The organism is Dactylosporangium siamense (assembly GCF_016862795.1).
Taxonomy (GTDB): domain Bacteria; phylum Actinomycetota; class Actinomycetes; order Mycobacteriales; family Micromonosporaceae; genus Dactylosporangium; species Dactylosporangium siamense.
The window spans coordinates 115344-170676 of the sequence record NZ_BONQ01000077.1 but is presented as its reverse complement, the minus strand read 5'-3'; the positions used below and the strand labels follow the sequence as shown (position 1 = coordinate 170676).

Sequence of the window (55333 nt, the reverse complement as noted above, 5' to 3'; positions counted from 1 at the left end):
CGGTGCTCGACGTAGTGCAGGTCGTGGGCGAACTTCTGCTCCCACGTGAGGGTGTTGCGGCCGAGGACCTGGGCCAGGCCGGTGATGCCGGGGCGCACATCGTGCCGGCGCGCCTCCTGTTCGCTGTACCGGCCGAGGTACGCGCTCGGCAGCGGCCGCGGGCCGACCAGGCTCATGTCGCCGCGCAGCACGTTCCACAGCGCGGGCAGCTCGTCGAGGCTGGTGGAGCGCAGGAACCGGCCGGCGGGGGTGATCCGCTCGGCGTCGCTGCCCGGGTCGAAGCCCTTCGGGGACGGTCGCATGCTCCTGAACTTGACGAACGTGAAGGGCTCCCCGTGCAGCCCGGTCCGCTCCTGGCGGAACAGCACCGGCGTGCCCATCGTGCAGCCGACGAACACGGCGGTGGCCGCGATGACCGGGGCCAGGACGACGGCGGCGACCGTCGCGCCGGCGAGGTCGACGGCGCGGTTCACCGGAACCCGTCGATCGCGTCGAAGATGCGCTGCTGCGCGGTGTCGGTCAGCTGCGAGCCGCTGGGCAGGGCCAGGCCGGTCGCGAACAGGCGGTCGGCGGCGCCGGTCAGCCAGCTGCGGGCGGCGCGGTACACCGGCTGCTGGTGCATCGGTTTCCACACCGGCCGGGTCTCGATGTCGTGCCCGGCGAGGTGCTCGCCGAGCCGCGCCGCGGCCCAGCCGGACTCGCGCTCGTCGACCGCGATGACGGTCAGCCAGCAGTTGGAACCGTGCTCGGCCTCACCCACGATGCGGACGCCCGGTGCACCCGCGAAGGCCTTCGCGTAGCGCTCGCGCAGCTGCCGGCGGCGGGCGATCATCCCGTCGAGCCGGGACAGCTGGGCCCGGCCGACCGCGGCGAGCAGGTTGCTGAGCCGGTAGTTGTACCCGATGTCGGCGTGCTCGTAGTGCGCCACCGGCTGGCGCGCCTGGGTGGCGAGGTAGCGGCAGCGGGCGGCGAGCGCGGCGTCGCCGGTGACGAGCATCCCGCCGCCGGACGTGGTGATGATCTTGTTGCCGTTGAACGACAGCGCGGCGGCCCGCCCGAACGACCCCGCCTGCCGGCCGTCCCGGCTCGCCCCGAGCGCTTCGGCCGCGTCCTCCAGGAGTGGTACGTCCAGCGCCTCGAGCCTGGCGTTGTCGGCGCACGCGCCGAACAGGTCGACCGGGATGACGGCGCCGACGTGCCGGCCGTCGCGGCGCAGGTCGGCGACGGCCCGTTCGACGAGGGCGACGTCGACGTTGCCGGTGTCGGGTTCGCAGTCGACGAAGACGGGCTCGGCGCCGGTGTAGACGACGGCGTTGGCGGTGGCCGCGAACGTCAGCGTCGGCACGACGACCGCGTCGCCGGGCCCGACGCCCATGGCGAGCAGGGCCAGGTGCAGGGCGGCGGTGCCGGAGCTGACCCCGACGGCGTGCGCGGTGCCGCACCGCCGGGCGATCTCGGTCTCGAACGCGTCGAGATCCGGTCCGACGGGCGCCACCCAACCGGAGCGTAGGGCGTTGACCAGGTAGCGCTCCTCGGTGCCCGAGATGTCGGGGGCCGACAGGTGGATGCGCGTGTTCGTCTTCATCGGGGGCTTTCCATGTTGTTCGTCTGCCGGGCCAACCTGTGCCGGTCGGCCATCGCCGAGCGGCTGGCCCGGGCGGCCGGTCTGGACGCCGCGAGTGCGGGCACCCACGCGGTGCCGGACCTGGACATGCCGGAGAACGCGAAGGTGGTGCTGCGGGAGCTGGGCGCGGACCCTTCGGCGTTCGCCAGCCGGCGGGTCGACGCCGCCCTGCTGGCCGGCGCCGGCCTGGTGCTGACCGCGACCCGGGCGGAGCGGGCGCACTGCGTCACCCTGGCGCCGGCGGCCGCGGCGCGGACGTTCACGCTGCGGCAGTTCGGCAGATACCTGGAGGCGCTGCCGCCGGCGCCGACCACGCTGCGGGACATCGCCCGGGTCCGGGGGCGGCTGCAGCCGGGTTCGCCGGCCGACGACGACCTGACCGACCCGTTCGGCGGCCCGATCGACGGGTTCCGCGACTGTGCCGCGACGATTGCGCGCATCCTCACCCTCCTGGCCGACCGGCCGCGTCGAGATCCCGGCTGAGCGGCACCGGCTTGTTCGGGCCGGCGGCCGCGAGCAGCGGCGCGCCGGGCCGGGTGCCGTAGTAGGCGTAGGAGTAGGCGTCGTCGCCGCCGGGCTTGGCGCCGTTGAGCACGCAGCCGAAGAGCCGGGCGGAGACCGCCTCGATCGCCAGGACGGCGGAGCGCACCTGGGTGACGGTGGTCTTGCCGGCGCGGGTGACCAGCACGGCGCCGTCCGCGCGGCTGGCCACGACCGCCGCGTCGGTGACGACGAGCAGCGGTGAGGTGTCCACGACGACGTAGTCGTAGTCCTCGGCGGCACTGGCGAGGAGCCGGGCCATCTGCTGCGAGCCGAGCAGCTCGCTCGGGTTGGGCGGGATCGAGCCGCTGGCCAGGACCCACATGTCGCGGTCGCCCCAGGGCTGCGCGGCGGTGTCCAGGTCGACCTGGCCGACGAGCACGTTGGTGAGGCCGACGGCGCCTTCGAGGTCGAGGTACTCGGCGAGCTTCGGGCGGCGCACGTCGGCGTCGACCAGCAGGACTCGGTGCCCGTTCTCGGCGAGGACGATCGCGAGGTTGCAGGCGATCGTCGACTTGCCCTCCTCGGGCAGCGCGCTGGTGACGACGATGCAGCGGGCCCGCCGGTCGGGGTCGACGAACTGCAGGTTGGTGCGCAGGTGGCGCATCGCCTCGCCGCGCGGCGACCAGGCGGCGTCCTCGACGAGCAGCGGCTCCTGGCGGGCCCGGGGGTCCATCGGCACGGTGGCGAGCACCGCCTTGCCGCCCGCCTGGCGCAGCGCGGACGCGGAGCGCACGCTGCTGTCCAGGATCTCCCGCAGCACGGCGCCGGCGGCGCCGACGAGCAGCCCCATGAGCAGCGCGACCGCGAAGTTCCGGGCGGGCTGCGGCGAGACGGGGTCGGTGCCGACGCGGGGGCCGGTGACGACGTCGACGCGGACGGTCGGGTTGTCCGCGCCGGGCGGGGTTTCGAGGACCGCGACGAGCGCGGCGAACTTCGCCGCGACCGCCTCGGCGACGCGCAGCGCACGGTCGCTGCTGGTGTCCAGCACGGTGATGTCCAGCAGCACGGTGTCGGGCACGGTCCGGGCGCTGATGCGCTGCTGGACACCGTCGGCGTCCAGGCCGACGGACGGGTCGGCCGCCACGGCCCGGGCCAGCCGGTCGCTGCGCACGAGGTTCACGTAGGACCGGGCGCGCTGCTGGGAGAACAGGCCGCCCTGATACGCGTCGGTCACGCCGCTGCTCGGGGTGCTCACGAAGAACGTCACCGAGGCGGCATACATCGGCGCGGTGCGCGCGGTGACGAAGACCGCGGCGACCAGGGCCAGGCAGGCGGTCGTGGCCACCAGCCACCAGCGTTTCCGGACCGCGCTGACATAGTCGCGCAGCTCCATACGCCATGACCTCCCGTACTCGCTTCTTTACGAAGAGTGACAGGTTGTCATGACGGAAGAGGTGAAACGGTCTAATTTCCCCGATCTACTTTTTACCCGGATGTCCCACCACAAATCGTGAAGAATGGTCGCAGTCCGAAGGCATCACTCACCACTGGACTCGCCACTGGGGGACACCGATGGACGACCACAGGCCCTCAGGGCCCGCCGACTGGCCGGCCGACCTCTGCGCCTGGGCCGGCGGCCTCGCGCTCGCGATCACCATCGCGCCCGCCCCACCGTCACTGTTCGCCGTCGGCACCGCGATCGTCGTCGCCGCCGCGCTGCACACGGTGATCGCCTGGCCGATCCACCTGTACCGGCGCCGCTACGGCCGCGGCACGCTGCCCGAGCTGCGGGTCCTCGCGCTCACCGTGGCCGCGACCGGGGCGCTGCTGTGGCTGCTCGCCGAGGTGCCGGCCGCCGTCGCCGTCGTCGGGGCGATGACCGCGCTGCTGGCGATGGTCACCGGCCGCGCCGCCGGCCGGCTGCGCCGCGAACGCCGGCTGCGCGTCTCCCCCGGCCCCGCCGTGCCGGTGCTGATCTTCGGCGCCGGCGCCGCCGGGCACCGCCTGCTGCGCTCGATGGCGCACGACCCGCACTGCCGGTACCGGCCGGTCGGCATCGTCGACGACGACCCGGCGAAGCGCAACCTGCGGATCGAGGGCGTCGCCGTGCTCGGCGGCCGGTCCTCGCTGACCGCCGCGATCGAGCGCACCGGCGCGCAGGTCGTCATCTTCGCGATCCGGGCCGGCGACGGCGTCCTGTTGCGGGAGGTGCGCGCGGCGACCACCGCGGCGGGCCGGGCGCTGAAGGTCCTGCCGTCCATCAACGAGAGTCTGGACGGCCCCGTCGGCGTGGCCGAGGTGCGCGACGTGCGCCTGTCCGACCTGCTCGGCCGCCGCCAGATCGACACCGACCTGGGCGCCATCGGCGACTACCTGACCGGGCGGCGGGTCCTCGTCACCGGCGCCGGCGGCTCGATCGGCTCCGAGCTGTGCCGGCAGCTGCACCGCTTCGGCCCGGCCGAGCTGATGATGCTGGACCGCGACGAGTCGGCGCTGCACGCGGTGCAGCTGTCGATCCACGGCCGGGCCCTGCTGGACAGCCCCGAGCTGATCCTCGCCGACCTGCGCGACGCCGCGTCGATCACGGCGGTCTTCGCCGCCCGCCGGCCGGAGGTCGTCTTCCACGCCGCCGCGCTCAAGCACCTCACGCTGCTGGAGCGGCACCCCGCCGAGGCGGTGCAGACCAACGTGCTCGGCACGCTCAACGTGCTGTCGGCCGCCGCGTCGGTCGGGGTCGAGCGGTTCGTGAACATCTCCACGGACAAGGCGGCCAACCCGGTCAGCGTCCTCGGGTTCTCGAAGCGGGTCACCGAGCGGCTCACCGCGCACCGCTCGACGGTCGCGGCCGGCACGTACCTCAACGTCCGCTTCGGCAACGTGCTCGGCAGCCGCGGCTCGGTGGTGACCGCCTTCCAGTCGCAGATCGCCGCCGGCGGGCCGGTCACCGTCACCGACCCGGAGGTGACCCGCTTCTTCATGACCGTCCAGGAGGCGGTGCAGCTGGTGATCCAGGCCGCCGCCCTCGGCGCCGGCGGCGAGGCGCTCGTGCTGGACATGGGCAGCCCGGTGCGCATCGACGAGCTGGCGCACCAGCTCGCCGCGCAGGCCGAGCGGCCGGTCGACTTCGTCTACACCGGTCTACGGCCGGGCGAGAAGCTGCACGAGGAGCTCTTCGGCGACGGCGAGACCGACCTGCGGCCGCTGCACCCGCTCATCTCGCACGTGACGGTGCCCCCGCTGGACCCCGCCCTCGCCCTGGCGCTGGACGTGCGCGCGGCGCCGGGCGCACTCGTGGGTCAGCTCGCCGACCTGTGTGTGGTCCCGCACCTGCCTTTGATCATCGCGGTGCCGTCGCTATCTGCCGCTCGTACCAGCTGACGGTCTCCGCGAGCCCCACGTCCAGCGGGACCGGCTCGTGCCCCGGGAACAGCTCCCGCAGCCTCGACGACTCGGCCTGCGAGTCGCGCACGTCCCCGGGGCGCGCCGGGTCGTGGACCACCTCGACCGGCCGGCCGGCCAGCCCGCGGATCTTGTCGATCAGATCGATGAGTGAGGTACGGGTTCCGAACGCCAGATTCACCGGCGTGGGACTGGTGACCCGGCGCACCGCGGCATCGGTCAACAGCCGGGCCACCGAGCCGACGAAGGTGAAGTCCCTGGTCTGCCGGCCGTCGCCGTGCACGTGCAGCGGCTGCCCACGCAACGCGGCGTCGGCGAACGTGGGGATGACCGCGGCGTACGCGTGCCCGACGGACTGCAGCGGCCCGTACACGTTGAAGAACCGCAACGCGAGCACCGGCAGCCCATAGGTGGCGCCGTAGGCCAGCACCGCGGACTCGGAAGCGAGTTTGCTGGCGGCGTACGGGCTCTGCGGCCGGGTGGGCAGCTCCTCGTGCTTGGGCAGGACCCGGGTCGGCCCGTACACCGACGACGAGGACGCCGTGATGATCGGCGTGCCGGCGCGGCGGCACGCCTCCAGCACGTGCATCGTGCCGGTGGCGTTGACCAGGTGGCTGCGCAGCGGATCGGCGACGGACCGCGGCACCGACGGCCGGGCGGCCAGGTGGATGACGGCGTCCACGGCACCGACGGCGTCGTCGATCGCGGGCCGGTCCAGGATGCTGCCGGTGATCAGCGTCGCGCCGACGCCGTCGAGGTTGCCCTCACTGCCCGTGGTGAGATCGTCGAACGCGACGACCTCACTCACGGCCGAGTGGTTGACCAGCTCCCGGCACAGGTTTCCCCCGATGAACCCCGCGCCGCCGGTGACCAGAACTCTCATCAACGGACCAACGCCAGGATGCGAACCAAGGTGACGCCCCGTGCGAGGTCGCCGCTTTTGCGGATGAACCAGTCCTTTCGGACAGCCCCCGGGAGCACCTCGGACAGCCCGCCGGGCGGCATCGAGGGCAGCGGATCGGGAAGATCCGTGAAAGGTTGGGCTCCATGAACTCGCAGGAAGAGGTCCTCGCGGGCGGCGGGATCAACCGGGTCGTGCGGGTCGGCGCGACGGTCCGGCGGCCGGCCCAGGCCTGGAGCCCCCGGGTCCACCAGCTCTTCGAGCACCTGCAGACCCGCGGCTTCACCGGCGCGCCCCGGTCGTTCGGCACCGACCCGGCCGGGCGGGACGTGTTCGGTTACCTGCCCGGCGAGGTCGGGCACGACCCGTGGACGCCGGAGGTGGCCGGTGACACCGCACTGACCAGCGCCGCCCGGCTGCTGCGGGCCTACCACGACGCGACCGCCGACGTCGCCGCGAGCTGGCGCGACGGCTGGCAGAAGCCGGCCGTGGAGCCGATCGAGGTGATCTGCCACAACGATCCCGCGCCGTACAACTGCGTCTACGAGGGCGGTCGGGCGGTCGGCCTGATCGACTTCGACACGGCCGCGCCGGGGCCGCGATCGTGGGACCTGGGCTACGCGATCTACCGGTTCGTGCCGCTCGGCTCGGCCGCCGGGCCGCGGGTCGAGGAGCGGCTGGCGCTGTTCTTCGACGCGTACGGCGCCGACGATGCGCTGCGCCGGGCCACCCGCGCGGCGGTGGTGCCCCGCCTGCGCGACCTGACGGAGCACATGCGCACCGCGGCCGCCGCCGGCGACGAGGCGTTCGCCGCCCACATCGCCCGCGGCGACCTCGACCATTACCTCGACGACATCGCCCTGCTCAGCGGAGACGGGTTCACGGCAGCCGGGGGATGATCTCCTTCGCCAGGGCGTTGGCGAACTCGACCGGGTGGCGGTCCGGCATCGTCATGACCTCGGCGATGCTGAGCCGGCCGTACGCCTCGACGTCGCGCAGCCACGCGTCCGGGTCGGCGAGCGGCGGCCGGGTGACGACCGCGGTCTTCAGGATCGTGTCGTAGTCGCGGCCCTCGGCGGCGCAGTGCCCGCGCAGCACGTCGAGCTTCGCCGCGACCTCGTCCGGGTTGTTGGCGAAGATGTTGCAGGCGTCGGCGTACTTCGCGACCAGCCGCAGCGTCTTCTTCTCGCCACCGCCGCCGACCATGATCAGCGGGCGCGGGCGGCCCAGCGGCGGCGGGAAGTTGAGCGTCTCCGCCAGCTGGTAGTGGGTGCCCTGGTAGGGGCCGTTGTCGTCGCTCCACATCTGCAGGCAGATCTGCAGTGTCTCCTCGAGCCGTTCGAAGCGCTCCCCCATCGGCACGACCGGCACGCCGAGGCCGCGCTGCTCCCGCTCGTACCAGGAGGCGCCGATGCCGAGGCGGGCGCGCCCGGCGGACAGCACGTCCAGCGTGGTGACGATCTTCGCGAGCAGGCCCGGGTGGCGGTACATCACCCCGGTCACCAGCAGGCCCAGCGTCATGCGGTCGGTGAGCGCCGCGAGGTAGCCCAGGGTGGTGTAGCCCTCCAGCATCGGCTCGTCCGCCGGTGCCATGGCCTCCATCTGGAAGTAGTGGTCCATGACGGTGAAGGAGTGCACGCCCGACTGCTCGGCGATGAGCGCGGTCTCCTTGAGCGTCGGTGCGATGGCCGCCGGATCGGCCGGCGTCGAGAAGTTCCAGTAGTGCAGACCCAGCTTCATGAGCCCAATCATTGCTCCGGACCGCCGGGACGGTACGGCGATCCGGAGCAAGATCCCACTACAGCAACCCGCGGGCCACGAAGGCGGCCCAGGTGGCCCGCGCGGCCGTCGGGCCGTAGAGCCGGGCGGCCGCGTCCACGGTGGCCTGGGCCGCCGCCGCGAACGTGGTGTCGACCGCGAAGGCGAACTGCGCCTCCACGATCAGGGTGCTGGCCCTGGTGTCGCCGAGCGCCACCCGGATGTCCCACAGGGCGCGGGACCAGATCTCGCCGTCGGCGTGGACCTCACCGACGACGTCCTGCGGGTAGTGCTTGGCGCCGTCGAGCCGGCGCAGGCAGTGCGGCACGGTGCTGGTGTAGGACACGGCGTCCCAGTCCGCGACGCACGCCTCCGGCGTGCCGGTCGGCGCGCCGGCCGCCCAACTGCTGACGGCCACCGCGAGGTAGTCGCCGAACGCCTCACCGATCGCACCCGACTCCAGCGTCGTGCCGAAGCCCGGCACCTGGCCGTCCTGCACCGAGTGGCCGTACTCGTGCACGATGACCTCCGCGTCCTCCGCGTCGTCGACCCCACCCTTGCCGAGGGTGATGTTGGCCTTGTCGTCGCGGAAGAACGAGTTGTCGCCGCCGTACTGGTCGATCCGCAGCTCGATCCGGCGCTGGTTGACAGGGCGCAGCGTCGAACCGAAGCCCAGGTGCTGGAGGTACAGCTGGGCGGTTGTCACCCAGTAGTAGCCCATCACCTGCTCGAACTGATCGGCGTCGCGGTGCCAGGCGGGGAATGCGCCGTCGACCGCCAGTGCCGCCTTGCCGGTGGAGCTCTTCACGGTCACGTATCGGCCGGACAGCCCGCCCGATCCGTCGAGGCCGGTCAGCGTGACCCGGCGGTAGGCGGGTGCGAACGCCGGGCTGTCGGCGTCCTTGCCGTCCGTCAGGTATTGCAGGCCGAGCGACTGGACCGGGTTGGGGAAGAACACGGTCGCGGTCGCCGAGCCGGTCGCAGTGGCGTACGCCGGAGCCGCCGCCCCGGCAGACACGGTCGCCGCCACAACCATCGTCAGTGCGAGCACCCGTCGCATGCACCACTCCTTCCTCTCGCATTCGAGCGGAAGGAGCGCCGGAGCCCGCCGACGCGTTACCGGACGGCCGGGATCAGGCGGCGGTCGGATGCCGCGTTACCGGACGGCCTGGTGGATCAGCCGGACGTCGGGTTCGTGGTACACGGCGAACCCGCCCTTGCTGCCCTGCTTCACCTGGTACATGGCCATGTCGGCGTCGCGCAGGAGCTGGTTGCCGTCGCGGCCGCCGCCGCTGATCGCGACCCCGACGCTGGCGCCGACGCGGACCTCGGTGCCGGCGATCTCGAACGGGTCGCCGACCGCGGTGACGATCCGCTCGGCGACCCGGACCGCGATGCCGGCGTCGCCGCCGGCGATCACGATCGCGAACTCGTCGCCGCCGAGGCGGACCACGGTGTCGTCGGCGCGCACCGCGGACAGCAGCCGGCTGGAGACGCCGACCAGGAGGTCGTCGCCGGCGGCGTGGCCGAGCTGGTCGTTGACGGGCTTGAAGTTGTCCAGGTCGACCAGCAGCAGCGCCTGGTCGTGGCCGCCGCTGCCTTCGAGGAGCTCGGTGAGCAGGCGCCGGTTCGGCAGCCCGGTCAGCGGGTCGTGCGAGGCCTGGTGGCGGATCAGCGCCTCGTGCTCGGCGAGCGTGTCGAGGGCGATCTGCTGCTGCTCGAGCATCTCCTCGTTGGCCTTGGTGGTGAGGCGGTGCTCGCGCTCGAAGCGGTACAGCAGCCGGCCGATCGCGGCGACGGCGACGGTCATGGCGATGCCGAGCGCCAGGTCGGCGATGTTGTTGGCCAGGTCGGCGGCGTCGGCCGCCTGGTCCTCGAGGCTGTGCAACCGGGCGTTGAGCCGGCCGAACCGCGGCTCGGTCTCCCGCTTCTCCAGCGCCTTCGCCTCGCTGATCTTGCCCACGCCGAGCAGCCCGAGCTCGGTGTCCAGCACCGCCCGGTACGCGGCCACGCTCTTCTCGAGGTCCGCGAGCGTGCCCGCGGGCAGGTCGCCCTGCAACGCCTTGAGCAGGGCGCGTTCCCGCATGCGGCTCTCGCCGAGCTCACGGGCGACGTTCACCGGCGAGTTGCGGTCGGCTACGGCCTTCCACAGCACCGAGCTCTCCTCGTGCAGCAGCATGTTGAGCTCGCTGAGGTGCGACCGGGTCGCCTCGTGGACCTGGCTCTTGCCGTGCAGGTGCACGTTGGCGAAGGTCACGCCGCCGAGCAGCACGACCGCGAGCGCCAGCACGCGCGGCCACCGCCACCTGAGCTTCCCGACCTGTCGCATGGCTTGGAGATCGGCACGCGCGGCCCGACCTTCGGGTTTTGAGCTGGGGATTTGCTCTCAGTAGCGCTGAGGCCGCGCCGATGGGTCAGCTGAGGAACGGGGGGTGCCCAGTGCAGCGCAGCCTCAGCCGTCGCCGGCTGATCATGACCGCGGCCGCCGCCGCCGCGACGCTTCTGCCCGCGGCCGCGTGCGCGAAGAAGGACGGCGAGGGCGCCGGCGGCGTGGGGTACGCCGCCGACCAGCCGCCGGTCACGATCGACTTCTGGTACATGCCCTACGGCGGACCGGTGCAGGACCAGGCCGTGGTCACCGAGACCGAGGAGTTCCACAAGGCGCACCCGAACATCACCGTCAACCCGGTCCGGGTGCCCTGGGACGAGGCGCTGACCAGGCTCAGCACCGCCTCGACCAGCGGCGAAGGGCCGGACGTGACGGTCCTGGGCACCACCTGGGTGGCGGGTTTCAGCTCGATCGGGGCGCTGCGCCCCTACAGCATCGAGGAGATCGCGGCGGTCGGCGGCGAGGACGTGTTCGCCAAGGCGAGCTGGAGCTCCAGCCACCTCATCACCTCCTCGGACATCACCGCCATGCCGTGGCTGATCGACATCCGGGCCCTGTTCTACCGCACCGACGTCCTGCAGCAGGTCGGCCTCGACCCGAAGGCGGCGTTCGCGACCTGGGACTCCTTCGAGACGACCCTGCAGAAGATCAAGGCGTCGGACGTCGGGGTCGCCCCGCTCGCCATCGGCCTGCAGAACAACTTCGGCATCATCCACAACGTGGCCCCCTTCATCTGGGCCTCCGGCGGCGACCTGATCAAGGACGACGGCACCAAGTCGATGCTCGCCGAGCCCGCCGCGATCGACGGGGTGAGCTACTACCAGCGGCTCATCGGCCTCTACGACGACCCCAAGGCAATGGCGCTGTCCTCCAGCGACGTGCCCCGGGCGTTCGCCGAGGGCACCGGCGCGATCACCATCGACAACTCGCAGTCGGTCGCGGAGTTCGCCTCCGACACCAGCCGGGCGGGTCTCAAGGCCGGCTGGTCCACCGCGCCGATGCCGGCCGGCAAGGCGGGCACGTTCGGCTTCCTCGGCGGCTCCAACCTCGGCATCCTGAAGACGGCCAAGCACCCCGAGGCGGCCTTCGAGTTCGTCCGGTACCTGACGGGCAAGGCCAGCCAGCAGCGCTACAGCGTCAACTCCGGCCTGTGGCCCGCCCGCACCGAGGCGATCGAGGGCACCAAGCTGGCGACCGAGCCGGCATACGCCGCGTTCCGCGAGATGATCCCGCACGGGAAGATGTATCCGTCGGTGTCCGCCTGGATCATCGTGGAGTCCATCATCGCGAAGGACCTGCGGGAGCTGTGGAGCGCGCCGGGCGCCCTGACCCGGGACCAGGTCCAGGCGATCATGTCGAAGACGACCGCCGACATCGACGAGGCCCTGCAGGACCCGACGAACACCGGCATCACCCCGTAACGCCCATCACCCGTAACGCCCGTCACCCCGTAACGCCCCGAGCCCCGTAACGCCCGGAGGGGCTGCACCGCTCCTTCTCCCGTGAACCTGGTCGACCCGGTCTTCGTTGACCGCAGCGGCCGGCGTCGCAGGCTGTTCACCAGCCTCGGCGCCGGCCTCGGCGTGCTGCTCGCGGCCGGCTCGCTGCTGCTGGTCGCCGGGCTGCTGGGCACCTCGCCGGTGCCGCTGCCGGGGCTCCCGCAGAGCGGCCAGGGCGGCGTCCATCGCGACGGCGCGGAGCCCGGCGCCAGCCCGGCCCCCCGGGGGACCGGCGCACCGGTCCGCCCGTCGCCGGCGAGGAGCGCCGGCGGCACCGCGACCACCGGTCCGGCCGGCCCGGGCAGCACCGCCGGGTCGCCGTCGGCGAGCGAGCCGCACGACAACCGCAAGACGTCGCACCCGGGCAACCCGAAGCCGAGCCGGACGAAGTAGCCGTGGCCAGACACGTCTCCCGCCGGGCGCCGCGCGCGCACTGGCTCCTGCTGCTGCTCGGGATGGCCGTGCTGCTCGCCGAGCTGTGCCTCAACGGCTGGGTGACCGGGGTCGGCGGCGAGCAGGGCCCGGCGCCCGTGACGGGCGCGTCGGTGCTGCCCGCCGGGACCGGCCCGGTGCTGCAGGTCGACGCCGGCGGCGCGGTGCGCTCCGCCGCGATCCCGGCCGGGGCGGTCGCGCTCACCTTCGACGACGGCCCCGACCCCAGATGGACGCCGCTGATCCTGGACGCGCTGCGCCGCCACCACGCCCGGGCCACGTTCTTCGTCGTCGGCGCGCGGGTCAACCAGCACCCGGAGCTGGTGCGGCGCATCGTCGCCGAGGGCCACGAGCTCGGCGTCCACACCTTCACCCACGCCGACCTCGCCACCCTGCCGGCCTGGCGGCAGCGGCTCGAGCTGGACCTGACCCGCAACGCGATCGCCGCCGCCACGGGCCGGACGGTGCGGCTGATGCGACCGCCGTACTCCTCGACGCCGTCGGCGCTGCCCGACCTCGCGACGGTCCGCGCCGCGTCCGGCTACCTCACCGTCCTGACCGACCGCGACACCGAGGACTGGCGCCGGCCGGGGGTGGACGCGATCGTCGCGGCGGCGCTGCCCGCTGCCACCGGCCCCGGTGCCGTGGTGATGCTGCACGACGGCGGCGGTGACCGCTCGCAGACGGTGGCGGCGGTCGAGCGGATCGTGTCCGGGGCGGGTGGCCCGCGGTTCGTGACCGTCTCCGAAGGGATCGGCCTGCCGCCCGACGAGCCGGCCGGCGCCGGGACGGTCGCCCGCGGGCACGCGCTGCGCTGGGCGCAGGCGGGTGCCGGCTGGGTCAGCGCGGCGATGTGGTGGCTGATCGTCGCCGGCACCGCCCTCGCCCTGCTCCGGCTGGCCGTCCAGGTGATCGCGGCGCGCCGGCACGCCCGCCGGGCCGCGGCGCAGGGCCGCCGGCCGTTGCGGAGCTTCGGGCTGGTGTCGGTCGTCGTCCCGGCCTACAACGAGGCGGCGAACATCGCCGCGACGGTCCGGTCGCTGGTCGGCAACGACTACCCGCAGCTCGAGGTCATCGTCGTCGACGACGGCTCCACCGACGCCACCGCAGCGGTGGTGACGCGCCTCGGCCTGCCCGGGGTGCGGCTGATCCGCCAGGCGAACGCCGGGAAGCCGGCCGCGTTGAACGCCGGTGTCGCGGCGGCCCGCGGCCAGCTGCTGGTCCTGGTGGACGGCGACACCGTCTTCGAGCCCGACGCCGTCGGCCGGCTGGTCCAGCCCTTCGCCGATCCGTCCGTCGGCGCGGTCAGCGGCAACACCAAGGTCGCCAACCGGGGCGGGCTGCTCGGCCGCTGGCAGCACCTGGAGTACGTCGTCGGTTTCAACCTCGACCGGCGCATGTTCGACCTCGGCGAGTGCATGCCGACGATCCCGGGCGCGATCGGCGCGTTCCGGCGGGCCGCGCTGCTGGACGTCGACGGCGTGCCGGGCGACACCCTCGCCGAGGACACCGACCTGACGATGGCGGTGCTGCGGGCCGGGTGGCGCGCCGTGTACGCGGAGCGTGCCGTCGCCTGGACGGAGGCGCCGGCGACGCTGCGGCAGCTGTGGCGGCAGCGGTACCGGTGGTGCTACGGCACGATGCAGGCGGCCTGGAAGCACCGCCGGGCGCTGCGCGAGCGCGGGCAGCTCGGCCGGCGCGGGCTGGTCTACCTGGCGGTGTTCCAGATGCTGCTGCCGCTGACCGCGCCGCTGGTCGACGTCTACGCCGTCTACAGCCTGTTCTTCCTGCCGCCGGCGCAGGTGGCGGCGGTGTGGTGCGGCTTCACCGCCCTGCAGGTCCTCGCCGCCGGATACGCGCTGCGGCTCGACCGGGAGCGGCTGGGGTCGCTGTGGACCGTGCCGCTGCAGCAGGTGGTGTACCGGCAGCTGCTGTACCTGGTCGTCGTGCAGTCCACGGTCGCCGCCCTGCTCGGCGGGCGGCAGCGCTGGCAGGTCATGGCGCGCACCGGCCTGGCCGCGGCCGCCGTCCCGCCGCAGCGCGGACCTTCGGGGGCCGCACCGGGCCATGAACCGACGGGGGTCGAGCCGGTCCATGGCCCGGCGGGATTCGCGCCGAGTCAAAGCCCGGCGGGGATCGCGCCGAGTCATGAACCGGCGGGGATCGCGCCGAGTCAAAGCCCGGCGGGGATCGTGCCGAGTCATGAGCCGGCGGGATTCGCGCCGAGGCGGAGGACGACGCCGGACCGGCCGGGTCGGCCGGGTCGGCCGTGACCGCGTTGGCAGAGACCTGTCCGACGCCGTTCGCCCACGGCGCCGCCCGGCGGGCGGCCGAGGCGGCGGCGCTGGACGACCGGCTCGGGGCCGCCCTCACCGGCGCGATCGCCGGCGACGCCGTGGCCTTCACCGAGCTGTGGCGCGCGTTGCAGCCGCTGGTCCTGCGATACCTGCGGGTGGTCTGCGGCGACGCGGCCGAGGACGTGGCGTCGGAGACGTGGTTGCAGGCATCGCGGGACCTGTCCCGGTTCAGCGGTGACACGACGGCGTTCCGGGTGTGGTTGTTCCGGATCGCCCGCAACCGTGGCATCGACGAGAACCGGCGGGCGTGGCGCCGCCGTGAGGAGCCGCACGAGACGGTGCACGACGTCGGCGAGGCGGCCGGCGCGGTGGCCCGCGACGCGGCGCTGGACGCCGGCGACCGGTCCGGCACCGAGTGGGCGCTGCGGATGATCCGCACCCTGCCGGCCGAGCAGGCGGAGGCGGTCATGTTACGGGTCGTGGCCGGCCTCGACGTCGCCGGCACCGCCCAGGTCCTGCGCAAACGCCCCGGCGCGGTCCGGGTCGCGACGATGCGGGGACTGCGCCGGCTGGCCGAACATCCCGAGGTCCAGGCACACCGCGACACGGATCCGCGGGAAGGCAGCTGATCATGTCCGATTCCCTTGCCCCTGACATCGCGGAGCAGCTGCGGGAGCTGGACGGCGGGCGACCCGCCGGCGTCACGGCGCTGCTGGTCGCGGCCGCCGGGCCGGCCCTGCCCGCCGAGCTGGCCGGGGAGGAGTCCGCGCTGCGCGCGTTTCGGCTGGCCCGCCGCGCCCGGCGGAAACGGCGCCGGGCCGGGCTGATCGCGGGCGTGGCCGTGGTGGTCGCGTCGCTGGGCGGCACCGGATACGCGGCCGCCGGTGATCACCTGCCGGGACCCGTGCAACACACCGTGGAGTCGCTGTTCGACGGCCAGGACGCGGCACCGTCCACGGTGCCCGGTGCCGCCGGCCGGCCGGCGACCGCGCCGGCGCCGGCGCCGCCGGCGAGCTGGAGCCCGCCGGGTCGCGTCGAGGCGCTGTGCCGTGCGTGGGAGGCCGCCCGCGCGGACCCGCACGCCGCGCAGGTGACCGGCGAGGACCGGCGGGCCCTGGCCCACGCGGCGAGCGGCGACACCGGCATCAACGACTTCTGCCGGGCCGTGCTGGGCACCCCTTACGTGACGACCGCGACCGCGGCGAACGGCCGGCAGGGCACCGCCAAGCCCGGCAACGCCGACCCGGGCGGCGGCCCGAACCGCACCCATCCGGTCAAGCCGTCGCATCCCTGAGGTCCGTCATCCCCGGGCGCCGTCGAGGGTGGCCCTGACCTCGGCGAGCAGCTCGACGAGGTGGATCAGCCGGGCGTCGTCGAGGCCGGCGAACGCGACCGTCGCGTCCGGGTGCATCGCCTGCATGGCCTGCCCGATCAGGTCGCCGCCCAGCGGGGTGAGGGCGACCTCGCGGCGGCGGGCGTCGTCCGCGGCGGCGGCCACCGTCACGGCGCCGCGCTCGGCCAGGGTCTTGAGGGTCTTGGACACGGCCGGCTGGTTGACCTCCATCGCGGCGGCGATGTCGCCGACGGAGCAGGGGCCGGCGTTGGCGAGGTGCAGCAGCACCGCGGTGTGGGTCATGGTGAGGCCGAGCGGCCGGAGCGCCCGGTTGAGCCGGGTCTCGGCCAGCTGGTGCGCGATCGACAGCTCGCGCATCGCCCGCCCCTGCAGCTCGGCCCGCTTCTGTGGGTCCATCCGGTAAATATATTCCAAGGAACACTTGACGTCACGGGCATCCCGTCGGCAAGATGCATTCCATGGAATTCAAATTCGTCCAGCGCGCGAAGCTCCCCGTCCTCATCGGCGCCACCGTCGCCGGGTTCGTGGCACAGCGGGTCAGCCAGACGATCCTCGACGGGTTCTACGCCCGGTCCGGCTACCCGGTGCCCTACTACGTGGGGCAGCTGTCGTTCAGCGCGGACAGGCTCTCCGGCTGGTACACCCAGATGCGCCAGGCCGGCACGCTCGGCATCTACTGGCAGACCCAGTTCGTGGACTTCGCCTTCATCGCCGCCACGGCATTGGTGTTCACGGCCGCGCTCGCGCTCGTCGCCCGCGCCTTCCCGGCCGGCACCAGGGGCCGGCGGGTCGCCACCGCCATGGTCGCCCTCGGACCGCTCGGCCCGCTGTGCGACGTGGTGGAGAACCTGTTCTCCTTCGCCATGCTGCCGGACCCGGGCTCGATCAACCCGGTCGTCGCGGTGCTCTACTCGACCGCCGCGGCGCTCAAGTTCGCCGGGTTCTTCGCGGTGTACCTGTGGATCCCGGTCGCCCTGATCGCCGCCGTCATCGCCCGGCGCCGCCGCTAGTGTACAGCTGTACACAACCAGTGTACGGTTGTACACATGACGGAGAAGAGCATGCGCGAGCGGATGCTGGCCGGGGAGCTGTACATCGCCGACGATCCGCAGCTGGGCGCCGACGACGCCCGCGCGCAGCGGCTCACGTTCCAGATCAACACCACGGATCCGACCGACGCGGCCGCGGTCCGGGCGCTGATGACCGAGCTGCTCGGCGGCTACGGCGAGGGCAGTTACATCCGGCCGCCGCTGCGGTGCGACTACGGCTACCAGACCACGTTCGGCGCCCGCTCGTTCGCCAACTGGGGCCTGGTCTGCAACGACGTCGCCACGATCACGATCGGCGACGACGTGCAGATGGGCCCGGGGGTGCAGCTGCTCACCTCGACCCATCCGCTGGAGCCGGGCCCGCGCCGGGACAAGTGGGAGGCGGCGAAGCCGATCGTGATCGGCGACAACGTCTGGCTCGGCGGCGGCGTCATCGTCTGCCCCGGCGTCACGATCGGCGCCGACACCGTCGTCGGGGCCGGCTCGGTCGTGGTCCGCGACCTGCCCGCGGGCGTGCTCGCGGTCGGCAACCCGGCCCGGATCGTGCGGCAGCTGGTCGCCGACCGGGACGCACAGGATCGCACCGACCCGGACCCGCACGAGTGAAACAACCCGGCACCACTGGAGCGCAACGACCCGGACCCGCACGAGTGCAACGACCCGGCACCACGGGAGCGAAACCGGTGGCGACGCGGCGGCACGACCCGAACCGCAAGGACCGCATCGTCGACGCCGCGATCGGGGTCATCGCCGAGCATGGCGTGGCCGGCACGACCCACCGGCTGATCGCGGCGGCCGCGGACGTGCCGCTCGGGTCGCTGACGTATCACTTCAGCAGCCTCGACGATCTGCGCGCCCAGGCGTTCCAGCGGCACGCCGAACGGATGTCGGTGGTCTACGAGTCGCACTTCCTGCAGGTGCACACCCACGAGGCCCTGGTCGAGGCGATCACCGACCTCATCCACGGTGACGCCGGCGCCGACACCGCCGACTGGGCGATCGCCTATGAGCTGTATCTGGCCGCGCTGCGGGACCCCGCGCTGCGCACCATCACCGAGACCTGGATGCGCACCAGCCGCGCGGTCCTCGAACGCTTCGTCGACCCGACCACCGCGCGGGGCGTCGACGCCCTGATCGAGGGCCTGGTCATGCACAAGACACTGTCAACGGCGCCGGTGCCGCGTGAGCAGATCCGCGTCATCGTCGAACGAACCCTCGGAGAGCCACGATGATCGTCACCGCCGGGCCGGCATCCACGACCGACCAGCCGTTGCGCGCCGCCACCCGCGCCGTCTACTTCGCCTTCATCGGTGCCGGCGTCGCGATGGCGAGCTGGGCCACCCGGATCCCGGGCATCCGGGACGAGCTGCGCCTCGGCCCGTCCGAGCTCGGCCTGGTGCTCGTCGCCATCGCCGCCGGCTCGATCATCTCGCTGGTGCTCTCCGGCGCCATCACCGCGCGCCTCGGCTCCCGCGCGACGGTCGCGGCGATGGCGGTCCTGCTGACCGTCAGCCTGATCATCGTCGCCGGCGGGTATCACCTCGGCGTGCCGCCGGTCGTGCTGGGCCTCTTCGGGTTCGGGTTCGCCAACGGGGCGTGGGACGTCGCGATGAACGTGCAGGGCGCCATGGTCGAGCGCCGCCTCGGCCGGGCGATCATGCCCCGCTTCCACGCCGGCTACAGCGTCGGCACCGTCATCGGCGCGCTGCTCGGCACGGCGATGGTGGCGCTGAAGGTCCCGGTGACGATCCACCTGAGCGCGGTCGCGGTCCTGGTCGGCGCGATCACGTTCGTGGTGGTCCGCGCGTTCCTGCCGGACACCGACACCGACACCGACACCCCGGCCGAGAGCGCCGGCGGCACCGGTGGCAGGACCAGGTTCCTGCAGTTCTGGACCGAGCCGCGCACCCTGCTCATCGGCGTCTTCGTGCTGGCGTTCGCCTTCACCGAGGGGGCCGGCATCGACTGGATCGCCGTCGCCGTCATCGACGGCTACGACACACCGGCCGTGGTCGGCACCCTCGCCTTCACGGTCTTCCTGACCGCGATGACCGTCGGCCGCTGGTTCGGCCCCGGCCTGCTCGACCGGTTCGGGCGCGTCCCGGTCCTGCGCACGCTCGCCGTCATCTCCCTGGCCGGCCTGGTGCTGTTCATCTTCGGCCCCAACACCCCGACCGCCTTCGTCGGCGCGCTCCTCTGGGGCACCGGCGCGTCCCTGGGCTTCCCCGTCGGGATGAGCGCCGCCTCCGACGACCCGGCCAAGGCCGCCGGCCGGGTCAGCGTGGTCGCCTCGGTCGGCTACTGCGCCTTCCTGGGCGGCCCGCCGCTGATCGGCCTGCTCGGCGACCACATCTCCGTCCTCCGGGCACTCATCGCGATCGGGGTCCTGCTCACCGTCGCGTTCTTCCTGGCCGGGGTGCTGCGCCCGCCCGCAGAGGAGTCCAAAGAGGACTGACGGTGTTTGGTGGCGTCCCGGACCGGGCACCCCTTGGACAGCGGCACATCGACGCCGCTACTTGGGACACGAGGAGGAACAGTGACCGTCACCGGAATCATCACCGCGCTGATCGTCGGTCTGATCGTGGGCGCGCTCGGCAGGCTGGTGGTCCCCGGCCGCCAGAACATCCCGATCTGGCTCACGATGGTCATCGGCGTCGTGGCCGCGCTGATCGGCACCTTCATCGCCAACGCCGTCGGCATCGCGACCGACACCCCCGGCGTGGACTGGGGCGAGCTGGTGGTCCAGGTCATCGTGGCCGCCCTGGGTGTCGCGCTGGTCGCCGGCTTCGCCGGCCGTGGCCGTCGAGCCCTCTGACACTGAGATCGTCCAGGAACCCCCGGCCAGGTGGCCGGGGGTTCCTGGTGTGTGCTTCCGGTCTCCGACCAGGGTCGGAGATCACATGTAGTCCGCGGGTTGATGACCGGGACCGCCCCTGAGCGGGACCGTTGCGGGCATGACGGAACGACCTCATCTCCCCGAGCCTTCCGCGGTGCTGACAGCGGAGCGGCTCACCAAGCGGTACCGCCGGGTGACCGCGGTGGAAGACGTCTCCTTCGACGTCCGGCCCGGCGTCGTCACCGGGTTCCTCGGACCCAACGGCGCCGGCAAGACCACGATGCTGGCGATGCTGGCCGGCCTGGTCCGTCCGACCTCGGGCCGCGTGCTGCTCGGCGGCACACCACTGGCGCAACGCCGGCCCGAGGCACGCACGGTCGGCGTGGCGATCGACTCGTGCGGCGCCCACCCGGGCCGCTCGGCCCGCCAGCACCTGCGAATCCTGGCCGGGCTCGCACGGCTGCCCCGGACCCGGGTCGAGGAGGTCCTGGCGCTCTCGGGGCTGGCCGACGTCGCCGGCCGGCGGGTCGGCACCTTCTCGCTCGGCATGCGCCAGCGGTTGGGGCTCGCCGCGGCCCTGCTCGGCGACCCCGAGGTGCTGCTGCTCGACGAGCCGACCAACGGACTCGACCCCGAAGGGATCCGCTGGCTGCGCACACTCCTGCGGGAGCGGGCCGAGCGGGGCCGGGCGGTGCTCGTGTCCAGCCACCTGCTCAGCGAGGCGGCGCAAACCGTCGACGACATCGTCGTGGTGCGGCAGGGCCGCGTGGTGCACGCCGGCGCGATCGCAGCGCTCACTCCGGCGAGTGGCGTGTGGGTGCGCACCGACGAGCCCGGACGGCTCGCGGAGGCAGTTGTGCCCGCCGGCGGCCGGATCACGCCGGACGCGGCCAGCGGGCGCTACCTGATCGAGGGCCTGGACGCGCCCGCCGTCGCCGAGGCGGCCCGCCGGGCACAGGTGGATCTGCATGAGCTGACGCCGCGGTCCACCTCACTGGAAGACGTGTTCCTCGAGCTGATGGGAGCCCGGTCATGACCTTGATCGTCGGTGAGGTGCGCAAGCTCCTCACGATCCGCACCGCGCTGTGGTTCGCGCTGGCCTCGGTCGCGCTCGCGGTCCTCAACGGCATCCTGGTCTCGCTCGCCTCCGGAACGCTCGACGAGGTCACCGAGAAGGAGGAGGCGCTCGGCGGGATGCCGTTGCTCCTGCTGTTCTTCGGCGCGGTGGCCGTCGCGGCCGAGCACCGGCATCGCACCGCGGCGCCGGCGGTCCTCGTCTCCGGCCGCGGTCCGGGCGCCGTCGCCGCTGCCCGGCTGGTCGCGACCGGAGCCGTCGGACTGGGCCTGGCGGTGCTCACGACGGGAGCGGCGTTCGCCGTCGGGGTGCCCATCCTCGCCGCGCACCATCCAGGCCCCGATCTCACGGCGGCACAGCTGATCCCGCTGGCGGGCGGATGCGTCCTCGCCGGCATGCTGTCGGTGCTGGTGGGCGCCGCCCTCGGCGGTCTTCTCCGCAACCAGATCGCCGCCGTGGTGGCCGGCATCGTCGCCTACTTCGTCGCGCCGTCACTGATCGGGATGATCAGCGCGTCGGCGGTCGACTACACGCCCTTCGGCAGCCTGCAGGTGCTCACCCGGGGAGTGCACGGCTCGGCGCACTCCGTGCCGGCCTCCGCCCTGGCGCTGGCGGTCTGGGCCGTCGGGCTGGCCGTGCTCGCCGTGCTCGCCGAACGGCGTCGAGATCTAGGATGACGACCATGAGCTGGTTGACCGCCCCCCGGTGGCGCGCCCAGCTGGGGGGCGGGCGGTGGCTCAGTCCCAGGGCCGAGCAGACGCTGGTCGATGTCCTCGCGGTCGTGGTGGGCGTGGCGGGCGAGCTGACCCTGCTCTACGACGACGAATCCCCGGTCCGCCCGGTCCCGGTGCTGCTCACGGTGACCGCCGGCACGGCACTGTTCGCTCGGCGCCGGCACCCGATCCTGGTGCTGTCGGCCATGCTCACAACGACCGCGCTCCTGTTCACCCTCGGCGAGTCCCCGGGTGGCATGCTGGTCTGCGTCGGACTGTTCACCGTCGCCGAACGCTGTCCAGCCCGGGCGTCGGTGGTGGCACTCGTCGCCGCCACGGTCGTGCTCGTCGCGCTCTCGGTGACCTCGGTGCCTCCACCGGTGGCCGTGTGGGCGGTCGGCGCCGCGTTCCGCGGCCGCCGCCGGCACCTCGAGGACGAGCGTGCGCGCGCCACCGCCGCGCGAGCCGAACGGGAGCAGCGGGCAGCGATCGCCGCACACGAGGAGCGAGCGGCGATCGCGCGTGAGCTCCACGACATCGTCGCGCACTCGGTCACGGTCATGCTGGTGGGCGTGCGCGGCGCGCGGGACGTCATTCCGACGGCGCCCGACGTCGCCGCCGACGTGCTGGGCCGGGTCGAGACCAGGGGCGAGCAGAGCATCGTCGAGCTGCGCCGGCTGCTGGCCCTGCTGCGCTCCGAATCCCCCACCACGACGTCCCCGGTAACACCGCACCAACCCCTGCCGGGCCTGGCCGACCTGGCCGAGCTGGCGGCCACCTTCCGCGCCGTCGGCCTCTCGGTCAGCCTCGAGATCGACGGTGAGCCGCCCGTGCTCGACGAGGGAACCGGCCTGTCGGTCTACCGCATCGTCGAGGAGGCCCTGACCAACGTCCTGCGGCACGCCGGGACCGACCACGCGCTCGTCCGGCTCACGACCGGGCCGCAGCACATCGACCTCGAGGTGTCCGACCACGGAAGGGGGCCGACGGGACAGCGGCCTCCCGGCGGCCACGGCCTGGTGGGCATGCGCGAACGCGTCCGGCTCCTCGGCGGGACCTTCGCGGCCGGGCCCAGGCCCGGCGGCGGCTTCCGCGTCGGCGCGCACGTGCCGATCCCGGTGGCGCCGTGAGCATCCGGGTCCTGCTGGTCGACGACCAGGAACTGATCCGCACCGGTCTCCGGCTCTTCCTCCAGACCCAGAACGGGTTCGAGGTCGTCGGCGAGGCGCAGGACGGTGCGGAGGCGGTGGCGCGCGCCGCCGAGCTCCGACCGGACGTGGTCGTCATGGACGTCCGGATGCCGGTCCTGGACGGCGTCGCGGCCACCGCCCGCCTGACCGCGCCCGGACGCGACCACACGCCGCGGGTGCTGATCCTCACCACGTTCGATCTCGACGAGTACGTCTTCGGCGCCCTGCGCGCGGGCGCGGCGGGATTCCTGCTCAAGGACGCGCCACGCGATCGACTCCTGGAGGCCATCCGCGTGGTCGCCGCGGGCGACGCGCTGCTCTCGCCCACCGTCACCCGGCGGCTGATCCAGGAGTTCGCCGCTCGTCCGGCCGTCGCCGCACGGCCGTCGCCACTGCTCGGCTCGCTGACCACGCGCGAACGCGAGGTGCTCGTCCTCGTCGCCCGCGGGCTGACCAATACCGAGATCGCCGGCCGGCTCGTCGTCACGGAGGCGACCGCCAAGAGCCACCTCGGCCGGCTGCTGGCCAAGGTCGGCGCCCGCGACCGCGTCCAGTTGGTGATCTTCGCCTACGCCAACGGCCTCGTCGCCCCCGACCCTGAGGGCCTCTGATCGGACCACCGGAGTTATCCACAGGGACTGACCAGGCAATACATGTTCGTACACATGTGCTATCCACAGGCTGTGGATAGCACATGTGTACGACCGGCCCTCAGCTGAACGCCCGATGAACGTGAGACGACATCGCGTCCCGCGGATCACCGATCGTCCATGTTGGGCGTCCTACGGTTGGCACTGGCGGATGCGCGGCGCGCGGCTTATCCTTGGAGGCAGTAGACCGGCGCCTTCCCCCGTGGGTGCCGGTCTCACTATTTTCCCGGCCTGGCTCCCATCAGCGCCGCAGCGACCGCGATGAGCGCGGTTCCGCCGATCAGCGCACCCAGCGTCGTCCACGGCACACTCACCGTCACCGGCCCGGCGACCCGCAGCAGCGTCGCCCACAGCCCGCCGACGGCGACCACGGTGGCCCCGACCGCGAGCACGATCCCCAGCGCCACGGTGACCAGCACCTCCACGGCCGTCCAGGCGAGCACCTGGGCTCTGGTCGCGCCGAGCAGGTGCAGCGAGCGGCGCTCCCCGGCCCGGTCCGGTGCCGCCATCAGCAGCGTGTTGACCATGGCCAGGGTGGTGTACGCCAGCACGATCCCGAGCACGATGAGCAGCCCGAGCCGGCTCGCCGACCCAGCACTCCCCCGCGCCGCTGCCAGCCACGCGCCGCGGGGCACGGCGCGGGCCCGGTGCCCGTCGACGGCGGCCCGCAGCGCCGCGGTGGTCGCCTCGACGGAGGTGCCGGGACGCAGGTGCACGTAGGCGACCGACGGCAGCACGCCGAACGTGCGGGACGCCGCCACGTAGGCGTCCGCCGGACTGCCGGGTGGCAGCACCTCGAGCACCCGCAGGCTCGCCTCGCTGCCGTCGGCGAGCCAGACCCGGGCCGTGTCACCGACCCGCAGGTTCCAGTCGGCGGCGACCTTGATCCCGCCGTCGGGCACGCCGTCCACCGCCTCGGCCGGGCGCCGGATCAGCGCCGTGTCGCCTTCGAGGGTGTAGACGCTGGTGTCGGTGCTGACCGTGACGTCGACGCCGGGGACGGTGCGCAGGGCGGCGACGAGCTCCCGGTCCAGGCCGAGCGTCCCGTCCGGCAGGACCAGGAAGTCGGCGCGCACGGGCCTGGCCCGCAGGACGTCCTTGGCCCCGTCGGTGAGGTCCGACGCGATGAGCAGCGACGCCGCCAGCCCGACGGTGACCAGCACCGGCGCCGTGACCGCCGCCGTGCGCCGGGCAGACGCGGTCACGTTGCGCAGCGCGAGCAGCAGGCCCGTGCCGGCCGGTTCCGAGCCACCGAAGCGGCGGGCGACCAGGCCGACGAGCGCGGGCGCCAGGAGACCGGTCGCGGCGATGAGCAGCATCACGACCGGCATGTAGCTCTTGCGGTTGGTCGCCGACGCGGGGTCGCCGACCGCGGTCACGATCATGGTGACGAGGGCGGTCGCCAGGGTGAGGCCGCCGACGACCCACCGGGCGACGGGCATGGTCCGGGCCTCGACGACCGTCTCCCGCAGCGCCTCGCCGGGGCGGACCAGGCCCGCCCGCCACGCCGCCGTGACCGCGCCGAGCAGGGCGACGGTGACGCCGGTGCCGAACGCGGTCCACGCGGGCCACCCCGCCGTGCTGACCGTGGTCACCCAGTCCGGTGCCATGCCCCGGTCCCGGAGCAGGTCCAGCAGCGCGGGTGCCAGCGACGGGCCGGCCAGGGCACCGATCGCGGCGGCGCCGAGGGCCACGAGCAGGGCTTCGCAGTACACCAGTCGCCGGATCTGGCCGGGCAACGCTCCGCCGGCCCGCAGCAGGGCGAACTCCTGCCGCCGCTGACCGACGGCGAACGCGAACGTCGAGGCCACGACGAAGATCGCGACGAAGGCGGCGAACCCGAGGGCGATGCCGACGATCGTGTTGGCGTTGTTGCGGGCCCGGCCGTCGGTGCCGCGGCCGGGATCCAGGCGGGCCCGGTCGTCGCCGGTCAGCACCCTGGCCCGGTCGCCGACCGCGGCCCGGACCTGCGAAGCCTCGGCAGCGGCCGGCAGCAGCGCGTCCACCTGCGGCCGGAGCTTCGCCGCCGTGGTGTCGGCGAAGTACAGCCCGTCCGGCACGGTGCCGACGACCGTGTAGCGGCGCGGCCCGTCGCCGGTCACGACGCTCGTCCGGGTGCCCACCGGGTCACGGGTGGCGATCTCGTCGTCGGCCACCGGCGGCCGGCCGGCCAGCAGCGCGGGCGCCACCGCCCAGGGCCGCCCGACCCCGCCCCGAAGAGAGCCGTCCGCGAGCTGCGCCGGGACGAGCCGGTCGACGCGGGCGCCGGGCAGCGCCGCGACCAGGTCCGCCGGCAGGCCGGGCGGCACGGCGAGCGGCTCGCTGTCCCCGCCCCGCCAGGTCGGCACGGTCAGCGTGTCGTGCGGCGCGACCACGACGGGGAAGGCCGCGTAGCGCTGCGGGGCACGGTCCGGTGCGGTGGCGGTGGTGGCGAGGACCTGGCCCATCGCCGCGATGAGGGCGCTGCCCAGGGCGAGCGCGATGAACGTGCCGACGAACGACACCCACCGCAGCCGCAGCGACGCGAACGCGATGAAGATCATGACGCCACCCCGAGCCCCGTCATCCGGGCGGCGACGGCGGCGGCGGTCGGCGCGTCCAGCGATCCGGAGCACCGGCCGTCGGTCAGGAACAGCACCCGGTCCGCGTGGGCGGCGGCGACCGGGTCGTGGGTGACCATGACGATCGTCTGGCCGTGCTCGTCGACCAGGGTGCGCAGCAGCCGCAGCACGTCCCGGCCGGTGGCGGTGTCCAGGGCGCCGGTCGGTTCGTCGGCGAAGAGGACCGCCGGGCTGGTGACCAGGGCGCGGGCGATCGCGACCCGCTGCTGCTGGCCGCCGGACAGCTCGTGCGGGCGGTGTCCGGCCCGGTCGGCGAGGCCGACCGCGGCGAGGGCCCGGTCCAGCGCGCCCCGGTCGGGGCGGCGGCCGGCGAGGCGCAGCGGCAGGCCGACGTTCTGCCGGGCGGTGAGCGCGGGCAGCAGGTTGAACGCCTGGAACACGAACCCGATCCGGTCCCGGCGCAGCAGGGTGAGGCGGCGTTCGCTGAGCCCGGTGAGGTCCTGCCCGGCGATCGTGACCCGGCCCGAGGTGGGCCGGTCGAGCCCGGCGGCGCACTGCAGCAGCGTCGACTTGCCGGATCCCGAGGGGCCCATGACGGCGGTGAACGTGGCCGGCGCGAACGCGACGGTGACCGCGTCCAACGCGGTGACCCCGTTGGGGAACTGCCTGGTGACGGCATCGAGCTCAACCATGCTCAGCACGGTAGGGACGGCGGGTGGGAGCCCGGTACCGGACAGGTGACCAGTACCCTCGAATGATCATGCTGTGGGGACGGGAAGCCGATCGGGCCGCGACGGGCTCGGTGCTCGACCGGGCCCGCGCCGGGCACAGCGCCGTGCTGGTCGTGCGCGGCGATCCGGGGATCGGCAAGAGCGCCCTGCTCGACGACGCGGCCGCCGCCGCGACCGGGATGACCGTGCTGCGCTGCTCCGGGGTGGAGACCGAGGCGGAGGTGCCGTTCGCGTCGCTGCACCAGTTGCTGGCGCCGGCGTTGGCCCGCGCCACGAACCTGCCGGACGTGCAGCAGGCCGCGCTACGCGGCGCCCTCGGGCTCGGTCCGGCGGCGGGCGGCGACCAGCTGCTCGTCGGGGTGGCGGCGCTGAGCCTCCTCGCCGAGCTCGCCGAGGAGCGGCCGGTGCTGTGCCTGATCGACGACGCGCACTGGCTGGACCGGTCCTCGGCGCAGGCGCTGCGATTCGTGGCCCGCCGGCTGCAGGCCGAAGCCGTGGCGATGCTGCTCGGCGCGCGGGACGAGTTCGCCCTGGAAGGACTGCCGGAGCACCGGCTCGCGGGGCTGGACCCCTCCACCGCGGACGCCCTGCTGCGGCAGCTGCGGCCGGACCTGCCGCAGCGGATCCGGGTGCGGCTGGTGCGCGACAGCGCCGGCAACCCCCTCGCGCTGCGGGAGCTGCCGCGCGGGGCGCCGCCGTTCGTCCCGGCCGCCCTGCCGCGCCGGATCCAGGACGCGTTCGCGGCGAGGATCGACCGGCTGCCACCCGCCGGGCGGGCGATGCTGCTGATCGCCGCGGCCGCCGCCGACGCTGATCTCGGCGTCGTGCTGCGCGCGGCGCGGGAGCTCGGCGTCGACCCCGACGGGCTCGGCGCGGCCGAGGAGGCGGGCCTGGTGACGGTCGCCGCCGGGCGGATCAGCTTCACCCATCCGCTGCTGCGGGCCGCCGCCTACCAGCAGACGACGTTCGACCGGCGGCTGGCCGTGCACCGGGCGCTGGCGGAACTGCTGCCGGCCGATGACGACCGCCGGGCCTGGCACCTCGCCGCCGCGGCCACGGGGCCGGACGAGGAGGCGGCGCTCGCCCTGGAACAGGCCGCCGACCGGGCGCGCGGCCGCAAGGGCTACCCGGCGTCGGCGGCGGCGCTGCAACGCTCGGCCCAGCTGACCGCGGACCCGGTGCGGCGGACCCGGCGGTTCGTCGCGGCCGCGGTCGCCGCCAACGACGCCGGCCAGCCCGACCTGGCCCGCAGGTTCCTCGCGTCCTGCGACCCGGTCGACGCCGACCCGGTGCTCACCGCGCAGGTGTGCGAGCTGCGGGCCCGGCTCGCGTTCGACGAGGGTTCGGCGGCGTCGGCGCACGACCTGCTCGTCGCCGGCGCGCTCGCGCTCGCGCCAGTGGACCGCCGGGCCGCCGGGCTGCTGCTCGTCGATGCCGCCCGCAACGCCTGGCAGCTCAGCGACCCGCCGCGGGTGCGGGAGGCCGCGGCCCGGCTGCACGAGCTCGACCTGTCCCCGGACGACGGGCTCGGCCCGGCGGTCGACGCGGTGACCGCGGCGGCGCGGCTGCTCGCCGACGGTCCGGCGGCCGGTGTACCGGCGATGCGCGCGCTCACCCGCACCCGCACCGGCCCGCCGAACCTGCGGCTCAACGCGGCGTTCGTGGCGGGGCTGGTCGGCGACTTCGAGGCCGGCCGGGAGATCTCGCAGGCGGTCGCGGACGAGTCGCGGGCCGGGGGCACGATCGGCTGGCTGCCCCTCGCCCACGTCACCCTCGCCGCCGCGGAGCTCTACCTGGGCCGGTTCCGGGACGCGGTCGCCACCGCGACCGAGGGGCTGCAGCTGGCCGCCGACACCGGGCAGCCGAACCGGGCCGGCTATCTGGAGGGGATCCTCGGCTGGATCCATGCGGCCCGCGGTGACACGGCCGAGTGCGTGAAGCTGGCCGGGAACTGCCACGACCGGTACACCCGCAACCGCATCGCCAACGGGCTCGCCTGGGCCGAATGGGCTCTCGCGCTGCTCGACCTGGGGCTGGGCCGGCCCGCGGAGGCGTCCGACCGGCTCGACGCGGCCCTGGCCGGCCCGGTCCGCCACCAGATCCAGGCCGTGTACAGCGCCCCGGACCAGGTGGAGGCGGCCAGCCGGATCGGCGCGTACGACCGGGCCGAGGCCGCCTGCGCCCGCTTCGCCGAGTGGGCCGGCGCGGCCCGCCTCGACTGGGCCGACGCGGTCGCGCACCGGTGCCACGCCCAGCTGGAGCCGTCCTGGCCGGACGCGAACCGGCACTTCGAGGCGGCGGTCGCCGCGCACGCCGCGAGCGACCGCCCGTGGGAGGCGGCCCGCACCCACCTGGCGTTCGGCGAGCGGCTGCGCCGGGAGCGCCGCAAGCACGAGGCGCGGACCCAGCTGCGGACGGCGGCGGAGATCTTCGACCGGCTGGACGCCCGCCCCTGGGCCGACCGGGCCCGCGCCGAGCTCCGCGCCGCCGGCGCCCAGGATTCGGCAGCGGCTCCGAGCGCGGTGTCGGGCCTGTCACCGCAGGAACTGCAGATCGTCCGCCTGGTCGCGGCCGGCCTGACGAACCGCGAGATCGGCGCCCAGTTGTTCCTGTCGCCGAAGACGATCAGCTACCACCTGTACCGGGCGTTCCCGAAGCTCAACGTCTCCAGCCGTACCCAACTGGCCCGTCTGGACCTGGCAGGGTGAAGGGCCGGGTCCTGGCGGAGACCCGGCCCTTCATGGAGTGACCCCGCTCAGACGCGGTGCCACTTCTGGTTGGCGCCGCCCGTGCATTCCCACAAGTGCAGGACGGCGTCGTTGTTCGGGTTCCAGCCGGCGATGTCCACGCACTTGTTGGCCTGGGGGTTCACCAGGTCACCGGCGGCGGACAGGACGAACTGCTGGGCGGCGTTGCCGCTGCAGGTGGCGAGCTGGATCGCCGCGCCGTTGGCGGTGGAGCCCCAGGCGACGTCCATGCACTTGTTGTTCTCGGTGCGCAGGGTGCCGTTGACCCAGGTCCAGCGCTGGTTGGTGCCGCCGGTGCAGTTCCAGACGATGAGCTGCTGGCCGTCGTTGAAGTTCCAGTTCGGCACGTCGATGCACTTGCCGTGCCAGTTTGAGGCGATGCCGCTGACGTTGCCGGCCGGCGGCTGGGTGGTCGGCGGCGGCGTGGTCGGCGGGGTGGTGCCGCCGACGAACGGGCTGAGCGTGATCCCGGCCGAGCGCGGATCGCCGGAGTGCACCAGGGACTCCTGGTTCTGCACGTCGTCGAAGGCGAACCCGTATGCCTTCCCGTCGGCCATGTTCGCGTGGATGATCCGCGAGTAGTGGTTGGTCAGCGAGCTCTTGTAGAAGTCCGCCGCCCCGCCGCCGGGCTGGGTGTCGATGGTGCCGAGCGTGCCGCGGTGCAGCGCCGCGCAGAGCGTGCGGGCGATGGGCCCGACGACCTGGTCGTTGGGGGCGCCGAGCGCGCCGTCGCAGCCCCAGACGTTGCTGGTGCTGGGCTTGTTGAACGACGCGACCTGCTGGCCCGAGCCGTTGGTGAAGGTCATGACGTTGCCGCTGGTGCGGCCGAAGTACTTGATGCCCGGCTGGTCGGTGAACGGCACCACGGTCAGCGTCTTGGACGTGTAGGCGTTCCAGGCGTTGGTGATGTACGGGTCGAGGTACGTCGCGCTGAAGAGCCCGGCATCGGCGGCTTTGCCGGGAGCGAGAACGCGAAGGACCGTGCCGTCGGCGCGGGTGACGACGGTGTTGCCCCAGCCGGCCTGGGCCTTGACCTGGTTGATCACGTTCTGCCGGCCGTTGGCGACCGGTGCGCCGGTGCGGGTCGTGACGCCGTTGCTGCCGGTCACCGTGACCTCGTGCGGGACGGCGAACATGTCGACCTGCGAGCTGTTGAGCCACAGCCCGGCGTCGTTGTAGGTGAACTCGCTCCAGTCGAACAGGATGTCGTGGTTGGGGTCGCTGGCGGACCACGGCGCCGGCTGGACGAGCCCGTCGGGGGTGAGGAAGAACTTCAGCTTCTGGCCCAGGGACATGTACACCCGGCCGGACAGGTTCTTCGGCAGCTGGATGGTGGTGCTGCCGCCGTTGGCGGGGCCACCGATGGCGACGTCGGGCGCCGGGGAGGGCGGGTTCTGCCCCGCGGGCCAGTTGTTGAAGGTCCCACCGGAGGTGACGTAGCCGAGACGTCCGGTGGTCAGGTTCACCCCGAGCACGTAGAGGTAGACCGCGTCGCCGCGGCCGGTGGTGTTCGTGACCGTGAAGGGCAGCAGGCTGGGTCCGACCGCCGACGCGTTGGGCATCGCGGCGATGCCCACGGGCACCGCCACGGCCAGCGCGGCGGCCGCACCGAGCAGTTTTGTCCTGAGACGCACCGAGAGACTCCTTCGTGAGAGCGCTCTCAGCAGCATTCGTACCGGCGGTAAACGTTGTCAACGACCGAATAGAAACTTAAGAATTCGTTGAGCGGAGCCCAACGTACGCGGGCTCCGCTCATCGAAGGTGACTACTTAGCGCAGCAGGGACAGGACGTTCTGCGGCGCCTGGTTGGCCTGGGCCAGCATGCTCGTGCCGGCCTGGGTCAGGATCTGCGAGCGGGTGAAGGAGACCATCTCCTGGGCCATGTCCGTGTCCCGGATGCGGGACTCCGAGGCGGTCAGGTTCTCCGTCGCGGTGTTCAGGTTGTTGATCGTGTGCTCGAAGCGGTTCTGGTACGCACCGAGCGTGGCCCGAGCGGTCGAGATGCCCTTGATCGCGGTGTCGATCGCGGTGATGGCCGCCGACGCGCCGGTCACCAGGCTGAGCGAGTTGACGCCGAGGCCGGTGGAGTCGAAGCCCGTCACGCCGGACACGCTGCCGAACGCCGCCGTCCCGAGGTTGACCGCGATCTGGTCCGCGCTGGACGTGTTGGCGCCGACCTGGAACGTGCCGGTGTACGAACCCGCCGGGTCGAGCAGCTTCTGCCCGCCGAAGCTGGTCGTGGTGGCGATCCGGTCCAGCTCCGCGTTCAGCTGGGTGAACTCGGTCTGGGCCGCGGTCCGCGCGTCGGTGTCCTGCGAACCGGTCGACGAAGCCTGCACGGACAGGTCACGCATACGCTGCAGGATCGAGTGCGTCTCGGTGAGCGCGCCTTCAGCGGTCTGCACGACCGAGATGCCGTCCTGCGCGTTGCGCACCGCGACCTTCAGGCCACCGATCTGCGACCGCAGACCCTCACTGATCGACAGGCCGGCCGCGTCGTCCGCCGCCCGGTTGATCCGGAAACCCGACGACAACTTCTCCAGCGACTTGCTCATCTGGCTGTCGGTCACCGACAGGTTCCGGTAGGCGTTCTGGGCAGCGATGTTGTTGTTGATACGAAGACCCATGATGTTTCCTCCTTGAATCGGGTCGTGCTCCGGGGCCGTCCTTGGCCCGCTCGGGACTGACATCGGCGCCGCGCCGTGGGGCATGAGCCCTTTTTCGACAGACATGGCAGGGTCTTTCGTATGGGCATGTTCGGGTACGTCGACGGGGTGTCGTTCTGGGAGCCGGGCCGCAGCACCGCGCAGCTGTTCGCGGCGCAGGTGCGGGTGATGGAGGACCGGATCCAGCGCTCCAGCGGCATCCTCGGACCCGAGAGCGACGAGCTGCACTTCGACCCGTTGAAGCTGCGCGAGTTCTTCGTGTTCCTGCTCAACGACTGGAACCGGCAGCACTCGCCGGCGGTCCGCGCGATGGCGCTCGGCACGATGCAGGTGCTGGCCGCGCTCGACCAGCACCTGAACGGTCCGCTGCGGGAGCTCGGCGGCAACCCGGAGATCCGCGACGGGATGCACGCCGCGCTGCCGGCGGCCGGGCTGAAGCCGGTCGCCTGGGGACCGCCGACCGCCCGCGAGCTGCCGCCGTCGGTCCGCTTCGAGCTGGCGGCGATCGTGTTGGACCTGGTGCGGGGCTGGTATCAGACGATCGACGCCCGCACGGACGGCCAGGGCTGGCAGGGTGACCGGCTGCGGGAGATCGTCGACGGCTATCCGGTGCCGCTGCTGCTGCCGCCGCACCGGATCCCACCGGACCTGATCAGCACCGACGAGGGATACCGCCGGGTCAGCGTGATGTCGTTGTGGGACACCGTCTACGGGGTGTCGCGGCTGCGCCTGGAGGTGGTGCACGACGGGCTCGGCCACCGGATCACCTGGCTCGGCTTCGGCGACCCGCCCATCGTGCCGTAGTTGTCGACCTCGATCGTCAGGGGAGCAGCAGGCCCCACTGGACCGCCCAGACGGCGAACAGCGCTCCGGTCGCGGTGAGCAGGCCGAGCCGGATCCGGCCGGCGGTGGCGAGGTCCCGGTGGCGCCGCCAGGTCGTGGCGACCGCCACCGCCGCCGCGACCGTAGCGACGGCGAGCAGCTGCAGGAGCAGCCACGGCAGCGGCCGGCCCAGCACCACCGGGCCGGTCACCTTGGCCGCCACGACGAGCAGGAACATCAGGTAGAGGTAGGTGGCGACGAGCGTGACCGGCGTGAGCACGGCCAGCCACCGGGCGGGGCGGCCCAGCCTCGACCGGCGGCCCACGACCAGGAACCCGGCGAAGGCGACCAGCAGGGCCAGCACGACACCGGAGGACACCCAGGCATGGTCGCCGGCCGCGAACACGGGCGGGGCGGGTTCGTCGGCCGGGGAGGCGCTCGGGGCGGTGCGGGCAGGATCGGCGATCCAGGCGGTCTCGAAGTCCGCGTAGTCGGCCGGCAGGTCGGGCAGCCGGTCGAAGCCGTCGGCGGCGGTGCGGTGCAGGTTGTGGTTGGTGCCGGCGACGATCCGGATCGTGTGGCTGGTGTTGCCGCCGCGGTCCAGTGCCCCGCCGATCAGCCGGCTGCTGAGTCCGGGCACCGCGTCCCGGTCGAGCCGGCCCCACTGGGCGAGCACCGGCTGGCGCACCCGCTGCCAGGCGGGCACCGGGTCGAAGTCCGACTCGGCGAAGAGGCCCAGGTCGATCGTGGTCCGCACGACGGTGCTCCGCATCGTGCGGGGCAGTGCGCCGCGGACGCCGGCGTGCCGCAGGTAGGTGCCATACGCCCAGGCCGTCTGCGCCGCCGGGGTGATGCCGACGGCCCCGACGGTGATCAGGAACCTGACGTCGGCGGAGCGGTTCGCGGCGAGCGGCGCGACCCACGCGCCCTCGGACAGCGCCCACAGTCCGAGGTGTGAGGGGTCGACGTCGGGCCGGTCGCGCAGCAGCCGCAGCCCGGCGAGGGCGTCGTCGGCGAGCAGTGAGAAGTCGCGGTGCACCGCCGAGTACCCCTCGGTCCGCTTGTCGTAGATCAGGGTCACGACGCCGTGCCGGGCGTACGCCTCCGCTTCCGGGCGCAGGTAGGACCGGCCGCGGTTGCCGGCGCCCTCCAGCATCACGATGCCCGGCCGCCGCGCCGCGCCGCCCGATGCCGCGGTGAGCACGGTGCCGTGCAGGACCACGCCGTCGTTGCCGGTGAACGAGACCTCGGTCGACGTGAGACCGGTGGGGGCCGCGTGGGCGGCGGTTGGGGTCGAGGCAAGCAGCAGCGCTGCCAGTACCGTGGCGATCCGACGCATCACAAGCTCCCTGTCGTTCATGGATGTCGCGGCTCAGACTGGCCGCCGCACCATCCGCCGGCCCAGGGCAGCGGCACCCCGGCGCAATCAGGTGCGGGCACCCTGTCGAGCGCCGTGGGTGCGGCCTACCGTCGGGGTCGTGAACCGATTGCAGGAACTGCGCTGGCTGGCGGTGGGTGCGGCGATCGGGCTGCCGGCGCCCGCGCTGCTGGCGGTCGTCGCCGTGGCAGGACCGACCAGCCTCGTCGGGGTGGGCATGCTGCTCTTCGCCGGCGCGGTATGGGCGTGCCGCCGGCTCGCCGGTGCGCAGCGCCGCCGGGTGACCGGGCTGCCGTCGCCGTACCGGCCGCTGACCGGCACCATGTGGGCCCGGCTGCGCACCGTCGTGCGGGATCCGGCCACGTGGCGCGACCTGCTGTGGCTGCCGGGCCAGTTCGTCGCCGGCGTCGGCGGCCTCGTCCTCGCGGTCGGGCTGTGGCTGGCCGCCGTGCAGTGCGCGACGGCCCCGGCGCTGCGGGTGCTGCTGCCCGAGCCGACCGGGTTCGATCCCGCGGTCCTGGAGTGGACCGGCCGGTCCGGGCCGCTGACCTGGGTGCTGGTGCCGGTCGGTGCGGGGCTGGCCGTCCTCGCGTATTGGCTGCCCCGGCACCTGGTCGAGGCGCAGACCCGGCTCGCCGGTGCGCTGCTGGCGCCCACGGCCCGGGCCCGCCTCGCCGCCCGGGTCGACCGGTTGACCACCACCCGGGCCGCCGCAGTGGACGCCTCCGCCGCCGAGCTGCGCCGCATCGAACGCGACCTGCACGACGGCGCGCAGGCGCGGCTGGTGGTCCTCGCCATGCACCTGGGGGTGGCCTCCGACGTCATCGACGCCGACCCGGCGGTGGCCAAGGCGCTGCTGGCCGAGGCGCGGACCGGCGCCGGCGCCGCCCTGACCGAGCTGCGCGACCTGGTCCGGGGCATCCACCCGCCGGTGCTGGCCGACCGGGGCCTGGCCGCCGCCGTGCACGCGCTCGTGCTGGGCAGCGCGGTCACGGTCGAGCTGGACCTGCGGCTGGACCGGCGGCTCGCCGCGCCCGTGGAGGCGGCCGCCTACTTCGCCACCGCCGAGGCGCTGACCAACGCCATCCGGCACAGCGGCGCCCGGCAGGTCCGGATCGCCCTCGTCGACGAGGGTGCGGCGGTGCGGATCACTGTGCGCGACGACGGCCACGGCGGCGCCGACCCGTCCCGCGGCACCGGCCTGCTCGGCATCCAGCGGCGGCTGTCCGCGTTCGACGGTGGCCTGCGGGTCAGCAGCCCGGCCGGCGGGCCGACGGTGCTGGAGATGGAGCTGCCGTGCGCGTCCTGATCGTCGAGGACCAGGTGCTGCTGCGCGACGGCCTGACCCGCATGCTGACCGCGTACGGCTTCGACGTCACGACTACCGGGGCCGACGGCGGCGGGCTGGCCGAGCGGCTCGTCGCGGCGCGGCCGGACGTGGCGGTGGTCGACGTCCGGCTGCCGCCCACCTTCACCGACGAGGGCCTCCGCGCCGCCGTCGCCGCCCGCCGCGCCCGGCCCGGACTGCCGGTGCTGGTGCTCTCGCAGTACGTCGAGCGCCTCTACGCCCGCGACCTCCTCGCCGACCGGGCCGGAGCGGTCGGCTACCTGCTCAAGGACCGGGTCGGTGAGGTCCGCGAGTTCGTCGACGCGATCCGCCGCGTCGCCGCCGGCGGCACGGTGATGGACCCCGAGGTCGTCGCGCAGCTGCTGCACCGCCCGGACACCGTGGACAGCCTCACCACCCGCGAGGGTGAGGTGCTGCGCCTCATGGCCGAGGGCCACTCCAACGCGGCCATCGCGGCCCGGCTCGTCCTCGCCGAGAAGTCCGTCAACAACCTCATCAACTCGCTGTTCGCGAAGCTCGGCCTGGCCCCGTCCACCGACCAGCACCGCCGCGTCCTCGCCGTCCTGAGCTACCTCGACCGCCGCTGAGCGGTCATGATTGAGGGTATGGAAGCTCCGCTGGACCGGGCCGCGGTCGAGGCAGCGCTGCGGCCGTTCGGGTCGTCCCGGATGCTGCCGGCGCAGGCGTACACCGACCCCGCGGTCCTCGCGTGGGAGCGGCGGCACCTGTTCGCCGACGCGTGGACGTGCGTGGGGCGGGTCGGCGAGCTGAGCGACGGCTGCACCCAGCGGGCCGTCACCGTCGGCGACGTCGGGGTGCTGCTGACCTTCCAGGCGGACGCGGCCCGGGCCTTCGCCAACGTCTGCCGGCACCGGGCCCATGAGCTGCTGCCCGACGGCGGGTCGAACGGCCGGCCGGCGGCGGTGTGCCCGTATCACGGCTGGGCGTTCCGGCTCGACGGCGCCCTGGCCACGGCGCCCGGAATGGGGGCGCTGGACGCGAGCGAGTTCGGGCTCATCGAGCTGCCCGCCGCGGTGTGGGAGGGGTGGCTGTTCGTCAACGCCGGCGCGCCGGCGGCCCCGTTCGCCGAGCACCTCGGGGCGCTGGACGGGTTGCTCACGCCGTACCGGATGGGCAGCCTCGAACTCGGCGCACGGCACGAATACCGGGTCGCCGCGAACTGGAAGGTGATGATCGACAACTATCACGAGTGCTACCACTGCCCGCTGATCCACCCCGAGTTGTGCAAGGTCTCGCCGCCGACGTCCGGGGACAACTGGTCGCTGCCCGGCGCGTGGGTCGGCGGCTCGATGGACCTGCGCCCGCACGCGTCGACGATGTCCTTCGACGGCAACGGGCCGGGCGTCTACATCCCCGACGCCCCGCGCCGCACCGTGCTGTATGTGGGGCTGTTCCCGAACCTGCTGGTGTCCGCGCACCCGGACTACGTGATGACGCACCGGCTCACGCCGCTGGAGCCGGGGCTGACGTCGATCGAGTGCAGCTGGTTCTTCCCGGCCGGCTTCGCGGAGACGGCCTACGCGGTCGACTTCTGGGACCTGACGAACCGGCAGGACTGGGCCGCGTGCGAGTCGGTCCAGCGGGGCCTGAGCTCCCCGCACTTCGTGCCCGGCCCGCTCGCCCCGAACGAGGACGCGGTGTATCAGTGGACGACCCTCGTCGCCGAGGCGTACCTGGGCCGCGGGCTGCGGTTGGATTCTTAGGGTTGAGCGCCTGGGCACTCGTGTTCAGGTTCTCAAGCCGAAGAATCAATCTTCTTGGTCAGCGTCTCGAAGGCCAGGTCGTCCCGCAGTGGCCGGCCGAAGCGCTCGTCACCGTAGGGGAACGGGGTCAGCTCGCCGGTCCGGGCGAAGCCGCGCCGCCCGTACCAGCCGATGAGGTCCTCCCGCTGGACGATCACCGTCGTCCGCAGCTCCCCGGCGCCCCACTCGTCCCGCGCGATCCGCTCCGCCTCGCCGAGCACCGCCCGGCCGAGCCCGTTGCCCTGCTGTGCCGGGTCGACCGCGAACATGCCGAAGTAGCCGTAGCCGTCGCGCCGCTCCAGCTGGCAGCACCCGACGACGACCCCGTCCTGCTCCGCCACCAGCACCAGCGTGCCGGTGATCGCGGCCTCGACCATCGCCGGGTCGGCCCGCTGCCCCTCGAGCAGGTCCGCCTCGGTCGTCCAGCCCGCGCGGCTGCTGTCCCCCCGATACGCGGACTGCACCAGTGCGACCACGGCCGGGACGTCTTCGATGTGCGCGGGGCGGAACATGACCATGACGGCATTCTAGGATCGCCGGTGGAGACGTCGTCGGGCACGGAGGTTCGCGGGTGAGTTCGCAGGACTGGCAGTCGCGGATCGACACGACGGTGGCACACCCGGCCCGGCGGTACGACTACTGGCTCGGCGGCAAGGACAACTTCGCCGCCGACCGTGCGTCCGGCGACGCGATCGCCGCGAAGTTCCCCGCGATCCGCACCGCGGTGGTGGAGAACCGGCGCTTCCTGCGCCGCGCGGTGACGTTCCTGGCCTCGGAGGTCGGCGTCCGGCAGTTCCTGGACATCGGCACCGGCCTGCCGACGGCGAACAACACCCACGAGGTCGCCCAGGCGATCGCCCCGGAGTCGCGGATCGCCTACGTCGACAACGACCCCCTCGTCCTCGTGCACGCCCGGGCCCTGCTCACCAGCGCCCCCGAGGGCGGCACCGTCTACGTCGACGCCGACCTGCGCGACCCCGGGAAGATCCTCGACGACCCGGACCTGCGCCGAACCCTGGACCTCACCCAGCCGGTGGCGCTGCTGCTGCTCGCGATCCTGCACTTCGTGCCGGAGGAGGACGACCCGTATTCGGTGGTGCGCCGGCTGCTCGCCGCGCTGCCCGCCGGCAGCTACCTGGTCGCCTCCCACGCCACCAGCGACTACCTGCCGCCGGAGCTGGTCGCCGACATCTCCTCCGGCCGGCACGGCCAGGGCCGCCTGCGCACCCGGGCCGAGTTCGCCCGGTTCTTCGACGGCCTGGACCTGGTCGAGCCGGGCGTCGTGCCCCTTGCGGAGTGGCGCGCCTCAGCCGAGCCGCAGCCCCGCCCGACCGCTTCGGAGACCGCCATGTACGCGGGTGTCGCCCGCCTCACCTGAGGCTCAGGTGCCGATCCAGTCGGAGTTGGCCACCAGGTCGGTGTCGGCCTTGCCGACGAGGCGTAGCAGCGCGTCGCGGTCGAGGGTGGCGCCCACGGCAGGCACGAACCACACGGTCAGGATGTAGCGGCTCGCCGGTGGTTGGAGCACGACGATCTGGCGGGGCCGGCCGGTGACGGGGTCGGTGTCGGCGGTGACGCGGCCCATGTCCGTGCCGACCGGCACCGGCTCGCCGTCGGCGGGGGCGTCGGTCGTCGGGGCGAGCATCACGGTGAAGGTGCCCAGGGCCTCGACGTCGACGACGAGGGTGGCGTTCCAGTCGACGGGCGTGTCGCCGCTGAGTGAGTACTGCAGCGTCGCCGGCGGGCTGGGCAGCCAGTCGAGCTTGAGCGGCGGCGGGACGGCCACCTCGTCGTGGCGCACCGAGGCGGCGACGCGCAGCAGGTCGGTGCGGGACACCCCGCGGGCACGGAGCGTGGCGAGGTGGGTGGCGTCGACGGCCCAGACGAGCGAGGACCCGCCCACGGCTTCGACCAGGGTGCCGGTGACGCCGTTGACGTCGGCGGGTGTCCCGCTGGGCGGCGCGGCCTGCCGGTCCTGGCGGCGGATACCGAGGTTGATGGCCGGGTCGGGATCCGTGCGTGGAGGCCGTCCGACGCCGGGCCGCTGGGCGGTCCAGGTCTGCATGGCGAGCGCCTCGTCCGCGGTGATGAAGCCGGAGCGGATCGTCTCCTTGAAGCCGGGCGGGATCCAGGTGGGCCGGAACGTGAGGGTCGGCACCGCCGGCTCGGCCGGGACCGCGACCGAGGGTGGGGCCGTCGGCGGCACCGGCGTGGTGCGGTCGACCAGGACCGCCGGCAGCACCACCGCCAGGACGGCGAGGGCGGCGAGGGCGGCCAGCCCGGTCCGCCGGCGGCGGCGCCGGCGGGCGGCCAGGGCCGGCAGCGCACGGAGCACCCGGTCCGGGTCGGGCGCCTGCCGGGCCCGCTCCTCCTGGGCGCTGCGGACCAGCGCTTCGAGTCCTTCGTTCACGACCTCTCCCCTGCCATCAGCGGGCTGCGCAGCGCTTCCATCGCCCTGGTGAGATGCGTGCGCACGGTGCTGACCCGGCAGCCGAGCACGTCGGCGATCTGCTCGACGGCCAGGTCCTCGTAGAACCGCAGCGCGATCACCGCCCGCTGCCGGGGTGGCAGCGTGCCGATCAGGCGCACCATGGCGTCGCGTTCGTCGTAGCCGCCGGTCGGGTCGGCCTGCGGCGGCAGGTCGAGCGCCTCGCCGGGGTGCAGCAGCCGGGCGGACCGGCGGCGGCGCCAGGAGAGGAACTCGTTGACGACCATGCGCCGCACGTAGCGCTCCGGCTCGTCCAGCGACCCGATCCGCGACCAGCGGGCCTGCGCCCGGACCAGGACGTCCTGCACGACGTCCTCGGCCAGGTGCGGGTCCCACGTGACGACCGTGGCGTACCTGACCAGCGCCGCGAGCCGGACGGCCACGAACTCCTCGAAGGTCACGGTGGAAGAACGTAACCGGCGGGGCGAAACTGCTACATCCCCTTTGGATTTTCTTGTTCGTGCAGGTCGCGGTTAGGGCGGTGGCATCCGGGTAGTCGGCGGCCTGGCACCTGACCGACCGACACCGCACGGGGCACCCGATGACCGTCAAGAAGACGCTGACCTACGCCGCCTGGGCGTTCCTCATCTATTTCATCGCCTTCCGTCCGCAGGCCGCGGCGAGTGTCGGAAAGGGCCTCGTCGGCCTCATCGGCTCGGTCGGCAAGGGCTTCGGCGACTTCTTCAGCAGCCTGATCACCTGACCGGAGCGGCCTGATCACTCGATCGGAGCGCCTGATCTCCCGACTGGAGCAACCTGATCTCCCGGCTGGAGCTACGGTCGACCGATGTCCCGGATGCGGCAGCGGCTCGTTGACGACTTCATCGCCTGGGCGCCTTCGGGTGACGCCGGCCGGCGGGGCCGGATCGAGGTCCTGCTGCGGCGGCGGCCCGATCCGACCCGGTGGCGCAGCGGCGACGTGCACACGCTGCTCATGGACGCCGTCGCGCCCGGGCAGGTGGACGCCTGGCAGCTGAGCGAGCGGGGGCTGGACACGCTCCGCGACTTCCTGCGGTTTCTCGACGACACCGGCCGGCTGCACCCGGCGAGCGCCCGCCCGGCCGCGCTGCTCAAGGAGCTGGACCGGCTGACGGCGAAGTTCCCGGCGGCGATGGCCGACACCACCCGGTGGGACCTGACCAAGCGGATCTTCACCGCCATGCTCCGCGACGGCGTCCGGCCCGACGGCGACCCGGCCGAGGTCGGCGCCTGGGCCGCGCGGTTCAGTGCCCGCGGGCCGCAGGAGCGCCGGGAGGTGCTCGGCAACCTGATGGAGCAGGAGCGGCACGCCACCGGCACCGTCCTCGTCACCGGTGACCAGGTCACGATGGCGCCCCCGGGACGCCCGGCCCGGACCCGCCCGGCGCCGGACAGGTCCGGTCCCGTGCCGACCGACGACGCGGCGCTCGCCAAGGCGGTGTCGAACGACGGTGCCGCCCGGCTGCGGGACCTCGCCACGCTCGCCGGCTGGGTCGGACCGGAGGGGCACGCCGTCGACGGTCGCGGCGAGGTGCGCAAGGCCGACCGGCCCGCCCTGCTCGCCGCGCTGGGCCTGCCGGAGGACGGCGAGCCGGTCCTGACGAACCTGTGGCAGACCGGGCTCGAGTTCGACGTCGTCCAGCTGGTCCGCGGCCGGGCGGTGCGGGGGCCGGGTGCGGACCTGGTCGACGCCGTCCTGGACGGGACCGCGCCGGTGCCGGCCGCGCTCGAACTGTGGACGGACCTCGCCGACGTGCTCATCCATCCGATCACGCCGCTGCACGCGGAGAAGGGCACCGAGCCCCTCCGCCGCTGGCTGGCCCCGTGGGCGCCGATGTTCCTCGACCTGCTCGGCGCCACCGCCGGCCCGGCCGACCTGCAGGCGCTCACCGATCGGCTGCTGGCCGAGCAGGCCGGCCACCTGCCGCGCCGCGAGCCCGAGCTGTACCGCCGCATCGCCGGCACCGCGATCCGCAACATCCTCGCGACCCTGGCCCGCCACGGCGCCGTCACGGTCACCGGCTTCACCGCGGATCCGGACCGCGAGGCCGCCGCGGCCGCGGCCGGCACCACCACGTGGGCGATGGCGCCGGAGCCCGGCCTGACCGTCGAGCTGACCGATCTCGGCCGGCACCTGATGTCGGTACGATCGGCGCCGGCAGGGCCGTAGCGCAGAGGTGGTCGCGTCCGACTCATGATCGGGAAGACGCCGGTTCGAATCCGGTCGGCACTGCCCCCGACGGTCGATAGAGTGGCCGGCGGCAGGGCCGTAGCGCAGAGGTGGTCGCGTCCGTCTCCGGAACGGAAGAACGCCGGTTCGAATCCGGTCGGCACTGCCCCGACGTGAGGAGCTCCCGATACTGCCACTGCATCCGGCCGCGGTCCCGGCGGAGATGATCGAGCGGGCGACGGCGCGCCGGTTGGCCGGCGACTGGCGTGGTGCGTGCGCCGCCGCGGCCGTCGACGTGGACTTCGACCTGGCCGCGATCCGGGAGGTCCACGGCGCCGAGACCGCCGCGCGGGTCGAGGACGAGCTGCGGCATCTCGTGCCGGACCTGCTGCGCTGGCACCTGCCGCGGCGCCCCGCGGACGGCCTGCTGCGCCCGGGGCTGCTCCTGCCGCTGGCGCTGTTCCCCGACGTGCACGCGCTGGTCGCCCGCACGCCGGACCGCTTCGACCTGCCGCCGCAGCGGATCACGCTGCGCTTCGAGCGCCTGGACAGCGCCACCGCCGGCCGGCGGGACGCATCTCTGCTGCACCTTCGCGATCGCTGGGATTCCAGGTGTACGGGTGAGCTCCTGGCCCGCTGCGGCGGGGTTACGCGGTTGCCGTTCTTCACCACGACAGGCCGGCCGGCAACCGGCGACGGGCCGGAGGCGGCCGTCGAGCGGGCCGTGCTGCTCGACGAGGACGGCCGGCACGCCGACGCGTGGGCCGCCGCCGGGTTCGACCTCGAGGTGCTGCTGTTCGAGCCGGGCTGGAGCCGGGACCGCATCGACCCGGCCGCGTTCCGCGACGAGGGCGGACGAGACCGGGCGAGGCGAAACGTGGTCGAGCGGTCGCTGGCCTGGCTGCGGCCCCTGCACGCGGCGCTGGCCGGGGCCGCCGGCCGGATCGCGGCGCACCTGGACGACGTGCGCGCGGCGGCGCCGGTGCCCAAGGAGCCGGAGCACCGGCTCATGTTCACACCGTCGGGCCGCGAGGCTGGCCAGGTGGTGCCGGAGCCGCGGCCGGACGCGCTGCCGCTCCACGTCGACGAGCACGCCGGCCTGGTGCGCATCGACGTGCGCGGGCGGTGCGTCGTGCTGGACCGCCTGGACACCGGGCGGCCGCGGGCCCGGCTGGTCGCCGGGGTGCCGTACCACCGCGTCGACGACGAGCGACGGCGCGCCGAGGTGGCCGAGTTCGGGCTGGAACTGGACCGGGTGCCGCGGCTGCCGCACGTGCTGGCCCGCCGGCCGGCCGAGCTGACCGCCCTGTTCCGGGGGGCGATGCGGCCGGACCAGCTGCATCCGCTGGTGCACGCGGCGCTGTTCCCCGCCGGGACGGCTCCCGCACCGGTCCCGCCGCCCGGGCTGCGGGACCGGGTCCGGGTGCAGTGCAACCACGCCACGCACGAGGTGCTCCTGCGCGACGGCACCGTCCACATGCCACACCCGCCGGCCGAGATCCAGCGGGAGCGCATGATCGAGGCGCTCGGCGGCCAGGTGCAGGGCTGCGTCGCCGCCCACGACGGGTGGCGGAACCCGGCCGTGCGGATGCCCGGCCCGATGCGTGGCCTGCGCCGCGAATTCCTGACGCTGGTCCTGCACGGCAACGCCGCCGCGGTGGCCGCCGCCCTGGACGGCGGCCTGGACCCGCGGGTGCGCGACGAGCGCGGCCGGACGCTGCTGCACCTGCTGCCGTGGCTGACCGGGGTGGACCTGCTGCCGCGGCTGCTCGCCGCCGGCCTCGACGTGCACGCCCGCGACCTCAACGGTGAGACGCCGCTGCACCCGGCCGTCGACTACGGCTCGCCGGAGCTGGTGCGGGCGCTGCTGGGGGCCGGCGCCGACCCGCACGCCACGTCGCAGCGGCCGTATGCCCGCGCCCCGATCTGGACCGGCCGGCAGGACCTCGCCTTCCTCCGCGACCTGATCCAGCGGCGGTAGGCTGCCACCGGCAGGGCCGTAGCGCAGAGGTCGACGCACCGCCTTACCAAGGCGGAGGACGCCGGTTCGATTCCGGCCGGTCCTGCCCCTGCCCCTCAGTCCCGGTCGACGGCGTATTCGAACTCGCGGCCCGCCGGGACGGCCACGGCGACCCCGGTGCGGGTGAAGCCGGCCTTCTCGTACAGGGCCCGGGCGCGGGCGTTGTCCTCGTGCACGTAGAGCCGGACCCGCTCGATCTTCGGGTCGGGCAGCGCCCACGACCAGGCCAGTGCGGCCTCGAACAGCGCCGGCGCGAGGCCGGTGCCGCGCGCCTCGGGCCGGACGTAGACCCCGACGACGTGCGTCTGCGCGACCGCGGGGGTGTGGCCGAAGTAGTCCTGCACGCCGGCCGGCTCGACGAGGACGGTCACGGTGCCCAGCCAGCGCCCGTCGCCGTCCTCGCCGATGAGCTGCCGCACGGTCCTGCCCTCGGCGGCGTCGGCCGTGCGGCCCTGCCAGAACTCGTCGGCCTGCACGACCGACCGCTCATACGTGTCGAGGAACGCGATCGACGCGACCGGGTCCTGGAGCGCGGCGAGCCGCAGCTCCTTCGCCAGTTGCCAGTCTTCGCCGCGCACCGCTCTGATCGTGAACTGCATCGCGCCATCCTGGCACCCATTCAGACGGGGGTGAACCGAATTGCGTTCGCCCTGGCGAAGGTGGTGCCGGCGGTCAGGACGACCTTGCCGGCGGTGCCCTGCGCGAACGCCCAGGTGCCGAGGGTGCGCCAGGTCCCGCCCGCGGCGACCTGGTCCACGGTGACCTGGGCCGTGCCGCCGGCGTGGGTGATCTGGTACGCGGCGGCGGTCGTGCTGCTGGTGCTCGCCGGCACCCAGGCCTCGACGCGATACGTGGCGGCCGCCCGCAACGTCGGCGCCCAGGTGGCGGTGGAGCCGCTGGTGTTGCTGTACCGGCTCGGTGTGCCGTCGACGCCGGTCAGGCTGCTCGCGAGCCAGGTGCCGGTCTCGCGGTACCGGATGTTCCCGGCGCAGTCCACCGTGGTGTCCAGGGGCGTGACGGTGACCTGCCGCGGTCCCGGGGTGCCGGGCACGACGTAGCCGGCCGACGGCGCGCTGGTGCCGCCCTCACCCACGGCCGTGACGCGGTAGGCGATCCCCGCGACCGTGCCCTGCGCGCCGAGGACCAGGGTGGTCGCGCCGGCGACGACGGCGACGGTGCGCTCCGGGCCGCAGTCGGCGGCCGCGACGAGGTAGCCGGCGGCGCCGGCGGCCGCGGACCAGACCAGCGTCGTGACACCGCCGCTGGTGGAGCTGCCGAGCCCGGTCGGGGTGCCCGGCGCGCCGGTCGGCAGCGGCGGCGTGGTGCGCGTGGTCAGGGTCTGCGGGGCGGACCAGCCGGCGGCGGTCCCGCACCGGACGCTGACCTGCTGGGCGGTGTCGGCGAGGAGCCCGGTCACGGTCAGCAGCTCGACGGCCGAGGACTCCACGACCCGGACCACGGTGCGGCCACCGCCGGTGGCGGTCACCTCGTAGCGCTCGGCCGTGGGGTGCGGGGTGATCCGCACCGCGACCCGGTCGTCGCCGGCCAGGGCGCCGTGCACCGTCATGCCGGGCAACGGCACCGGCGCCGCCTCGCTCCACACGGTGGTGGATCCCTTGATCCGCACGGTGTCGGCGGTGGCGGTGACCCGCACCGAACCCTTCAGCGCCGTGGTGAAGTCGCGCACGGTGCTCCCGCCGGCGAAGGCCTGCACCTGGTGATCGGTGGCGCCTGGGGCGACGATGAAGCCCAGCACGAACCCGCCGGCGACGGGCACCACGTCCTGGATCTTCGGTGGCAGCGCGAGGGTGCCGGTGGGCGTGACGGTCACCGGGGCGGAGGCGGCCGAGGTGCCGGCGCCGTTGAGCGCGACGACCCGCAGCTGGACGGCGGTGCCGTTGGTGAGGCCGGTCAGGTCGGCGAACCCGTTGACCGTGTCGGCGCCCGCGGCCCCGACCACGCGGTAGTTGTCGGCGTTGGCGACCCGGTCGAAGACGACCCGGGCCGACCCGTTCGCGGCGATGACCTGCCGGATCACCGGCGCGTCCGGCACCCGCGAATCCAGCGTGACGGAAGCGACCTCGTGGCCGGACGGCGCGAGCAGCGTCAGCCGCTGCCGCACGGCGGTGCCCGGATCCGTCCAGCGCACGGCCCGCTGGAGGGTGGCGGCGCCCGGGGCGATGTCGGGCAACGGCACGATCCGCCCGTCGATCACGGCGCCCTGCGCGTCGGTGACCTGCCAGGCGAGCCGGTGCCCACGCAGCATCCGGGCCGGGGCGTCGGCGCTCATGGAGGCTCGCGGCTCGACCGTGAGCAGGCTCAGCCCCGCCGAGGTGGTGATCCCGAGGCTCCGCACGACCGAGTTGGTGGCCTGCAGCTGCGCGTACGCCCGCTTCCGCTGCCCCCACACGTTCTGGATGCCCCAGCCGCGGACCTGGTCCGGCGACGTGCCGCCGAAGCTGCTGCGATAGTCGTTGAACGTCCAGTGCGAGCTGCCCACGATCCACGGCCGCCCGGGGAACACGGTCGCCGCGGCGTCGCTGGTGGTGCGGAAGTCGACGTCCTCCCGGCTGGTCGGGAACGTGAAGCTGTCGGAGCTGTACTCCGAGATGAAGACGGGCTTGTCGGGGTACAGGCCGTGCACGTGGTCCGCGCCGCCGGCGAAGCCGCCGTACATGTTGATGCAGGCGAAGTCCGTGTACTGCAACGCCTCCGCACCCGGGGTCGCGGCGCTGCCGAAGCTGTTGCTGACGTAGGTGCACAGCCGGGTGCTGTCCAATGTGGACTTGATGTACGCGATCATCTCGCGGACGAAGGTGCGCCCCGCCTCGCTGGCGCCCTGGATCTCGTTCGCCACCGACCACGCGACGATCGACGGGTGGTTGTAGTCGCGGCGGATCATGTCGCGCAGCTCGGCGCGGGTCGTCGCGTCGGCCGGGTCGAGGTTCGCCCCGCTGCCCCAGACCGGGATCTCCTCGATGAGCAGCATCCCGATCTCGTCGGCGTAGTCGAGCAGCTCCGGCGTCTGCGGCACGTGGTGGATGCGCATCAGCCCCGCGCCGGCCGCCTTCATCCGGTCGAGGTCGCGCCGCACCAGGTAGGTCGGCTCGGTCGCCCCGACGACCCGGTCGTCGCCGACCCGGTTGTAGCCGTTGAGCCGGACCTGCTCCCCGTTGAGATACAGCGCCGTGCCCCGCACCTCCACCTTGCGGAACCCGAACCGGTCGGCCCATTGGTGGAGCACCGTCGAGCCTTCACTGACGGTGGTGTCGCAGGTGTACAGGGTGGGCCGGTCCAACCCCCACAACTCGAACCCGCCTGCGGCCACGCCGCTGTCCACTCGCGCCTCGGCGGTGCCTCCGGCCGGGACGGTGACGGTCGCGGTGGACGCACCCCACGGAAAAACGCTGCGCACGGTCACGGTCTTCGCGGCGGCGCCGGCATTGGACAGCGTCACCCAGTTCACGACGCTGCCCGCGCCGGTGCCCAGGTCGGGCGTGGCGATGACGTGCTGGCGCTCGATCCGCACCGCGGCGTCCACGGTGAGCGAGACCGACCGGCTGATCCCACCCCACGGCCACCAGGCCCCGATCGTGTAGGTGTTGCTGGCCGCGACCACGACCGTGTTGGTGCTCTGCAGGCGGCTCGTCACGTCGAACTCGAACGGCGTGTACCCACCGACGTGCTCACCGAGATACACGCCGTTGAACCAGACCCTGGCCCGGTGGTACACGGCCTCGAACCGCAGGCGCACCACCTGGCCGGCGGTGACCGCCGGTGCCGCGACCGTGCGGCGGTGCCAGCCCCAGCCGCGGTAGCCGGCCCAGGCGTCGTGCACGTCCCAGTTGCCGGGGATCTGCAGCGTGGCCCAGCCGGAGTCGTCGAACCCGGGCTGCGCCCAGCCGGCCGCCTCACCGGTGTTGCCGGGGTCGGTCGCGAACCGCCACACCCCGTCGAGCGTCTGGGTGGTCCCGGCCGCCTGGGCGGCTTTCGCCCTGGCCGGGATGGGCAGGAGGGCACCGGCCGTGCCGGCACCGAGGAGCTTGAGGACGTCACGCCGATGCGGGGTCACAGGAGCCTCCGGAATCGTCCTACCGGAATCAGCTACGGGCGGATCCGATTCCGGAAGCGACTTGCAGTAGCCGCGAAGCTAATGCACTCTCCGCAACTCGTCAACCATCGATCTCGTCGCCCCTCCGCGTGCGGCTCAACATCACGCTTCCGACCGCGACTCTGCCCCCGACGGCAGCTTCGGCCCTGACCGGCGACTTCGACTCCCGAGCGGCGGCCTCGACTCCCGAGCGGCGGCTTCGACTCCCGAGCGGATCTTGCCGATGATCGAAGTCGCGGATTGGTCGCCCGGACGACCCGGCCGCGCCTTCGATCAACCCGAACATGATCGAAAATGCGCCAGGGGACCGGAGTGCCTGAACAGCCGCGTCGGGCCGTCGTGATCGAAGTCGCTAGCCGGCTGTGCGGGCGGCTGTGCGGGCGGCCGCAGGGCGACTTTGATCAGCGGGCAGTGATCAAAGTCGCGCGCTGGTCGCCCGCGTAGCCAATCCACGGGTTCGATCACGAACCGCAAGATCGACCATGCGGGAGCCAGCCGGTGCACGCCATGGACGCCGACTGGGCACACGATTCGTCGGCTACGCGCCCAGGTAGCCGACGTGCGGAGAGCCGGCGGCCAGCCGGACCTCGTAGCCCCAGCGGCGCAACGCCTGCAGCATCTTGGCCCCGCCGGGCGGGTTCGCGGAGTGGATGAGGACGACCCCGATGTCGAACGGCCACCCCTCGAACGCGGCCAGCTCGAGCACCTCCACCACCGGCCAGATCGTGTCGTCGCCGCCCAGGTCGTGATCCAGCCACAACTCGTCGATCCGCTTCCCCCGGTGCCGCTCCAGCACCGCCACGCCGGCCGCGCTGGTCCGCGCCACCTCCGCCGCCCGCCCGTCCACGAACGACCGCAGATCGTCGACCAGGACAACGCTGCCCCGCGGCGCACTCCCCATCGCCGCACCGTAGCCGCCCCCGCCGCCACACCCCGCGGCAATATTTCGGCGGCACCGGCGTCCGTCAAAGAGCAATGGCCAACGCGCCGAAATCCACTCGAACAGACAGGGCGAAGATGGGTATTGGTCTCACCACGATGCTGCGGGTGCTCGACGATCCCCGGTCCGTACCGGACCTGCGGAAGTACTTCGGAGTTGGCTTGCCGCTAGGCGGCATGTCCCCGTTCACGGGCGGGCGTTTCGAGCTTCTTGCCGGCGGCGGGGATCGCGCCGCGAGTTGCGATGTCATCACCGCAGACGACCTGATTGCCGTCGAGATGCTCAGCGTGCAGGTACCTCCCCGGATCGCGCTCGATCTGCTGGAAGGGAATCTCGGCAACGAGGTCGCCCGGGCCCTGCATGAGATTCCGCTCGATGCGGCACTGGGCATCGGAGATGCCGACAAGCGGGTGGCCGATGGCAGCCCAGCCGACACGGCTTGGCGATTGCTGACGAACTGCGACGGCATTGGGTGGGTCACGGCAGGCAAGCTCCTCGCGCGGAAGCGCCCCAAGCTCATCCCGGTGTACGACGACGTGGTGCGCTGCGCCTACGGCGCTCCGACCAAGTTCTGGCACTGGCTGGACGCCAAGTTGCGGGAGCGCGACGGCGTTCTCGCGCAGCGGCTGGCGGAGCTTCGAGGTGAAGCGGGGCTGCCCCGGGAGATCAGTGCGTTGCGGATCCTCGACGTGACGTTCTGGATGCGCCATCGCGATCAGCACTCCAGGGGCAAGGGGTGCCCGGGTCTGAGCGATTCGCCGCCGGCGGGCGGCGGGGCGTAGCACGCGTGCGGGTGGGTCGCTTAGGCTGTCGGTGGCGCCCGGGGCGCCGGCGGTCCGCGCGAAGGGCACAGCCCACCTGGAAGATCGTGGCCTTGCCGGTGTGTTCACCTCCTTTCCGGCCTGCGCAAGCGGACGCCAGGCATCCGGACAAGGAGGCATGCCGTGCCGACCCGCCGTCTTCCCGACCGTCCCGACGTCGAGCACCTCCGCAACCAGGCCAAGACGCTGCAGCGGTGGGTCCGGGACGGGGATGCGCAGGCGCTGCGATGGGTGCGGGAGTTCCATCCGGACCCGCCGGAGACGTTCGCCCGCAGCGACGCGCTGCTGGTGGTCGCGCGGTCCTACGGGTTCGCGAGCTGGCCGGCATTGCGGGCCACCCTCGACGTGATCGAGCGGTTCAGCCGGTCGCCGCACCGGGAGCCGGCCGGGTTCCTCGCGCTGGCCTGCCTGACCTACAGCAACGACGATCCGGGCCGGTGGGCGAGCGCGCGGCGGATGCTGGCCGAGCGGCCGGAGCTGGCCGGGGAGTCGATCCACACGGCCGCCGCGGTCGGGGACGTCGCGGCGGTGCGGGCATTCCTCGACGGTGATCCCGGGCTGGCGAACCGGCAGGGTGGGCCGCACCGGTGGGAGCCGCTGCTGTACGTGGCGTACTCCCGCATCGACAGCACGGCGCCGGGGCACTCCACGCTGGAGGTGGCCCGGTTGCTGCTGGAGCGGGGCGCCGACCCGGACGCGGGGTTCCTGTGGGACGGGCTCACGTCGCCGTTCACCGTGCTGACGGGGGCGTTCGGCGGTGGGGAGGGCGCGCCGCCGCCGCACCAGTTCCGGCTGGAGCTGGCCGAGTTGCTCCTGCGCGCGGGTGCGGATCCGAATGACAGTCAGACGCTGTACAACTGCGGCCTCCAGCGGCAAGGGGACGACTATCTGCGGCTGCTGCTGCGGCACGGGTTGGGCCGGGGCGACGGCGGGGTGTGGCACCGCCGGCTCGGGCACACGCATCCGGCGCCGTCGCAGCTGCTGGAGGACGAGCTGATCAAGGCGGCCCGGCACCACCTGGTCGAGCGGGTCCGGTTGCTGCTCGACCACGGCGCCGATCCGGACGGCGTGGGCACCGCGCACCCCGTCTTCGGCGGGCACACCGCCCGGCAGGTGGCGACCATGTACGGCCACGGCGAGCTGCTGGGGGAGGCCGACGATCCGGTGCTGCGGTTCCTCGGGGCCTGCATGCGGGCCGACGAGGAAGCCGCCGAACGGCTCAGGACGACAGAAGCCCCGCCGCACCACCTCGTCGCCGCCGCCACCGACGGCCGGACGGACGCGGTGCGGCTGATGGCGCGGCTGGGGTTCGAGGTCCAGGGCATGGCGCTGCACCAGGCGGCGTTCCACGGCCACCTCGACACGGTCCGGGCGCTCCTCGAGCTGGGTGCCGACCCGTTCCGCACAGACCCTTCGTACCACGCCACGCCGCGCGGCTGGGCGGAGCACAACCAGCAGTGGGCCGTGGCCGAATACCTGGCAACCGTGGAACGTTCACGGACCGAGTAGTGGTCACGGCCTGAGACGTGTCGAAGCGCTTGACCTGATCCGGGGCCATCCCCAGCATGGGAGCGCTTCCATCCACGCTCTCCGATTGGACCGCCATGCAGATCGGACTCAGCCGCCGTGCCGTGATGGGCGCGGCGCTCCTGCTCGCGGCCGGGATGTCGGCCGCCGTGCCAGGCCCCGCCGCGGCCGCCGACCCCGCCCCGACCACCGTCACCGTGAACGCCAGAGCGGGCCTGGCGACCGTCCCGGACACCGCGTTGGGGGTCAACGACGCGATCTGGGACGCCGAGCTCGGCACCACGGCCGTGTCGGACCTGCTCGGTGCCGCCGGCGCGCAGATGATCCGCTATCCGGGCGGCTCGTATGCCGACATCTACCACTGGCGCGACCACACCGCTCCGGGCGGATATGTCGCCCCGAACACCGACTTCGACACGTTCATGGGTTCGGTACGCCGGATCAACGCCCAGCCGATGATCATCGCGAACTACGGCACCGGTACCGCGGAAGAAGCCGCCGACTGGGTCCGCTACGCGAACGTCACCAAGGGCTACGGCGCGAAGTACTGGACGATCGGCAACGAGAACTACGGCAACGGCCACTACGGCTCAGAGTGGGAGGCGGACAACCACGCCGACAAGAGCCCGCGCGCCTACGCCGAGGGCGTGGTGGCCTTCGCGGCGGCCATGAAGGCCGTCGACCCGACGATCAAGATCGGTGCGGTCCTCACCACGCCGGGCAACTGGCCGGACGGCATCGTCGGCTCCGGTGACGCCGGCACGTGGAACCAGGTCGTGCTGTCCGTCGCCGGCCCGTCGATCGACTTCGTCGACCTGCACTGGTACCCGGGTGGTGGCACCGCCGCGGAGTCGCTGACCAAGACCAACCAGATCGACGACATCATGTTCCTGACCCGCCAGCAGATCGCCCGGCACGCGGGCACCGGGGCCACCGCACGCATCAAGGTGAGCTTCACCGAGCTCAACGTCGGCGTCGGCCAGAACACCCAGCCGGGCGCGCTGTTCCTCGCCGACGCGTACAGCAGCCTGCTCGACAACGGCGTCTTCACCGTCCAGTGGTGGAACGTGCACAACGGCATCGGCACCGTGTCCACCGTCGCCGGCCAGACCGACTACGGCGACTTCGGCCTGCTGTCCAGCGGCGGCTGCCAAACCGGCGGCACGGTCTGCGAGCCGGCCATGAACACGCCGTTCGCGCCCTACCACGCCCTGAGCGTCATGAAGTCCTTCATCCGCACCGGCGACCAGCTGGTCCGCGCCGGCACCGCCGACCCCCTGGTCAGCGCGCACGCCGCCCGGCGCCCCAACGGTGACCTGGCCGTCCTGCTGATCAACAAGGATCCCGACAACGCCCGGCCGGTCGCGATCCAGTACTCCGGCTGGTCCCCCGCCGCCGGCGCGCCCGCGGTGACCTCGTTCCGCAACGGCGACCCCGCACCGTCCACGGCACCGGCGGGCACCGCCGCCGCGCAGACCCTGCCGCCGTACTCGCTGACCCTGCTCGTGCTGCACCCGTCCTCGACCACCACCGGCGCACCCGGCGCACCGGGCCAGCCGACGCTGACCGCCACCACCGGGACCACGGCGACCATCGCGTGGCCGGCCGCGTCCGCCGGTGGCAGCCCGATCGCCAAGTACGAGGTGTACCGCCAGAACGGCACCATCAGCGAGCAGCTCGGCGAGACCCCGGGCACCTCACTGCAGGTCCACAACCTCAACCCCGGCACCCGCTACACGGTCAACGTCATCACCCGCGACGCCGCCGGCCGGGTCTCGTGGTCCTCGCCGCCGCTGACGTTCACCACCGGCACCCCGGCGACCAGCACCTGCACCGTCCGCTTCACCGACGTCACCGACTGGGGCAACGGCTACGTCGGCAACCTCGACATCACCAACACCGGCCCGTATCCGATCAACGGCTGGACCCTCACGTTCACCTGGCCCACCGCCTGGCAGAGCATCAGCGGCAGCTGGAACGGCAACTGGACCCAGACCGGCCGCGACGTGAAGGTCACCAACGCCGACACCAACGGCGCCCTGGCCGCCGGCGGCGGCGCGACCAGCACCGGCTTCGTCGGCGCGTACAACGGCCCGAACGTCCTGCCGACCGCCTTCCGCCTCAACGGCACGCTCTGCACCACCACCGCGTAGCACTCCGCCCGCCGGGTCGGCAGCACCGCCTGCCGGCCCGGCGGCGAAAAATGCGGTTGCGGCTCGCGGGGCGGGCGGGAGGATGGCCGGATGGAGCACACGCACCCGGTGCGCCGGGCGACGCCCGCCGACGCCGAGCTCGTCGCCGAAATGCTGGACGCGTTCAACGGGGAGTTCGAGACCCCGTCGCCGGGGCCCGAGGTGCTCGCCGGACGCCTGAAGGGACTCCTGGCAGGCGACGACCTGGTGGCGCTGCTGACCGGGGAGCCCGCGACCGGCCTCGCCGTGCTGTCGTTCCGGGTCAACGCCTGGTACGACGGGCCGGTCGTCAATCTCGACGAGCTCTACGTGCGGCCCGGACTGCGCGGCCGGCGCTACGGCCACGCACTGCTGACCGCCGCGTGCGAGCTGGCCAGGGAGCGCGGCGCGGAGACGTTCGAGATCAATGTGGACGGTGAGGACGTGGACGCGCGGCGGTTCTACGAGGCGCACGGGTTCAGCAACACCGAGCCGGGCGCGGCCGAGCCGATGTTCTACTACTACCGGGACCTGGTCTAAGGCCTGTGTCGAAGTAGGGGTCGGAGCGAGGCGAGGTCCAGGCGTCGGCTGGGGCCGCGCCGGGCGCGGCCGGATACCGGGGTTGTATCCGGACGTGACCGGCGTGGGTCCAGGCGGCGTCTGGGCCCGCCGCAGCCCGGCCCCTACTTCGACACAGGCCTTAGGGGTCCATGGCCAGGTCGGTGCGGACGCCGACCAGCCGCACGGGCCGGGCGCCGTCCAGGTCGAACTTGTCCAGGACGGTCATGGCGGCCCGCTCGATCTCGTCGAGGTCGGTGGTCGGCCCGGCGCGCAGCTTCATCACCCGCGTCGGCGTGAAGAAGGACGAGAACCGCACCTTCACCGCGACATGCGTGACCCGCCGCCCGTCGGCGACCACGTCGGCGCCCAGGGCCCGGGCGAGGGCGGCGACCTGCTGCGCCACCGAGGCGCGGTCGGTGAGGTCCGCCGCGAAGGTGGTCTCGCGGCTGCGCGACCGGGCGACCCACGGTGTGGTGTCGACGGTGGTTTCGCCGGTACCCCTCGCGCTGAGCAGCAGCCACCCGCCCGCGTTGGCCCCGAGGTGCTCGGTCAGCGTGGCCGGGTCGGCGCCGGCGAGGTCGGCAACGGTGTGCAAACCCAGCGCGGTGAGCTTCTTCGTGGTCTTCGGCCCGATGCCCCACAGCTCGGCGGCCGGCTTCGCGCCCATCGCCGCCATCCAGGTGCCGGCCGTCAGCTGGTGGATCCCGCCGGGCTTGGCGAAGCGGGCCGCGTGCTTGGCCGTCAGCTTGTTGTCGCCCACGCCGACGGCGCAGCTCAGGCCGGTCTCGTCCAGCACGGCCCGGCGTACGTCGGCCGCGAGCGCCATCGGATCCCCGGTCTCGGCGCCGAGGAAGGCCTCATCCCATCCGTACACCTGCAG

At 73.4% G+C, this 55333-nt stretch carries 50 protein-coding genes and 3 tRNA genes (2 of these 53 only partly in view); 33 read left to right on the top strand and 20 right to left on the bottom strand.

Features of this window, described 5'->3' with window-relative positions; translation table 11 throughout:
- Together Dsi01nite_RS24720 and Dsi01nite_RS24715 are read right to left on the bottom strand one after the other, a co-directional pair.
- On the bottom strand, positions 1–473 hold the 5' portion of the coding sequence (locus tag Dsi01nite_RS24720) for a sugar transferase (protein WP_203848626.1). Its footprint begins 130 nt before the window's first position; only the first 473 of its 603 coding nucleotides appear in the window; it begins with the start codon at positions 471–473; its stop codon lies off the left edge, out of view.
- A complete protein-coding gene (locus Dsi01nite_RS24715; RefSeq protein WP_203848625.1) occupies positions 470–1585 on the bottom strand; it encodes a DegT/DnrJ/EryC1/StrS family aminotransferase in 1116 nt (371 codons plus the stop codon). Before Dsi01nite_RS24715 ends, Dsi01nite_RS24720 begins: the two co-directional genes overlap by 4 nt.
- A gap of 12 nt (positions 1586–1597) precedes the next feature.
- On the opposite strand from Dsi01nite_RS24715, the gene Dsi01nite_RS24710 reads away from it, so the two are divergent.
- On the top strand, positions 1598–2107 hold the full coding sequence (locus tag Dsi01nite_RS24710; RefSeq protein ID WP_203848624.1) for an arsenate reductase/protein-tyrosine-phosphatase family protein: 510 nt from the start codon (positions 1598–1600) through the stop codon (positions 2105–2107).
- Here Dsi01nite_RS24710 and Dsi01nite_RS24705 read toward each other — a convergent pair.
- A complete protein-coding gene (locus Dsi01nite_RS24705) occupies positions 2067–3500 on the bottom strand; it encodes a tyrosine-protein kinase domain-containing protein (protein WP_203848623.1) in 1434 nt (477 codons plus the stop codon). The genes Dsi01nite_RS24710 and Dsi01nite_RS24705 overlap by 41 nt on opposite strands.
- A gap of 179 nt (positions 3501–3679) precedes the next feature.
- Between Dsi01nite_RS24705 and Dsi01nite_RS24700 the strand changes: the two genes are divergently transcribed.
- A complete protein-coding gene (locus tag Dsi01nite_RS24700) occupies positions 3680–5485 on the top strand; it encodes a polysaccharide biosynthesis protein (protein ID WP_203848622.1) in 1806 nt (601 codons plus the stop codon).
- Here the strand turns inward: Dsi01nite_RS24700 and Dsi01nite_RS24695 are convergent.
- On the bottom strand, positions 5445–6389 hold the full coding sequence (locus Dsi01nite_RS24695) for an NAD-dependent epimerase/dehydratase family protein (protein ID WP_203848621.1): 945 nt from the start codon (positions 6387–6389) through the stop codon (positions 5445–5447). The two genes, Dsi01nite_RS24700 and Dsi01nite_RS24695, sit on opposite strands and share 41 nt — an antisense overlap.
- A 164-nt stretch (positions 6390–6553) precedes the next feature.
- Between Dsi01nite_RS24695 and Dsi01nite_RS24690 the strand changes: the two genes are divergently transcribed.
- Complete coding sequence (locus Dsi01nite_RS24690) at positions 6554–7306, top strand: aminoglycoside phosphotransferase family protein (RefSeq protein WP_203848620.1); 753 nt, start codon at positions 6554–6556, stop codon at positions 7304–7306.
- Here the strand turns inward: Dsi01nite_RS24690 and Dsi01nite_RS24685 are convergent.
- The 3 genes from Dsi01nite_RS24685 to Dsi01nite_RS24675 form a co-directional block, all read right to left on the bottom strand.
- Positions 7287–8147 (bottom strand): LLM class F420-dependent oxidoreductase, encoded by an 861-nt coding sequence (locus Dsi01nite_RS24685; protein WP_203848619.1) that lies wholly within the window; start codon positions 8145–8147, stop codon positions 7287–7289. The genes Dsi01nite_RS24690 and Dsi01nite_RS24685 overlap by 20 nt on opposite strands.
- 58 nt (positions 8148–8205) lie before the next feature.
- The gene (locus tag Dsi01nite_RS24680) at positions 8206–9225 is read right to left on the bottom strand and encodes a M36 family metallopeptidase (protein ID WP_203848618.1); all 1020 of its coding nucleotides are present in this window, start codon (positions 9223–9225) and stop codon (positions 8206–8208) included.
- A gap of 96 nt (positions 9226–9321) precedes the next feature.
- Positions 9322–10455 (bottom strand): GGDEF domain-containing protein, encoded by a 1134-nt coding sequence (locus Dsi01nite_RS24675; protein ID WP_203848617.1) that lies wholly within the window; start codon positions 10453–10455, stop codon positions 9322–9324.
- Positions 10456–10604: 149 nt separating this feature from the next.
- On the opposite strand from Dsi01nite_RS24675, the gene Dsi01nite_RS24670 reads away from it, so the two are divergent.
- The 5 genes from Dsi01nite_RS24670 to Dsi01nite_RS24650 all read left to right on the top strand — a co-directional run bounded on the left by Dsi01nite_RS24670 (position 10605) and on the right by Dsi01nite_RS24650 (position 16076).
- Complete coding sequence (locus tag Dsi01nite_RS24670) at positions 10605–11975, top strand: extracellular solute-binding protein (RefSeq protein ID WP_203848616.1); 1371 nt, start codon at positions 10605–10607, stop codon at positions 11973–11975.
- Between the two features lie 81 nt (positions 11976–12056).
- Positions 12057–12446, top strand: a complete 390-nt coding sequence (locus Dsi01nite_RS24665; RefSeq protein WP_203848615.1) for a hypothetical protein — start codon at positions 12057–12059, stop codon at positions 12444–12446.
- A gap of 2 nt (positions 12447–12448) precedes the next feature.
- The gene (locus tag Dsi01nite_RS24660) at positions 12449–14758 is read left to right on the top strand and encodes a bifunctional polysaccharide deacetylase/glycosyltransferase family 2 protein (RefSeq protein WP_239136139.1); all 2310 of its coding nucleotides are present in this window, start codon (positions 12449–12451) and stop codon (positions 14756–14758) included.
- Entirely contained in the window at positions 14755–15411 is a 657-nt protein-coding gene (locus Dsi01nite_RS24655) for an RNA polymerase sigma factor (RefSeq protein ID WP_239136138.1), read from the top strand. Before Dsi01nite_RS24660 ends, Dsi01nite_RS24655 begins: the two co-directional genes overlap by 4 nt.
- A gap of 2 nt (positions 15412–15413) precedes the next feature.
- A complete protein-coding gene (locus Dsi01nite_RS24650) occupies positions 15414–16076 on the top strand; it encodes a hypothetical protein (RefSeq protein ID WP_203848614.1) in 663 nt (220 codons plus the stop codon).
- Positions 16077–16082: 6 nt separating this feature from the next.
- Here Dsi01nite_RS24650 and Dsi01nite_RS24645 read toward each other — a convergent pair whose 3' ends face one another.
- Positions 16083–16532 carry a MarR family winged helix-turn-helix transcriptional regulator gene (locus Dsi01nite_RS24645; RefSeq protein WP_203848613.1) on the bottom strand — a complete coding sequence of 150 codons (450 nt, stop codon included), beginning with the start codon at positions 16530–16532 and terminating at the stop codon, positions 16083–16085.
- 62 nt (positions 16533–16594) lie between these two features.
- On the opposite strand from Dsi01nite_RS24645, the gene Dsi01nite_RS24640 reads away from it, so the two are divergent.
- The 9 genes from Dsi01nite_RS24640 (at position 16595) to Dsi01nite_RS24600 (ending at position 23610) form a co-directional block, all read left to right on the top strand.
- Complete coding sequence (locus Dsi01nite_RS24640) at positions 16595–17146, top strand: hypothetical protein (protein WP_203848612.1); 552 nt, start codon at positions 16595–16597, stop codon at positions 17144–17146.
- A 36-nt stretch (positions 17147–17182) separates the two neighbouring features.
- The gene (locus Dsi01nite_RS24635) at positions 17183–17791 is read left to right on the top strand and encodes a sugar O-acetyltransferase (protein ID WP_203848611.1); all 609 of its coding nucleotides are present in this window, start codon (positions 17183–17185) and stop codon (positions 17789–17791) included.
- Positions 17792–17868: 77 nt separating this feature from the next.
- Positions 17869–18417, top strand: coding sequence for a TetR/AcrR family transcriptional regulator (locus Dsi01nite_RS24630; RefSeq protein ID WP_203848610.1), 549 nt, complete (start codon positions 17869–17871; stop codon positions 18415–18417).
- Positions 18414–19640 carry an MFS transporter gene (locus Dsi01nite_RS24625; RefSeq protein WP_203848609.1) on the top strand — a complete coding sequence of 409 codons (1227 nt, stop codon included), beginning with the start codon at positions 18414–18416 and terminating at the stop codon, positions 19638–19640. The genes Dsi01nite_RS24630 and Dsi01nite_RS24625 overlap by 4 nt, the downstream gene beginning before the upstream one ends.
- 81 nt (positions 19641–19721) lie before the next feature.
- Positions 19722–20000 carry a GlsB/YeaQ/YmgE family stress response membrane protein gene (locus Dsi01nite_RS24620; protein WP_203848608.1) on the top strand — a complete coding sequence of 93 codons (279 nt, stop codon included), beginning with the start codon at positions 19722–19724 and terminating at the stop codon, positions 19998–20000.
- A gap of 139 nt (positions 20001–20139) precedes the next feature.
- Positions 20140–21057: an ABC transporter ATP-binding protein gene (locus Dsi01nite_RS24615; protein WP_203848607.1), complete on the top strand. Its 918-nt coding sequence runs from the start codon at positions 20140–20142 to the stop codon at positions 21055–21057.
- A complete protein-coding gene (locus tag Dsi01nite_RS24610; RefSeq protein WP_203848606.1) occupies positions 21054–21773 on the top strand; it encodes an ABC transporter permease in 720 nt (239 codons plus the stop codon). Before Dsi01nite_RS24615 ends, Dsi01nite_RS24610 begins: the two co-directional genes overlap by 4 nt.
- Before the next feature lie 5 nt (positions 21774–21778).
- A complete protein-coding gene (locus Dsi01nite_RS24605; RefSeq protein ID WP_203848605.1) occupies positions 21779–22939 on the top strand; it encodes a sensor histidine kinase in 1161 nt (386 codons plus the stop codon).
- Positions 22936–23610, top strand: a complete 675-nt coding sequence (locus tag Dsi01nite_RS24600; protein WP_203848604.1) for a response regulator transcription factor — start codon at positions 22936–22938, stop codon at positions 23608–23610. Before Dsi01nite_RS24605 ends, Dsi01nite_RS24600 begins: the two co-directional genes overlap by 4 nt.
- 257 nt (positions 23611–23867) lie before the next feature.
- On the opposite strand, the gene Dsi01nite_RS24595 is transcribed toward Dsi01nite_RS24600, so the two are convergent.
- Positions 23868–26192 carry an ABC transporter permease gene (locus Dsi01nite_RS24595; protein WP_203848603.1) on the bottom strand — a complete coding sequence of 775 codons (2325 nt, stop codon included), beginning with the start codon at positions 26190–26192 and terminating at the stop codon, positions 23868–23870.
- On the bottom strand, positions 26189–26902 hold the full coding sequence (locus tag Dsi01nite_RS24590; protein WP_203848602.1) for an ABC transporter ATP-binding protein: 714 nt from the start codon (positions 26900–26902) through the stop codon (positions 26189–26191). Before Dsi01nite_RS24590 ends, Dsi01nite_RS24595 begins: the two co-directional genes overlap by 4 nt.
- A gap of 68 nt (positions 26903–26970) precedes the next feature.
- Between Dsi01nite_RS24590 and Dsi01nite_RS24585 the strand changes: the two genes are divergently transcribed.
- The gene (locus Dsi01nite_RS24585; protein ID WP_203848601.1) at positions 26971–29649 is read left to right on the top strand and encodes a helix-turn-helix transcriptional regulator; all 2679 of its coding nucleotides are present in this window, start codon (positions 26971–26973) and stop codon (positions 29647–29649) included.
- Positions 29650–29696: 47 nt separating this feature from the next.
- Here the strand turns inward: Dsi01nite_RS24585 and Dsi01nite_RS24580 are convergent, their stop codons facing one another.
- Together Dsi01nite_RS24580 and Dsi01nite_RS24575 are read right to left on the bottom strand one after the other, a co-directional pair.
- The gene (locus tag Dsi01nite_RS24580; RefSeq protein WP_239136137.1) at positions 29697–31322 is read right to left on the bottom strand and encodes a beta-1,3-glucanase family protein; all 1626 of its coding nucleotides are present in this window, start codon (positions 31320–31322) and stop codon (positions 29697–29699) included.
- A 135-nt stretch (positions 31323–31457) separates the two neighbouring features.
- Entirely contained in the window at positions 31458–32315 is an 858-nt protein-coding gene (locus Dsi01nite_RS24575; RefSeq protein WP_203848599.1) for a flagellin N-terminal helical domain-containing protein, read from the bottom strand.
- 120 nt (positions 32316–32435) lie between these two features.
- Between Dsi01nite_RS24575 and Dsi01nite_RS24570 the strand changes: the two genes are divergently transcribed.
- Positions 32436–33158 (top strand): DUF6086 family protein, encoded by a 723-nt coding sequence (locus tag Dsi01nite_RS24570; RefSeq protein ID WP_203848598.1) that lies wholly within the window; start codon positions 32436–32438, stop codon positions 33156–33158.
- Between the two features lie 16 nt (positions 33159–33174).
- Here Dsi01nite_RS24570 and Dsi01nite_RS24565 read toward each other — a convergent pair whose 3' ends face one another.
- The gene (locus Dsi01nite_RS24565; protein ID WP_203848597.1) at positions 33175–34515 is read right to left on the bottom strand and encodes an alpha/beta hydrolase family protein; all 1341 of its coding nucleotides are present in this window, start codon (positions 34513–34515) and stop codon (positions 33175–33177) included.
- 139 nt (positions 34516–34654) lie between these two features.
- Here Dsi01nite_RS24565 and Dsi01nite_RS24560 point away from each other — a divergent pair, with 139 nt between their 5' ends.
- From Dsi01nite_RS24560 to Dsi01nite_RS24550, 3 genes are read left to right on the top strand one after another with little or no spacing between them, the layout of a single operon-like run.
- Positions 34655–35863 (top strand): sensor histidine kinase, encoded by a 1209-nt coding sequence (locus Dsi01nite_RS24560; protein ID WP_203848596.1) that lies wholly within the window; start codon positions 34655–34657, stop codon positions 35861–35863.
- Entirely contained in the window at positions 35851–36489 is a 639-nt protein-coding gene (locus tag Dsi01nite_RS24555; protein WP_203848595.1) for a response regulator transcription factor, read from the top strand. The genes Dsi01nite_RS24560 and Dsi01nite_RS24555 overlap by 13 nt, the downstream gene beginning before the upstream one ends.
- Before the next feature lie 18 nt (positions 36490–36507).
- Positions 36508–37626, top strand: coding sequence for an aromatic ring-hydroxylating oxygenase subunit alpha (locus tag Dsi01nite_RS24550; RefSeq protein WP_203848594.1), 1119 nt, complete (start codon positions 36508–36510; stop codon positions 37624–37626).
- A gap of 32 nt (positions 37627–37658) precedes the next feature.
- On the opposite strand, the gene Dsi01nite_RS24545 is transcribed toward Dsi01nite_RS24550, so the two are convergent.
- The gene (locus tag Dsi01nite_RS24545) at positions 37659–38183 is read right to left on the bottom strand and encodes a GNAT family N-acetyltransferase (protein ID WP_203848593.1); all 525 of its coding nucleotides are present in this window, start codon (positions 38181–38183) and stop codon (positions 37659–37661) included.
- Between the two features lie 53 nt (positions 38184–38236).
- Here Dsi01nite_RS24545 and Dsi01nite_RS24540 point away from each other — a divergent pair, with 53 nt between their 5' ends.
- Positions 38237–39043 carry an SAM-dependent methyltransferase gene (locus Dsi01nite_RS24540; protein WP_203848592.1) on the top strand — a complete coding sequence of 269 codons (807 nt, stop codon included), beginning with the start codon at positions 38237–38239 and terminating at the stop codon, positions 39041–39043.
- Between the two features lie 3 nt (positions 39044–39046).
- Here the strand turns inward: Dsi01nite_RS24540 and Dsi01nite_RS24535 are convergent, their stop codons facing one another.
- Positions 39047–40075 (bottom strand): hypothetical protein, encoded by a 1029-nt coding sequence (locus Dsi01nite_RS24535; RefSeq protein WP_203848591.1) that lies wholly within the window; start codon positions 40073–40075, stop codon positions 39047–39049.
- Entirely contained in the window at positions 40072–40554 is a 483-nt protein-coding gene (locus tag Dsi01nite_RS24530; protein WP_203848590.1) for a SigE family RNA polymerase sigma factor, read from the bottom strand. The genes Dsi01nite_RS24535 and Dsi01nite_RS24530 overlap by 4 nt, the downstream gene beginning before the upstream one ends.
- 140 nt (positions 40555–40694) lie before the next feature.
- Between Dsi01nite_RS24530 and Dsi01nite_RS24525 the strand changes: the two genes are divergently transcribed.
- The 6 genes from Dsi01nite_RS24525 to Dsi01nite_RS24500 all read left to right on the top strand — a co-directional run bounded on the left by Dsi01nite_RS24525 (position 40695) and on the right by Dsi01nite_RS24500 (position 44368).
- The gene (locus Dsi01nite_RS24525) at positions 40695–40856 is read left to right on the top strand and encodes a hypothetical protein (protein ID WP_203848589.1); all 162 of its coding nucleotides are present in this window, start codon (positions 40695–40697) and stop codon (positions 40854–40856) included.
- A gap of 84 nt (positions 40857–40940) precedes the next feature.
- Positions 40941–42302 carry a hypothetical protein gene (locus tag Dsi01nite_RS24520; protein WP_203848588.1) on the top strand — a complete coding sequence of 454 codons (1362 nt, stop codon included), beginning with the start codon at positions 40941–40943 and terminating at the stop codon, positions 42300–42302.
- A tRNA-Met gene (locus Dsi01nite_RS24515) sits at positions 42293–42365 on the top strand. Before Dsi01nite_RS24520 ends, Dsi01nite_RS24515 begins: the two co-directional genes overlap by 10 nt.
- Positions 42366–42395: 30 nt before the next feature.
- Positions 42396–42468: transfer RNA gene (locus Dsi01nite_RS24510), tRNA-Arg, on the top strand.
- Positions 42469–42525: 57 nt separating this feature from the next.
- Positions 42526–44283, top strand: a complete 1758-nt coding sequence (locus tag Dsi01nite_RS24505; protein WP_203848587.1) for an ankyrin repeat domain-containing protein — start codon at positions 42526–42528, stop codon at positions 44281–44283.
- Positions 44284–44295: 12 nt separating this feature from the next.
- Positions 44296–44368, top strand: a tRNA-Gly gene (locus Dsi01nite_RS24500).
- Positions 44369–44378: 10 nt separating this feature from the next.
- Here Dsi01nite_RS24500 and Dsi01nite_RS24495 read toward each other — a convergent pair.
- The 3 genes from Dsi01nite_RS24495 to Dsi01nite_RS24485 form a co-directional block, all read right to left on the bottom strand.
- Complete coding sequence (locus Dsi01nite_RS24495; RefSeq protein WP_203848586.1) at positions 44379–44921, bottom strand: GNAT family N-acetyltransferase; 543 nt, start codon at positions 44919–44921, stop codon at positions 44379–44381.
- A 20-nt stretch (positions 44922–44941) separates the two neighbouring features.
- A complete protein-coding gene (locus tag Dsi01nite_RS24490) occupies positions 44942–48394 on the bottom strand; it encodes a glycoside hydrolase family 2 TIM barrel-domain containing protein (protein ID WP_203848585.1) in 3453 nt (1150 codons plus the stop codon).
- Between the two features lie 577 nt (positions 48395–48971).
- Positions 48972–49334, bottom strand: coding sequence for a cyclic-phosphate processing receiver domain-containing protein (locus tag Dsi01nite_RS24485; protein ID WP_203848584.1), 363 nt, complete (start codon positions 49332–49334; stop codon positions 48972–48974).
- 74 nt (positions 49335–49408) lie between these two features.
- Between Dsi01nite_RS24485 and Dsi01nite_RS24480 the strand changes: the two genes are divergently transcribed.
- The 4 genes from Dsi01nite_RS24480 to Dsi01nite_RS24465 all read left to right on the top strand — a co-directional run bounded on the left by Dsi01nite_RS24480 (position 49409) and on the right by Dsi01nite_RS24465 (position 54432).
- Positions 49409–50155: a DUF6308 family protein gene (locus Dsi01nite_RS24480; protein WP_203848583.1), complete on the top strand. Its 747-nt coding sequence runs from the start codon at positions 49409–49411 to the stop codon at positions 50153–50155.
- A 162-nt stretch (positions 50156–50317) separates the two neighbouring features.
- On the top strand, positions 50318–51703 hold the full coding sequence (locus Dsi01nite_RS24475) for an ankyrin repeat domain-containing protein (RefSeq protein ID WP_203848582.1): 1386 nt from the start codon (positions 50318–50320) through the stop codon (positions 51701–51703).
- Between the two features lie 95 nt (positions 51704–51798).
- Complete coding sequence (locus Dsi01nite_RS24470; protein ID WP_203848581.1) at positions 51799–53874, top strand: cellulose binding domain-containing protein; 2076 nt, start codon at positions 51799–51801, stop codon at positions 53872–53874.
- A gap of 90 nt (positions 53875–53964) precedes the next feature.
- On the top strand, positions 53965–54432 hold the full coding sequence (locus Dsi01nite_RS24465) for a GNAT family N-acetyltransferase (RefSeq protein ID WP_203848580.1): 468 nt from the start codon (positions 53965–53967) through the stop codon (positions 54430–54432).
- A 160-nt stretch (positions 54433–54592) separates the two neighbouring features.
- Here the strand turns inward: Dsi01nite_RS24465 and Dsi01nite_RS24460 are convergent, their stop codons facing one another.
- Positions 54593–55333: the 3' portion of a DNA polymerase IV gene (locus tag Dsi01nite_RS24460; RefSeq protein ID WP_203848579.1), read on the bottom strand. Its footprint extends 300 nt past the window's final position; only the last 741 of its 1041 coding nucleotides appear in the window; its start codon lies off the right edge, out of view — the gene reads right to left on this strand; the stop codon is at positions 54593–54595.

What these genes read in the sequence shown, in the direction of transcription:
- Dsi01nite_RS24715 (WP_203848625.1), bottom strand. Translation starts at nt 1,585, where the DNA reads ATGAAGACGAACACGCGCATCCACCTGTCGGCCCCCGACATCTCGGGC.
- Dsi01nite_RS24710 (WP_203848624.1), top strand. Translation starts at nt 1,598, where the DNA reads ATGTTGTTCGTCTGCCGGGCCAACCTGTGCCGGTCGGCCATCGCCGAG.
- Dsi01nite_RS24705 (WP_203848623.1), bottom strand. Translation starts at nt 3,500, where the DNA reads ATGGAGCTGCGCGACTATGTCAGCGCGGTCCGGAAACGCTGGTGGCTG.
- Dsi01nite_RS24700 (WP_203848622.1), top strand. Translation starts at nt 3,680, where the DNA reads ATGGACGACCACAGGCCCTCAGGGCCCGCCGACTGGCCGGCCGACCTC.
- Dsi01nite_RS24695 (WP_203848621.1), bottom strand. Translation starts at nt 6,389, where the DNA reads ATGAGAGTTCTGGTCACCGGCGGCGCGGGGTTCATCGGGGGAAACCTG.
- Dsi01nite_RS24690 (WP_203848620.1), top strand. Translation starts at nt 6,554, where the DNA reads ATGAACTCGCAGGAAGAGGTCCTCGCGGGCGGCGGGATCAACCGGGTC.
- Dsi01nite_RS24685 (WP_203848619.1), bottom strand. Translation starts at nt 8,147, where the DNA reads ATGAAGCTGGGTCTGCACTACTGGAACTTCTCGACGCCGGCCGATCCG.
- Dsi01nite_RS24680 (WP_203848618.1), bottom strand. Translation starts at nt 9,225, where the DNA reads ATGCGACGGGTGCTCGCACTGACGATGGTTGTGGCGGCGACCGTGTCT.
- Dsi01nite_RS24650 (WP_203848614.1), top strand. Translation starts at nt 15,414, where the DNA reads ATGTCCGATTCCCTTGCCCCTGACATCGCGGAGCAGCTGCGGGAGCTG.
- Dsi01nite_RS24645 (WP_203848613.1), bottom strand. Translation starts at nt 16,532, where the DNA reads ATGGACCCACAGAAGCGGGCCGAGCTGCAGGGGCGGGCGATGCGCGAG.
- Dsi01nite_RS24640 (WP_203848612.1), top strand. Translation starts at nt 16,595, where the DNA reads ATGGAATTCAAATTCGTCCAGCGCGCGAAGCTCCCCGTCCTCATCGGC.
- Dsi01nite_RS24635 (WP_203848611.1), top strand. Translation starts at nt 17,183, where the DNA reads ATGACGGAGAAGAGCATGCGCGAGCGGATGCTGGCCGGGGAGCTGTAC.
- Dsi01nite_RS24625 (WP_203848609.1), top strand. Translation starts at nt 18,414, where the DNA reads ATGATCGTCACCGCCGGGCCGGCATCCACGACCGACCAGCCGTTGCGC.
- Dsi01nite_RS24615 (WP_203848607.1), top strand. Translation starts at nt 20,140, where the DNA reads ATGACGGAACGACCTCATCTCCCCGAGCCTTCCGCGGTGCTGACAGCG.
- Dsi01nite_RS24610 (WP_203848606.1), top strand. Translation starts at nt 21,054, where the DNA reads ATGACCTTGATCGTCGGTGAGGTGCGCAAGCTCCTCACGATCCGCACC.
- Dsi01nite_RS24605 (WP_203848605.1), top strand. Translation starts at nt 21,779, where the DNA reads ATGAGCTGGTTGACCGCCCCCCGGTGGCGCGCCCAGCTGGGGGGCGGG.
- Dsi01nite_RS24595 (WP_203848603.1), bottom strand. Translation starts at nt 26,192, where the DNA reads ATGATCTTCATCGCGTTCGCGTCGCTGCGGCTGCGGTGGGTGTCGTTC.
- Dsi01nite_RS24590 (WP_203848602.1), bottom strand. Translation starts at nt 26,902, where the DNA reads ATGGTTGAGCTCGATGCCGTCACCAGGCAGTTCCCCAACGGGGTCACC.
- Dsi01nite_RS24585 (WP_203848601.1), top strand. Translation starts at nt 26,971, where the DNA reads ATGCTGTGGGGACGGGAAGCCGATCGGGCCGCGACGGGCTCGGTGCTC.
- Dsi01nite_RS24575 (WP_203848599.1), bottom strand. Translation starts at nt 32,315, where the DNA reads ATGGGTCTTCGTATCAACAACAACATCGCTGCCCAGAACGCCTACCGG.
- Dsi01nite_RS24570 (WP_203848598.1), top strand. Translation starts at nt 32,436, where the DNA reads ATGGGCATGTTCGGGTACGTCGACGGGGTGTCGTTCTGGGAGCCGGGC.
- Dsi01nite_RS24565 (WP_203848597.1), bottom strand. Translation starts at nt 34,515, where the DNA reads ATGCGTCGGATCGCCACGGTACTGGCAGCGCTGCTGCTTGCCTCGACC.
- Dsi01nite_RS24550 (WP_203848594.1), top strand. Translation starts at nt 36,508, where the DNA reads ATGGAAGCTCCGCTGGACCGGGCCGCGGTCGAGGCAGCGCTGCGGCCG.
- Dsi01nite_RS24545 (WP_203848593.1), bottom strand. Translation starts at nt 38,183, where the DNA reads ATGGTCATGTTCCGCCCCGCGCACATCGAAGACGTCCCGGCCGTGGTC.
- Dsi01nite_RS24525 (WP_203848589.1), top strand. Translation starts at nt 40,695, where the DNA reads ATGACCGTCAAGAAGACGCTGACCTACGCCGCCTGGGCGTTCCTCATC.
- Dsi01nite_RS24520 (WP_203848588.1), top strand. Translation starts at nt 40,941, where the DNA reads ATGTCCCGGATGCGGCAGCGGCTCGTTGACGACTTCATCGCCTGGGCG.
- Dsi01nite_RS24505 (WP_203848587.1), top strand. Translation starts at nt 42,526, where the DNA reads ATGATCGAGCGGGCGACGGCGCGCCGGTTGGCCGGCGACTGGCGTGGT.
- Dsi01nite_RS24495 (WP_203848586.1), bottom strand. Translation starts at nt 44,921, where the DNA reads ATGCAGTTCACGATCAGAGCGGTGCGCGGCGAAGACTGGCAACTGGCG.
- Dsi01nite_RS24485 (WP_203848584.1), bottom strand. Translation starts at nt 49,334, where the DNA reads ATGGGGAGTGCGCCGCGGGGCAGCGTTGTCCTGGTCGACGATCTGCGG.
- Dsi01nite_RS24480 (WP_203848583.1), top strand. Translation starts at nt 49,409, where the DNA reads ATGGCCAACGCGCCGAAATCCACTCGAACAGACAGGGCGAAGATGGGT.
- Dsi01nite_RS24470 (WP_203848581.1), top strand. Translation starts at nt 51,799, where the DNA reads ATGCAGATCGGACTCAGCCGCCGTGCCGTGATGGGCGCGGCGCTCCTG.
- Dsi01nite_RS24465 (WP_203848580.1), top strand. Translation starts at nt 53,965, where the DNA reads ATGGAGCACACGCACCCGGTGCGCCGGGCGACGCCCGCCGACGCCGAG.